Origin of the sequence: Azospirillum sp. B21 (genome assembly GCF_008364825.1) — a bacterium.
GTDB lineage: Bacteria > Pseudomonadota > Alphaproteobacteria > Azospirillales > Azospirillaceae > Azospirillum.
In genome coordinates this window covers 56,613-114,283 of record NZ_VTTO01000010.1, presented here as the reverse complement: position 1 = coordinate 114,283, position 57,671 = coordinate 56,613, and the positions used below count along the sequence as shown (strand labels likewise).

The window sequence follows — 57,671 nt, the reverse complement described above, 5'->3', positions numbered from 1 at the left end:
GTGGGGGCGCGGCGTGGTCGTCGCCATCCCCTATCTGTGGCTGATGCTGTTCTTCCTGGTGCCCTTCCTGATCGTCTTCGGCATCAGCTTTTCCGAATCGATCATCGCCCAGCCGCCCTATTCGTCGCTGGTGGAATGGCTGACCGACGAGGATGCCGGCACCTCGAAGCTGCAGGTCCTGCTGAACATCAGCAATTACTTCCGGCTGGGCGGGGACGATCTCTACATCCTCGCCTACCTGAACTCGCTGAGGATCGCGGCGGTCACCACGCTGCTGTGCCTGGCGATTGGCTATCCCATGGCCTATGCCATCGCCAAGTCCGAGCCGTCGCGGCGCGGGCCGCTGATGATGCTGGTGATCCTGCCCTTCTGGACCAGCTTCCTGATCCGCATCTATGCCTGGATCGGCATCCTCAAGGGCAACGGCGTCATCAGCAACCTGTTGGAATGGACGGGCATCACCAGCGGTCCGGTGGAGATCCTCTATTCCGACTGGGCGGTCTATATCGGCATGACCTACTGCTACCTGCCCTTTATGGTGCTGCCGCTCTATTCGACGCTGGAGAAGATGGACCCCAGCCTGCTGGAGGCGGCGGCCGATCTCGGCTCGCGACCCTTCAAGTCCTTCCTGTCGATCACGCTGCCGCTGTCGCTGCCGGGCATCGTCGCCGGTTCGCTGCTGGTCTTCATCCCGGCGGTGGGCGAGTTCGTGACGCCGGAACTTCTGGGCGGTCCCGACACGCTGATGATCGGCCGCGTGCTGTGGAACGAGTTCTTCGCCAACCGCGACTGGCCGGTCGCGTCGGCCGTCGCCATCGCGCTGCTGCTGGTCCTGGTGGTGCCGATCATGATCTTCCAGCATGTGCAGGGCAAACAGGCGGAGGCCGGCCGATGAAACGGATGGGGTTCCTGTCCTGGGCGCTGTGGTTCGGCTATGCCTTCCTCTACGTGCCCATCGCGCTGTTGATCGTCTACAGCTTCAACGAGTCGCGGCTGGTGACGGTGTGGAGCGGCTTCTCGACCAAATGGTACGGGGAGCTGATCCACAACGACACCCTGCTGGACGCGGCCCTGCTGTCCTTCCAGGTGGCGGCGGTGTCGGCGACACTGTCTGTCCTGCTGGGCACCTGCGCCGGGCTGGCGCTGGTCCGGTTCGGGCGGTTCCGCGGCCGGACGCTGTTCGGCGGCATGATTACGGCGCCGCTGGTCATGCCGGAGGTCATCACCGGCCTGTCGCTTCTGCTGCTGTTCGTGGCGATGGAGCAGTGGCTGGGCTGGCCCGACGGGCGCGGCATCACCACCATCACCATCGCCCACACCACCTTCACCATGTCCTACGTCGCGGTGGTCATCCAGTCGCGGCTTGCCGGCATGGACGGCAGCCTGGAGGAGGCGGCGATGGATCTGGGCGCCCGCCCGGCCAAGGTGTTCTTCGTCATCACCCTGCCGCTGATCGCCCCGGCGCTGGTCGCCGGATGGCTGTTGGCCTTCACCCTGTCGCTGGACGACGTGGTGGTGGCGAGCTTCGTTTCCGGTCCCGGTTCTACGACTCTGCCGATGGTGATCTTCTCCAGCGTGAAGTTCGGCATCAGCCCGCAGATCAACGCGCTGGCCACCCTGATGGTTCTGGTGGTGGCGACCGGCATCTTCGTCGCCAGCATCGTCATGACCCGCCAGGAGCGTCAGCGCAAACGCGACGAGCAGATGGCTATTCAGAACGGCTGAAAGCCCGGTTTTGAGAATCGATGCGGGCCGGCCGGAAGCATATGCCGGCCGGTCCGCAGTCGTTCTCGCCAGCCTACCCATCCGCGCTCGGCAGACCCGTGCCGCTACGGATGGCAATTGCCCGTTTCTTTTGCTATGTTGAAGCCATCGTCAACAGCGAAAGAGGCTGTGCCATGCGCGCGCTCCTGTGGTTCCCCTTGTTGAGGCTCGGATTCTTCAATCCCGTTTCCACTGCTTATTCGACCACCCGTACGGTCACCGCCCGCCGCGCCCTGCGCCCGCCGTCCGGCCACTGATCGGCCACGGTTCGGCTGCTGACCGGACCTCATGCCGGCTCCCTCTCCCGGCATGCCGACGCGACCCCTTGATCGCGTCCTTTGAAAAGTTCCTCTGCCATCAGGCCAAGTGCCCGCTGTCGCGGACGCGATTGCCAAATGCGCGCTCCCGTGGTTAGGGTGGGTTGGGATGAAAAATGTCCCGACCATACGGTGTGCCGGCCAGCGTTCCGTGCCGCCGCCGTAATGGGCCAAGGGATGCGCCAGAGAACAAAAGGGTAGAGGGATCGACGCATGACGACACCGAACGCCCCGACGCCGACGGGTCAAGGCTTCCACATGCCTGGTGAATGGGCTCGCCACAGCGGTTGCTGGATGGCGTGGCCGTGCCGGCCGGAAACCTGGCCGGAGGGCGCTTTCGACGCCGCATGCGACGCCTACGCCGAGGTCGCGCAGGCCATTTCCCGGTTCGAGCCGGTGACGATGGTGTGCGACCCGGCGGATGTGGCCGAAGCCTCGCTCGCCTGCGGTCCCGGCGTTCAGATCCTGCCGCTGCCGATCAGCGACTCCTGGATTCGCGATACCGGTCCCAGCTTCGTCGTCGACGGCAAGGGCGGGTTGGCCGGCGTCCATTGGGGCTTCAACGCCTGGGGCGGCAATTACGACGGCTGCGACAAGGACCAGCAGGTCGGCCGCCTGATCCTCGAGCACCTCAAGCTCCCCTGCTTTTCCGCGCCCCTGGTGATGGAGGGCGGCTCGTTCCATGTGGACGGGGAGGGGACGCTGATCACCACCGAACAATGCCTGCTGAACCCCAACCGCAATCCCGGCCTGTCGAAGGACGAGATCGAGCGGAACCTGAAGGACCATCTCGGCATCGAGACGGTCATCTGGTTGGGCGAGGGCTATCAGGACGACGAGACCGACGGCCATATCGACGAAATCGCGCTGTTCGTCCGCCCGGGCGTGGTGATGGCGATCACCACCGACGATCCCCGCGACGCCAATTTCAAGGCCTTCCAGGACAATCTCGACCGGCTGAAGCGCGCCCGCGACGCCAAGGGCCGCGCGCTGGAGGTCATCCCGATCCAGCAGCCCGCCCGCCGCGACGAAAACGGCGTGCGCCTGACGCTGTCCTACACCAACCTCTACATCGCCAACGGCGGCATCGTCATGCCGGCCTTCGAGGATCCGGCCGACGACGAGGCCTACCGCGTTGTCCGCAAGGCCTTCCCCGACCGCGAGGTGGTGCAGATCGCCGCCATGGACATCGTGCGCGGCGGCGGCGGCATCCACTGCATCACCCAGCAGCAGCCGCATCCCTGACGGCGAGTTGCTGACGGCGGCTCCCTCTCTGTCACCTGCGTTCGGCGGGTGAGGGAACGGGTCTGCGCGGCCGGTGTTCCTGTCGGGCATTCTCCCTTCCGGAAAGCCCGACGATCATGGCCGAGGACACCGCCCGCCGGCTGCAGGCACGCCCCATCGCGGTGACCAAGGCCGCTCCGCCCGCCTCGACCCAAACGATCCTGCTGATCATCACGCTGATCGTGGTAACGCTCTATCTGGCGGCGGACATCCTGATACCGATCGCGCTGGCGGTGCTGCTCGGTTTCGTGCTGACGCCCATCGTCAGCCGGCTGGAGCGCTGGCATCTGGGCCGGGTGCCGTCAGTGCTGGCGGTGGTGGTCCTGCTGTTCATGGCGATCATCGGCTTCGGTGCGGTGGTGGGCAGCCAGCTTGGCGATTTGGCGGAAAATCTGCCGACTTATCAGCGCAACATCCACACCAAGATCCAGACCCTGCGCACCGCCACCTCCTCGGCCGGGGACCGCGGCGCGCTGAAGCAGGCGACCGACGCCTTCCGCGACCTGCAGCAGGAGTTGGAAAAGGCGACTGGCGGCGAGCAGCCGGCACCACCCGCGGCCGGTGCTGCTCCGACCGCGCCACCATCCGGCACGACCACCAGCCCGCCGCGCCGGGAGCCGGTGCCGGTCCGCCTCGATCAGTCCGACGCGGGTGTCTTCGACCTCGTCCAACGGGTCCTCGGCCCGGCGATGACGCCGGTCGCCACCGCCGGCATGGTGCTGGTCTTCACCATCTTCATGCTGTTGCAGCGCGAGGATCTGCGCGACCGCCTGATCCGGCTGGTCGGGTCCGGCGACCTCAGCCGCACCACGGAGGCAATGAACGATGCGGGCGAGCGGGTCAGCCGTTACCTGCTGATGCAGGTGGTGGTCAATGTCACCTACGGCATTCCGATCGGCATCGGCCTGTGGCTGCTGGGCGTGCCGAATCCGCTGCTGTGGGGGCTGCTGGCGACGGTGCTGCGCTTCATCCCCTTCCTGGGACCGGTGATCGCCTCGGCCTTTCCGATCCTTCTGTCCTTCGCGGTCGACACCGGCTGGACCCTGCCGCTGCTGTGCATCGCCCTGTTCGTGGCGGTGGAGCTGTTTTCCAACAATGTGGTGGAGCCCTGGCTCTATGGGACTGCGACCGGCCTGTCCTCCCTCGCCATCATCGTCGCGGCGGTGGTGTGGACGACCTTGTGGGGGCCGGTCGGCCTGCTACTCGCCACCCCCTTGACCGTCTGCCTCGTGGTGCTGGGCCGCCACGTGCCGCAGTTGCATTTCCTGGAGGTGATGCTGGGCGACCGCCCCGTCCTGCCCGACGAGGCGAAAGTTTACCAGCGCCTGCTGGCCCGCGATCCCGTCGAGGCGACCGAGATCGCGGAGGAACGGCTCGGCAAGGGCACGCCAATCGAAATGGCGGACGGCCTGCTGCTGCCCGCATTGTCGCTGGCCGAGCAGGACCGGCAGCGCGGGACCCTGAACCCTGAGGGCCGTCAGGCGGTGGCGGATGGGATGGCGAGCCTGCTGGACGAACTGTCCGAAACCGGCACTTTGCCGGAGGATGCGCCACGGGTGCTCTGCATCGGCGCCCGCAACAATCTGGACGAGGCGGCGGCGGGGCTGCTCGCCTATCTGCTGACCGGCCGCGGCATCCGCACCGATGTGATCCCGTGCGAGAAGGTATCCGCCCGCGCCATCGCCAGCCTCGGCACCGCGGGGATCGACGCGGTGGTCCTGTCCTCCCTCAACCCCTCGTCGCTCGGTCATTCACGCCGGCTGCTGCGCCGGCTGCGCCTGCATTTCGGCCCCCGCGTGCCGATCCTGCTCTGCCTGTGGAGCGCTCACCCCGAAGCCGAAGTCCCTGAACGCGCCAGTGCCGAGACCGAAGCCAACCTGGTCGCCACCGGAATGGCCGGCGCCCTGGCGCAGCTGGAGGAACTGCAGATCGGCGCTACGGCGCCGGCAGCCGCCGAACCGCAGGTCGATGCGGAGTGAGAAAGGGCGGATTGAGAAAGGCCGGCATCACGGCGGCTTATGCCGCTGTGGCCCACCTGTTTCGTCCGGCGCGCTTGGCGATGTAGAGCGCATCGTCGGCGGCCTGGATGCAGTCGTCGGCGGTCCGCCCCGGCCGATAGGCGGCCACGCCCAGGCTGAGCGTGACGGCGATGCTGTGCCCCTGATGTGCGATGGGTTGGTGGGCGATCAGCCCGCGCAGCTTTTCCGCCACTGCTTCCGCCTGCACCTGATCGGTGTCCGGCAGAAGGATCAGGAATTCCTCGCCGCCCCAGCGGGCGCACAGGTCATGCCCGCGCAGGTTCCGCCGCAACAGACCGGCGGCCTCCACCAGCACGTGATCGCCCGCGGCATGGCCGAAGGCGTCGTTGACCTCCTTGAAATGGTCGATGTCCAGCATGATCAGGGCGAAGCCGCCGCTACCGCTGCCGTTCCGGCCGACGCGGCACAACTCGGCTTCCAGGCGGTCGACCATATGGCGGCGGTTGGGCAGTTCGGTCAGCGGATCGGTCTGCGAGGCCGCGTGCAGCGCCTGGGCCATCTGCCGTGTGTCGGTCTGCATGCGGTCGCTGATCTTGGCGATCTTCGTCAGCTGCCGCATCAGCTTCAGGTGTTCGTCCGCCAGGGCACGGAATTCGGTCATCAGCGGGTGGGCAGCGTAGTGCTCGTTTTCGGCGAGGCGGGCGAGCCAGTCCTGGAGTTTCTGTTCCTGCAGCATCATCCCCACCGTTCCCCGCCGCAGTGCCCAGCGCCTGGGCAGGCCCGTTACCTTCGCGTCACCGGACTTCGCGCCGCCGCTCATGACGCCGGCTCCGCAACGGGCGGCTCCGTCGCAACCACGGCCGACGCCGGCTGAGCGGGAGCGGTGCGGGCGAGCGGCAAGCGGACGGTGAAGGCGGCACCTTGACCCGGCTGGCTCGCCACCGCGATCCCGCCGCCGTGGGTGTCCACGATGCAGCGGGCAAGATGGAGACCCAGCCCGGCGCCGGTGGTGCCGGCGGCGTTGGACGCCCGGAAATACTTGTCGAACAGCCGCGCCGCGTCGGCCGCATTGACGCCGATTCCCTCGTCCGCCACCCGCACCGTCACCTGCCCCTCGCCGGTGGAGAGGTCGAGGCGGATCGTCCCCCCGTTCGGCGAGTACTTCACAGCGTTTTCCAGCAGGTTGGAAAACACAACGGTCAAAAGGTCGCGGTCGCCGGGAATCGGCACCGGGCGACCGACGCCCTGCAGTTCGAACCTGTGGCCGGCCGCCGACGCCCCCATTTCCGCGACCAGCCCCGTCAACATGGCGGCGAGGTCGAAGGCCATCGGCCGTGCGGCGGCGGTCCCCAGCCGTTCATCGGTCAGGCAACGCTCGATCAGGTGAAGCATCCGCTGTACCGCGTTGCGGATCTTTCCCACCCGCGGCATGGCCGAGACCGGCAGCTTCGGCTCCAGTTCCAGCAATTGCGAGGCGCTGTCGATGATCGCCAGCGGCGTGCGGAACTCATGGCTGACCATCAGCACGAACTGGCGCTGCTGGCGCGCCATGTCCTTGGTCTCGGTCTGCAGCCGGTCGCTGATCTTGGCGATCTTGCGGAACTGGTGCAACAGCTTGCCATGCCGTTCCGCCAGCTTCTGGAATTCCGCCAGCAGAGGATTGCCGGCATTGGCCGGATCCTCGGCCAGCCGCTCGATCCATTGACGAAGCTCCTGTTCCTGCGACCGCATCGTCATCTCGGGTGCTCAGTTCATTTCGGCTGCTGGACGCGTCATCATTGGGCGAGGATCTCGAAGGGCAGGGAGACGTCTTCCGCGAACTCCTCCGCCATGTCGAGAGCGCGGTCGTTGTCGCTGTCGTAATGCCAGCGCACCGATACGGTCTGGCCCTTCTGATGGGCAAGGTCCAGCATCTCCAGCACGTCGATCATGCATTTGATGCTGCTGGTGTTCAGATAGCTCAGTCCGATGTCCAGCACCACCGCCGGCGCCGGTTCCTTCAAATACTCCTCCAGCCAGCTGAACACCGGCGCATAGAAATCGAAGGAGTTCTCCGGGTAGGACTCCCCCTCGATGCGTAGCAGGCCGGCCGCCGGATCGAAATCGATCAGGGGCGAGCAGGAGGTTGCCTCGATCCGCAAACTGTCCATTATGCGTGTTCCGTGATTTCTTATAGCTGGACTTCAAGGCTGAAGAAGAAATAGCGCTCGTCGACCGCGCGCAGCGAATACTCCAGCGGCCGGGTGGCCTTGCGCGCCATGTCGATCAGGCCCAGGCCGGCGCCGCTGGCGCCCGCTTCGCGCGGTTTGCGCGACTGTTCCTTGTAGGCGGCCTTCAGCCCCGCCTTGTCCAGGCCGCGCAGCTTCTCCAGCATCGCCGACAGGCCGGGAACGTCGTCCGCCTCGACCAGATTGCCGGAGCTGACGACGTAATGTTCGTCCTCCTTGCCGATCACGACAATACCGCTGTTGGCGGGGATCGGTCGGCCCAGCGCTTCGCGGGATGCGGTGTAGTTGCGGACGTTCTGCGCCTGCTCCACATAGACGGAGAAGACGTCCATGATCGCCGACTTCTCGATCTGCTCATTTTCCAGGTGATTGCGGACCGCCTTGCCCAGCTCTTCGATGACGCTGTGGCTGAAGGGGCCGCTGAAGCAGATCAGCAGCTTCTGCCGCGACAGCAGCTCCTGCAGGTTGAAGAGTTCGTTGCCTTTCATCGTACCTTGACGACCTGCCTTACGGGTGGATGAACTGGGAGGAGGGGCCTGCGGCCCCGGAAACCGCTGCGGCCGATGCCGGCGACAGCGAGAAGCCGATCAGTGTGATGTCGTCGCGCTGGGCGCGGTCGGCCTGGTGGTCGGCCAGAGCCTGCGCGAAGGCGGCCTTGCGGTCGGCCATGGGAATGCCGTCGTGTTCCAGCAGCATGGCGGTGAAGCGCCGGTTGCCGAACCCGAAACCGCGGGCGCCGCCGGCCTGGTCGAGGAAACCGTCGGTGGTCAGGTAGAAGCTGCGGCCCGGCACCAGTTCCACCCGGTGGGTGGTGAAGCGGTGGCCGATGTCCGACCTGCGGTAGCCCAGGCTTTGGGCGTCGCCCTTCACCTCGCTGACCGATGCGGTACCGCGGCCCTGGTCATCAACCCCTTGGGTATCGACGATGTGCAGTCCGATCCGGCCGCCGGCGAACAGCAGGTCGCCGCGGTCCGGCCGCACCAGGCAAAGCCCGATGTCCAGCCCGTTGTCGAAGCGCGGGTTGTCCCGCCCGCGGGCCAGCGCCGAGCGCACCATGCGGTTCAGCCGGCCCAGGATCGCCGCGGGATCGCTGTCGGGCGTGTCGGACAGCACATGGTCGAGGATGGCCGACACCGTCATCGTCATGAAGGCGCCCGGCACGCCGTGGCCGGAGCAGTCGGCGACACCGATCAGGAAGCGGCCGTCCTCCAGTTCGCGGAAGATGTGGAAATCGCCGCCCACCACGTCGCGGGGGCGCCACAGCACGCAGACACCGTCCAGCCGCTTTGCCATCTCGCGCTCGTCCGGCAGGATGGCGGATTGCAGCAGGCTGGCATACTGGATGCTGTCCATGACCTGACGGTTCACCACCGCCAGCTGTTCGTTGGACTGCCGCAGCTCCTCCGTCCGTTCGGCGACGCGATGCTCCAGCCGTTCGGTGTAGTCGTGGACGGTTTCCGCCATGTGGTTGAAGGCGACGGTCAGCTGCCCGATCTCGTCGGCGCGGCGGTTGCGCAGCCGCACCCGGTAGTCGCCGGCCGCGATGGCGCCGGCCGAACGGGTCAGCCGGGCGAGCGGCGCCAGGACCAGCCGGTTCAGCAGGATGCTGATCATGCCGATGACGGCGAGCAGCGAGAAGAAGACCAGCCCGGCCATCGGGGCCAGCGCGGTCATGGTGGCGCTTTCCGCCTCTTCCAGCGAATAGGTCAGGCGCAGCAGGCCGACCATGGTGCGCTCGCCGCCGCTGCCGGAGATTGCGATCTGCCGTTCGACTGTCGTCAGCTCGGCCCGCCCGGCGGGACGTTCCAGCGCCACCAGCGGCTCGCCATGGCCGCCGCGGCCGCCCGATGCCGCCCACACCTTGACGCTGCGCACCGCGGCATCCTCGGCCATCAGGCCGCGGATCATCCCTTCCACCGCGCGGGTGTCGAACTCCCACACCGCCTGGCCCATGGCCGAGGCCTGGAGCGTGCCGACCAGCATGGCGCGGTGGGTCACCGCCTCGCGCTGCTGGCGGCCGACCAGGACGGACGAAACGCCCATCGCGACCATTCCGACCAGCAGGGTGCAGCCGACGATCATCAGGATGACGCGGGTCAGCAGCGACGATCCGCCGGCGCGGACGGCGTCCTCATCCGTGCCGCGCGGGCCGGAGCCGCGAAGCGTATAGGATTCGGTGTCGTCCCATCCCGTGACGCTCATCCACATCCTCCTGACCCGGCCGACCGGGGCGCGTTCGTTCATGACGGTCTTCATGGCAGCCCCGGTCCGTTCGACCGGGAGTGCGGTAATCCAACGCCCATCAGTAAATCCACCCCTGCGTGCGATGCGCCGACAGTCATCGAAAGGGCCGGCGGGCATGATGCGTGTGGCGGATGAGCCTATCCATAGCACGATCGTTTTAACCAGTCGTGAAATAACATTCGGCAATGGCTTTCTTCACTGTCAGAAAGCCCAGGAGAATGGGAACAACCGGCGACCAGGGGCGACCAATGTCGTCCAATTGCAACGAACTGTAACGGACGCCGGCCGAATAGTGGCTTGGGCGGGGCGAAGCCGTTGCCGGGAATGGGATTTTCGGTGGACGGCCGCACAGTTGCCCATGCTACCTTCCCGCCCGCCGCTTCCCGGTAGGACGGTCGCGGCCTGTACCGCAATGGTGGAGGGCGAAGGATGGCGTTCGGTGTTCGTGCATTCGGTGCCGCAGGGGTCTTTTCCGCCACGCTCGCCGCAGCCCTTCATATGGCGGCGTCACCCGCCACGGCCCGTCCGGTGACGGTGCTGACGCCGGAACTGCCGCCGATGATGACCGCCGACGGCACCGGGCGGGAGGCCTCCATCATCACCGAGACGCTGGCGGCCTGCGGGCATGAGGCGCGGTTCAAGGTTGTGCCCTTCGGCCGCCATTGGAACGACTTCCGCGACGGCGCCCAGGTCGACGCCGTCACCACCGTGCCGGCCGGCATGGAGATGCCGGGCGCGCGCTCCGCCCCCTACATCCTGTACCAGAACGGCGCGTCGGTTCTGAAGAGCAGCGGCCTGACCGTGAAGTCGCTGGCCGATCTGGCGGGCAAGCGGGTGATCACCTTTTCCGGCGCGCCCGATGTCCTGCCCGGACTGCGGGATGCGATCCCGAGCTTCGGTGATTTCCGCGAGCGCGCCGACCAGATGGTGCATTCCAACCTGCTGTTCGCCGGCCGGGTCGACGCGGTTCTTGCCGACGGGCTGATCTTCGCCGAATACAACCGCCAGCTTCAGGACAAGGCGAAGGCCGGCGGCGGTCTGCCCTTCGACCCGGCCCAGCCGGTGCAGTTCACCGCCATCTTTCCGCCGACACCCTACAGCATGGTATTCCGCGACGAGTCGCTGCGCGGCGACTTCGACCGCTGCCTTGCGGAGCTGAAGGGGAGGGGCCGGATCGACGCCATCGACAAGGCCGCGGTCGCGCGCTACTCCGCTACCGTGGGCGACCAATACCTATCCCTTAGGTAAGGCTGTGGAACCGATCTTGCGCGATGCCGGTTTGGTCCGGTCGAACTGATTGGGTTTGCGTAACCCGATTGGGTGTTTAATATAACCTCATACGAATGTGAATGGGGGCATAGGCGTCGTGGCCCGGATCATTGTGGTCGAAGACGAAGCCGACCTTCGTGACGATCTCGTCGAATATCTCGACCGCTGCGGGTTCGAGGTGCGGGGGGCGTCGCGTGGTGCGGAGCTGGACCGGCTGCTGGAAAGCGGTCCGGCCGATGTCATCGTACTCGACGTCAACCTGCCCGATGAGGATGGATTCTCGGTCGCGCGGCGCATCCGCACCTCGTCCCATGCCGCCATCATCATGCTGACGGCGCGGTCCAGCCTGATCGACCGGGTCATCGGGCTGGAACTGGGCGCCGACGTCTATCTGGTCAAGCCGGTCGACTTCCGCGAGGTCGAGGCGCAGGTCAAGGCGCTGATGCGCCGGATGCAGAAGGGAGCCGCCCCGCTGCCAGCACCGGAGCCGCCGTCCGCCGCACCGGCGGCCGCGGCCGACGCGCGCAGGGCCTGGGTGTTCGACGACATCGAATGGCGCATCCAGCCGCCGACCGGTGCCGCCGTGCCGCTGACCGCGACCGAGTACAAGTTCCTCTCCCTGCTGGTCACCGCCCCCGGCGAGCCGGTGACCCGGCAGGACATCTCCGTGGCGCTCACGGGGCGCGACTGGGACCCCTACAGCCGCTCCATCGATTCGCTGGTCCGCCGCCTGCGCATCAAGGTGGAGGAGCGCAGCGGCTGCGCCCTGCCGGTTCAGGCGGTGCACGGCGTCGGCTATGCCTTCGTCGGCCCGGTCGTCAGCAGCGTGGTCGAGGACAGCACGCCCTGACGCGCAGCCACTGATACCCGGTCTCGGCACTCGACTCCCAGGCCTCCTTCGGCGATGGTAGCGCCCGCAAGGAAGGGACGAGAGACCATCATGACCGACGCCACCGCTGCCTCCCAGAACGACGCCTCCGGCACCGCCTCCAACGGCGACGGCAGCGGCCTGTATCTGGTCGACGGCTCCGGCTTCATCTTCCGTGCCTTCCATGCGCTGCCGATGCTGACGCGGCCGGACGGCACGCCCGTCAACGCGGTGCTCGGCTTCTCCAACATGCTGCTGAAGCTGCTGGCCGACGCCAGGGCGGAAGCGGTGGCGGTCGTCTTCGACAGCAAGCGCCTGAATTTCCGCAACGAGTTCTATCCCGACTACAAGGCCCACCGCCCGGAACCGCCGGAGGAGCTGAAGCCCCAGTTCGCCCTGATCCGCGAGGCGACGGAGGCCTTCTGCCTGCCCTGCCTGGAGCTGGAGGGCTATGAGGCCGACGACCTGATCGCCACCTATGCCCGTCTGGCGCAGGAGGCCGGGCGTAAGGTGACCATCGTGTCGTCCGACAAGGATCTGATGCAGTTGGTCCGCCCCGGTGTCGGCATGTTCGACCCGATGAAGAACAAGACCATCGGCCCCGACGAGGTGTTCGAGAAGTTCGGCGTCCCGCCGGAAAAGGTGGTGGACGTCCAGGCGCTGGCCGGCGACAGCGTCGACAATGTCCCCGGCGTGCCGGGCATCGGCGTCAAGACCGCCGCCCAGCTGATCACCGAATATGGCGACTTGGAAGCCCTGCTGGCCAATGCGGAGAAGATCAAGCAGCCGGCCCGCCGCCAGAAGCTGATCGAGTTCGCCGATCAGGCCCGCATCTCCCGCCGTCTGGTCCTGCTGGACGAGAACGTGCCGCCGCCCAAGCCGCTCGACGAGCTGCGCGTGCGCGAGCCCGATCACCAGCGCCTGATCGACTTCCTGAAAGCCCAGGGCTTCCGCACGATCGTCTCGCGCGTCGAGATGGAGATGCAGAAGGACGGCCGCATCGCCGATGGCGCCGGCGGTGGGCTCCCGTCCCCCGGTTCCGTAGCCACGCCCGCCGCGAGGTCCCCCGCGCCCACCGAAAGCCCGGCAGAAGAAGGCCGACCGGCCCGCAAGACGGTGCTGCATGTGCCGGAGGTGCGCTACGAACTGGTTCAGGATGCCGACACGCTGCGCCGCTGGGTCGAGCGCGCGCGGGAGACCGGCGTGCTGGCGGTGGATACCGAGACCGACAGCCTGACCCCGGCCACCGCCACGCTGGTCGGCGTGTCGCTGTCGACCGAGCCCGGCATCGCCTGTTACATCCCGCTGGCCCATGGCGCGTCCGCCGCCGCCGCCGGCCAGCTGGACTTCGACGCCCCGCCGCCCCCGGTGCAGATCCCGACGGCTGAGGCGATGGCGATCCTGAAGGACGTGCTGGAGGACCCGTCTGTCCTGAAGATCGGCCACAACTTCAAGTTCGACCACCAGCTGTTCGCCCGCAACGGCATCGCGGTGTCGCCGGTGGACGACAGCATGCTGATCTCCTACGTGCTGGACGGCGGCGCCCACGGCCACGGCATGGACGAGTTGGCGGAGATGCACCTCGCCTACACGCCGATCCCCTTCAAGGAGGTCTGCGGCACCGGCAAGAACCAGATCACCTTCGACCGCGTGCCGCTGGACAAGGCGCTGGCCTATGCCGCCGAGGACGCCGACATCACGCTGCGCCTGTGGACGCTGCTGAAGCCGCGGCTGGTCGACGACCGCATGGTCACCGTCTACGAGACGCTGGACCGCCCGCTGGTCCCGGTGGTGGCGGATATGGAGCGGGCCGGCGTGCGCATCGACAAGAAGGCGCTGTCCGACCTGTCGCAGAGCCTGTCCGTCCGCCTCGCCGAGATCGAGAAGGACGTCCACGCCCTGGCCGGCCAGAGCTTCAACATCGGCTCGCCCAAGCAGCTGGGCGAAATCCTGTTCGACACGCTGAAGCTCGGCACCGGCAAGAAGGGCAAAACCGGCGCCTATTCCACCGATAGCAGCGTGCTGGAGGAGTTGTCGGAGCAGGGCCACACCATCGCCCAGCGCGTCCTGGACTGGCGCCAGCTCGCCAAGCTGAAGAGCACCTACACCGACGCGCTGCAGGAGAAGATCTCCCCCGTCACCGGCCGGGTCCACACCGCCTTCGCGCTGGCGGCGACCAACACCGGCCGCCTGTCCTCCACCGACCCCAACCTGCAGAACATCCCGGTGCGGACGGAGGAGGGCAAGAAGATCCGCCGCGCCTTCGTGGCGTCACCCGGCCACAAGCTGCTGAGCGTCGACTATTCGCAGATCGAGCTGCGTCTGGTGGCGGAGATGGCGAACATCCAGGCGCTGAAGGACGCCTTCCGCGACGGCCTGGACATTCACGCAGCCACCGCCGCCCAGGTGTTCGGCATCCCGCTGGATCAGATGACGCCGGACATCCGCCGCAAGGCCAAGGCGATCAACTTCGGCATCATCTACGGCATCTCCGGCTTCGGCCTGGGCCGCCAGCTGGGCATCGCGCCCGGTGAGGCCAACAGCTTCATCAAGACCTATCTGGAGCGCTTCCACGAGCTGAAGGTCTGGATGGAGTCGATCAAGAGCTTCGCCCGCCAGCACGGCTATGTGGTGACGCTGTTCGGCCGCCGCTGCTACATGCCCGGCATCCAGGACAAGAACGCCGCCCGCCGCGCCTTCGCCGAGCGCCAGGCCATCAACGCCCCCATCCAGGGCACCGCGGCAGACATCATGAAGCGCGCGATGAACCGCATGCCCGCAGCCTTGGCCGCGGCGGGGAGCAGCGCGCGGATGCTGCTGCAGGTGCACGACGAACTGCTGTTCGAGGTGCCGGAAGCGGAGGCTGAGGATGCCGCGCGTATCGTGCGCGGGGTGATGGAGGGCGCCGCGCATCTCGGCGTGCCGCTGGTGGCGGAAGCGGGGATCGGGGACAATTGGGAGGAGGCGCATTGAGGGGCGGACGCGGCGCCTTCTTAAGCGCGCGCAATATATTGAGTCTGCATCGTTATGTGTGTTAGCCCGGACGGATCGATAATATCCCTTTGATAAGGAGGGGTTAGCGTGCCGTCCGTTGCCCAGACCGTCGCCTTCGCGCCTGCTGAAACCCGCCGTGCCCTGGTCCATGCCGCATTGTCGCGAAGCCAGGGCGCGATCGCCAAGAAGATGGAAGTGGATCCCGTTGAAACTTCGATAGACCGTCTCAAGCGGGTGCTGTTTCCCTGGATGGTGCTGGATTTCCGCGCCGAACCGACCAAGACCAAGGCGCTTTGCATCTTCAAGATGTTTCTGGGCGACAGGGAAGACGACAGCGCCGCCTACGCCAAGCTCGCCAGTGAAATGAAGACGGTGGAACAGAAGTCAGAGCTGGCAAAGAGCATGAGCTGGTTCAAGCGGGTGAAGACGTCGAAATCCCGCACCGTCGACAGCAACATCTTCGACGACATGTTTCTGCTGCATCTGGAAAGCGATCCGAAGAACATACTGCGATACCAGATGAACCAGGAGCTGTTCGCGCAGATTGTCCGGACGCCGCCGACCCTCAGCCACAGCAAAGAACTGCTGGCCGCCGTCCGCAAGATCCGCCAGACCTGCAAGGAGGCCGGGTTCACTCTGAAGAACCTCGGTTTGGGCGACAGCTTCACCTGATCCGCGGCTCCCACCCCTTGCCGGTTCTCGATTGCCCTGCGCAGCCTCGAAACCGGACACCGCTTTCGGCGTAACTCCGTCGGCCTATGAGGGGGCAGGGCAATGCAAAGGGATGGAAAAGGCCGGAAGGACAGGGCTTCCGCCCGGCATGGTCGCTTGCTCCGGCTGACCTTGGCCGCGGTGCTCCTGCTGGGCTCCGCGGTCCCGTCCGCCCATGCGGCCGACCGCCTCCAACGCCTCCTCGACCGCTTTATCGCCGAGGAGGAACTCGACGGCGGCGTCCTGCTGGTGTCCGGCCCCGACCTCCGGCGCGTCGTCGTCTCCGGCATCGCCGACCGGCGGGGGGAGCGGCCGGTGACGGAGGATACGCGCTTCTATGTCGCCTCCGTCGGCAAGATGGCGACCGCCGCCGCCGTGATGCAGCAGGTGGAGGAGGGGCTGCTCTCGCTCGACCGGCCGGTGCGGGAATTGGCGCCGGACCTGCCGTTGGGCAAGGTCGCCAATGCCAACCGGGCGCGGCTGGTCCATCTGCTCGACCATAGCTCGGGCATTCCCGATTACATCACCGATGCCTATGAAGAGGACGAGGCGGCCAAGCCGGAACGGCTGCCACGCAGCGGCGCTCTGCTCGCCTATGCGGCGGGGGAGGAGGCGACCGGGCCGGTCGGCGGGCATTACGAGTATTCCAACAGCAACTATGTCCTGCTCGGCCACATCGCGGGGCTGCGCGACGGCGTTCCCTTCGCGCAGGTGCTGCGGAGCCGGGTGCTGGAGCGCGCCGGGATGGGCTCGACCACCGTGGGCGCCGATCCGCGCGACCGCAGCCTTGCCCATGGTTATACCGAGGATGGCGACGTCAGCCGCCGGTCCTGGGCGGCGACCACCGGCGACGGGCCGCTGGTCACCACCGCCGGCGATCTGGAACGCTTCGTCTTCGCCCTGTTCCGCGACAACCGCTTGCTGAAACCCGAGACGGTCCGGCGGATGATGACCCCGTCGGAGAACGAGGAGGGGCAGGGGCTGGGCGTCGCGCTGTGGAAGGACCGCTGGGGGCGCGGCGTCGGCCATGACGGCCGCTATGACGGGTTCGAGGCCGATGTCCGCTATTACCCCGGCCGCCGCACCGCGCTGATCTTCCTGACGAACGGAAACCAGCAGAGCGACGAGGCCCTGCTGGATGCCGTGGCGGATGAGGTGTTCAGACGATAAGCGGTCAGTGGTGCGTCACCGCTCCCGCCGGGGTGGCGGGGATGTCCGCCGACCGCTCCGCCTTCGCGCCGGCCAGCCGGCGCAGCAGGACGTAGAAGACCGGGGTCAGCACCAGACCGAACAGGGTGACGCCGATCATGCCGGCGAACACCGCCACACCCATGGCGTGCCGCATCTCCGACCCGGCGCCGGTTGAGGTCACCAGCGGCACCACGCCCATGATGAAGGCGATGGAGGTCATCAGGATCGGGCGCAGGCGCAGGCGGCTGGCCTCGATGGCGGCCTGGACGGTGCTGCGGCCCTGCTCCTCCAGTTCGCGGGCGAACTCCACGATCAGGATGGCGTTCTTGGCGGACAGGCCGACCAGCACCATGAAGCCGATCTGGGTGAAGATGTTGTTGTCGCCGCCGGTGATCCACACGCCGGCCAGCGCCGACATCAGGCTCATCGGCACGATCATCAGGATCGCCAGCGGCAGGGTCAGGCTCTCGTACTGCGCCGCCAGCACCAGGAAGACCAGGAGGATGCTGATCGGGAACACCCACAGCGCGGAGTTGCCGGCCAGGATCTGCTGATAGGTCAGGTCGGTCCACTCGAACCGCACGCCGCGGGGCAGGGTCTCCGCCGCGATGCGCTCGGCCGCCGCCTGCGCCTGACCGGAGGAGAAGCCCGGCGCCGGCCCGCCGTTGATGTCGGCGGCGGTGTAGCCGTTGTAGCGCACCACCATCTCCGGCCCGTAGCTGGGCGCCACCCGGACCAGCGAGGACAGCGGAACCATGTCGCCGCGGTCGTTGCGGGTCTTCAAGAGGCCGATGTCGCCGGACTCCGCCCGGAACGGGGCGTCCGCCTGCACCCGCACCTGGTAGACGCGGCCGAAGCTATTGAAATCGTTGACGTAGAGCGAGCCCAGATAGATCTGCATGGTGTCGAACACCTCGCCGACCGATACGCCCTGCTGCTTGGCCTTCACCCGGTCGAGGTCGACGTCCAGCTGCGGCACGTTGATCTGGTAGCTGGAGAAGGTCGGCCCCAGCTCCGGCGTCTGCATCGCCTTGGTGACGAAGGCGTTGACCGCCGCGTTCAGCGCCTCGTAGCCGAGCGCGCCACGGTCCTCCAGCTGCATCTTGAAGCCGCCCAGCGTGCCGAGCCCCATCACCGGCGGCGGCGGGAAGATGGCGACGAAGGCCTCCTTCAGGCCGGCATAGCGCATCTGCAGGGCGCCGGCGATGGCGTTGGCCGACAGGCTGGAGTCGCCGCGCTCGGCGAAGGGCTTCAGCGTGACGAAGACGATGCCGGCGCTGGAGCTGTTGGTGAAGCCGTTGACCGACAGGCCAGGGAAGGCGACGGCGCTCTGCACGCCCGGCTGCTTGAGGGCGATGTCGGTCATCTCGCGGATCACCGCCTCGGTGCGGTCGAGCGAGGCGCCGTTGGGAAGCTGGGCGAAGCTGATGAGGTATTCCTTGTCCTGGGCCGGGACGAAGCCCATCGGCACCGCACGGCCGAGCAGGACGGTGGCGCCCAGCAGCAGCACATAGACCAGCATCATCATGCCCTTGTGCCGCACCACCCCGCCGACGCCGCGGCCATAGCCGGTGGAGGCACGGTGGAACACCCGGTTGAACAGGCGGAAGAAGCCGCCGAACACCCGGTTCATGGCGCGGGTCAGCCAGTCCTGCGGCTGGTCATGGCCGCGCAGCAGCACCGCCGACAGGGCCGGCGACAGGGTCAGCGAGTTGAAGGCGGAGATGACGGTGGAGATCGCGATGGTCATCGCGAACTGCTTGTAGAACTCGCCGGACAGGCCGGTCATGGCCGCCAGCGGCACGAAGACGGCGACCAGGGTCAGGGCGATGGCGATGATCGGTCCGCTGACCTCCTGCATCGCCTTGTAGGTGGCTTCCTTGGCCGACAGGCCGGACTCGATGTTGCGTTCGACATTCTCGACCACGACGATGGCGTCGTCCACCACGATGCCGATGGCCAGCACCATGCCGAACAGCGACAGCGCGTTGATCGAATAGCCCAGCAGAAGCATGAGGGAGAAGGTGCCGACGATCGACACCGGCACGGCCAGCAGCGGGATGATCGACGCCCGCCAGGTCTGCAGGAAGACGATCACCACCAGCACCACCAGGGCGACCGCCTCCAGCAGGGTGTGGATCACCGCCTCGATGCTCGACCGCACGAACTGGGTGGGGTCGTAGACGATGCTGAAATCGACGCCGTCGGGCATGTCGGCCTTCAGCTCCGCCATCGTCGCCCGGACATTGTCGGCGATGTTCAGCGCGTTGGCGCCCGGCGCCTGATTGATCGCCAGCGCCACCGCCGGCTTGTTGTCCAGCAGAGAGCGCAGGCCGTACTGCGCCGCCGCCAGCTCCACCCGCGCCACGTCGCGCAGGTAGGTGACGCCGCCGTCCTTGCCAATCTTCAGGACGATGTTGGAGAATTCATCGACAGTCTTGAGGCGGCCCTGCGCATTGATCGACAGCTGCAGCGGCGTGGTCGGCAGGCTGGGGGAGGCGCCGATGACGCCGGCCGCGACCTGCACATTCTGCTCGCGGATCGCCGCCACCACGTCGGACGCGGTCAGGCCGCGCTCGGCCACCTTGTTGGGGTCGAGCCAGACGCGCATGGAATAGTCGCCGGCACCCCACACCTGCACCTCGCCGACGCCCTGGATACGGCTCAGCCGGTCCTTGACGTTGAGGATGGCGTAGTTGCGCAGGTAGGTCATGTCATAGCGGTCGTTGGGCGACAGCAGATGCACGACCATGGTCAGCGTCGGCGAACTCTTCACCGTCGTCACGCCAAGCCGCTGCACATCCTCCGGCAGGCGGGGCAGGGCCTGGGAGACGCGGTTCTGCACCAGCTGCTGCGCCTTGTCCGGGTCGGTGCCGAGCCGGAAGGTGACGGTCAGCGCCATGTTGCCGTCGCTGTTGGCCTGCGACTGCATGTACAGCATGTTCTCGACGCCGTTGATCTGCTCCTCCAGCGGAGCGGCGACGGTCTCGGCGATCACCTTGGGGTTGGCGCCCGGATACTGCGCCCGGACGACGACGGAGGGCGGGACCACCTCCGGATATTCGGAGATCGGCAGCTGGAACAGCGAGATCGCGCCCGCCAGGAACAGCGCCACGGACAGGACACCCGCGAAGATCGGGCGGTCGATGAAGAATTTCGAGATGTTCATGACGGCTCTCCCGGCGGGCGTGGATCATTGCGCCGTGGATGCGGTGCGGATGGGCTCCGGCGTGCCGTTCATCGCGACCGTGCGCGGGCTGACGCGGCTGCCGGGGCGGGCATGCTGCAGGCCGTTAACGACGATGCGCTCGCCGGGCTCCAGCCCGCTCTTCACCACCCGCAGGCCGGCCTGAGAAGCGCCGGGGACGATGGCGCGGTAGTTGACGGTGCCGTCCTCCGCCACCACCAGGACGAATTTCTTGTCCTGGTCGGTGCCGATGGCGCGGTCGTCCACCATCAGCGCGTCATGCGGCTGGCTGCCGCCGACCTTGATGCGGGCGTAGAGGCCGGGGACCAGAAGACCGTCGGCATTGTCGAAGCGGGCGCGCACGCGGATGGTGCCGGAGGCGGCGTCCATGCGGTTGTCGACATGCTCCACCGCGCCGTCGCGGGAATAGCCGGCCTCGTTGGCGAGACCCAGTTGCACCGGCACGCCGGATGCGTCCTTCACCCCGGCGATGTGGGTCAGGTAGGTCTGCTCATCCACGTCGAAGGAGGCGTAGATCGGCGAGACCGAGACCAGCGTGGTCAGCGGCGCCGCCGCGGCCCCTGCCGCCACCACGTTGCCCACCGTCACCTCGGCGCGCGACACGCGGCCGGAGACGGGGGCGCGGACTTGGCTGTGCTCCAGGTCGATGCGGGCGATCTCCAGCGCCGCCTGGGCCGCCTTCAGGTTGGCGGCGGCGGACCGGGCCTCGTTCTCCTTGCTCTCCAGCGACTGGCGGGAAATGGTGTCGTCGCGGACCAGCCGCTGGGCGCGCTCCAGGTCCGCCGCGGTGAAGCGGACGCGGGCCTGTGCGGCGGCGACCTGGGCCTCCTGACGGGCGACCTCCGCCGCGAAGGGGCGCGGATCGATGGTGAACAGCACGTCGCCTTGGCGGACCAGCGCGCCGTTGCGGAAATGCACGGCGGTGATGGCGCCGGCCACCTGGGGCCGCACCTCCACCCGGTCCACCGCTTCCAGGCGGCCGGAATAGGACTGCCAGTCGGTGATCTTGCGCACCACGACGGGGGCGACATCCACCTCCGGGGGCGGCGGGGCGGCTGCCGCGGTCTGCGGGGCGTCGGCATGGCCCTGGCTGACGACGATGCCGGCGGCGCCCGCTGCGGCGACCCCGGCAATCAGGAGAAGGGCGAGCTTGGAGCGTGACTTGGTCATGAGATCTGTCTCCGGAACGGGAGGAAAATGTCAGGCGCGCGCGGCGGGCAGCCGGCGGCGCAGGAAGTCGGTGACGGCCTGCAGGGCCGGCCGATGGCCGGGCAGGGCGTCGTGGGAGATGGCGGGAAAGCGGGTGACCTCGGTCGGCACGCCGGCGGCGATCAGGCCGGCGGCATACTGCTCGGCCTCGGTGCGCAGCATGTCGTTCTGGGCGGTGACGATCAGAGCCGGCGGCAACCCGCCCAGCCGGCGCGATTCCAGCGGCGCGGCATAGGGGTGCAGCCGCTGCGCCGCCTCCGGCAGATAGGCGCGGTAACAGCGGGCGCAGTCGGCGATGGTGCTGTCGAGCAGCCGGGCCGTAGCGCCGGCCTTCCCGTCGACATCGCCGATGCCGCCGCGGCTGGCCCGCGTCAGGCTGGGGTCCAGCATCGGGCCGAGCAGCGCCTGCGCCGCAAGGCTCACCCCGCCCAGGTCGCGGGCGAGGAAGGTCAGGGAGGCGGCGACGTGGCCGCCGGCATCATAGCCGACGACGCCAAGCCCGCCGTGGGCGACGCCCAGGGACGGCGCCGCGTCGGCAGTCCACACCGCCGCGCGGTAGGCATCCTGCGCGGCGGTGGGGAAGGGGTGGGCGGGGGCCAGGGAGTAGCCGACCGACACCACCAGCGCCGGGGTTCCGGCGGCGATGGCCGCCGCCGTCTCATCCGCCTCCTCCAGCGAGCCGGAGGTGAAGCCGCCGCCATGCAGATAGAGCAGCGCCGGAACCGCCAGCCCGATCAGCGGCCGGTAGAGCCGCAGCCGGATGTCCTGGGCATGGCCGGCGATGGTCCGGTCATCGACCGCGAAGGGGCAGGGCGCCACGCCCTGTGCCCCGCCGCGCTCCGTACCCGTCGCTTGTGTCCTCGTCGACCGTCCCATAGCCGTCCGGTGCCGTGGCACCCCTCCCGCATTGCAGTGCGGTGGAGTGTGGCTCCCGTAGGCGTACTAATAAATACCGGGTCAGCGGCAACACAATTCGGCTGGGACGAACAATCGCCGGCCAATTGTCGGGCGGGGCCGGCGCAGGGCGATCCTCACCGCTCGTTGAAGCTGTCGGACAGGGCGAAGTAGATCGGCTTCAGCAGATATTCCAGCAGCGACCGCTCGCCGGTGGTCATCTCCACCTGGGTGGTCATGCCGGGCAGAACCGGGTGCTGGACGTCGTCGCGGCCGACATGGTTGCGGTTCAGCGCGATGACCGCCTTGTAGTAGGGGCGGTGCTGTTCGTCCAGGAAGGTTGAGGCGGAGATGCGCAGCAGCTTGCCGGTGACGGCGCCATAGCGGGCGAAGTCGTAGGTCAGCACCTTGACCGTCGCCTCCTGCCCGACATGAAGGTGGCCGACATCGCGCGGGGTGACATGGGCCTCCACCGTCATCTCATGGTCGACCGGGACGATCTGCATCAGGACGCCGCCCTCCGGCACCACGGCGCCGATGGTGTTGACGCGCAGGTCCTGCACCAGCCCGCGCACCGGCGACAGCACGGTCAGCCGTTGGGAACGGTCGTCCAACTTGGCGCGGGCCTCGCGCAGCTGGGCGATCTCGGCGGTGACGGTGCCCATCTCGTTCACCGCGTCCTGCGCCAGCTTGGCCGTCTGGTCGAGGATGCGGTTGCCGGCCTCGGTGATCGCCTGATGCGTGGCGATGATCTGCCCCTCGATCCGCCGCTGTTCGCCCATCAGGCGGGACTGCTCGCGCTGGGTCTCCAGCGATTGCAACTTCGACGACAGGCCCATCGATTCCAGCTTGTTGCGGATGTCGACCGAGCCGGTGATGAAGGTGATCTGATCCTTGATGCTGGCGAGCTGGCCTTCATACAGCGCCAGTTCCGCCTCGCGCTGGGAGACCTGGGCGCGCAGCACGGCGATGGCGGTGTCGCGGGCCTGACGCTGCGTGTCGTAGATCAGGCGCTGGTCGCCGATCTGTGCGTCCGTCTGCGGCGTGTCGGTGCCGGCGACGCGCACGAAATCCGGCTCCCGCCCGGCGGCGAAGGCGCGCAGCCGCTCCGCCCGCAGTTCCAGCGTCAGCAGGCGGGCGTTCATCTGCTCCCGCTCCGCCTGGACCTGCTTGGGATCGAAGACGATCAGGGGCTGGCCGGCCTCCACCAGATCGGTTTCCTTGACCAGAATGGAGGACACGATGCCGCCTTCCAGATGCTGGACCACCTGGGCGTTTCCGGACGGCACCACCTGTCCGGCGGTGACGACGGCCTCCTTCACCGGCATCAGCGTGGCCCAGGCGAGCAGCGCCGCCATCAGCAGGACCAGCACGACGATGGTGGCGCGGACCAGCGACAGCGTCGCATCGTCGGCGCTGAGCGATTTGCCGGTGGGGCGGGCGAGGTCTGAAGCGGCCATCTTGCGGTTCACACGGGATCGGAGAGGAGTGGGGGAGGCGGATCAATGCTGGCGCGTGGCGACGCCGCCGGGCGGGCGTTGCAGCCCGATCCCGCCCAGCAGCGCTCCGGCGATGGTGTTGGCGACGCTGCCGCCGCCGCCGGCCGGGCCGGCGCCGGGACCCGTGCCCGGACCGATGGGCCGGGGGCCGGGCAGGCCGCCGGCCGGGCTGGCGGGGGCGATCATGCCGGCATCCATGGTCAGCACCGTGTCGGCCAGCGTCAGGTGGCTCGGCCGGTGGGTGACCAGGAAGATGGTGCTGTGCCCGCGCAGCGCCGAAAGCGCCGCATGCAGCGCCCTGTCGCCCTCGAAGTCCAGCCGGCTGGCCGGCTCGTCGAGCAGCAGGATGCGCGGCCGGCGGATATAGGCGCGGGCGAGACAGATCTTCTGCGTCAGGCTGGGCGACAGGCGGAGCGACTGGTTGTCGCCGATGCGGGTGTCCAGACCGCGCGGCAGCGCTTCCACCTCGTCCAGGGCACCGGCCAGCGACAGCGCCCAGCGCAGTTCGGAGTCGTCCGCGGTCTGGTCGGCGAAGCGGAGGTTCTGCGCGATGGTGCCGTAGAACAGGGCGCTGGCCTGCGGGACATAGCCGACCGATTTGCGCAGGTCGATCGGGTCCATCTGGCGGATGTCGACGCCGTCGATGCGCACATTGCCGGCCTGCGGCGCGTAGAGCCCCAGCATCACCTTCAGCAGCGACGATTTGCCGGCGCCGTCCGACCCGACGATGGCGACGATCTGCCCCGGCTTGACGGAGAAGGACACGCCGACCAATGCCGGATCGGCATCGTTGCGGTAGCGCAGCGAAACGCGGGAGAAGGACACCTCACCCTTCAGCTTGCGCGGCTGAAGGGTGGCGCAGCGCGGCTCGCGCTCCGGCCGGATGCTCATCAGGCCGTTGATCTGGCGGGCGTTCGCACGCAGCTGCTCGATGCGCGGCAGCATGGAGACGGCGGTCTGCAGCGGCACCATCACCCGCCACAGCAGCATCATCGACGCCATCAGCGCGCCCGGCGTCATGGCACCGGTGAAGACCTGAAGCGCGCCGACGCCGACGGTGGCGAGACCGGCGACCGGCACGACGAGGCCGGCCAGCGCCGCATGGGTGGCCGACAGGTTGGCGGCGGTGTGGCCCGACCGCGCCGTTCGGGCGGACAGGCGGTCGTAGCGGTCGCGCCAATGGGCCAGCCCGCCGATGGCGCGCAGCGCCGGCATCTTGGCGACCATTTCCACGAAGAATTCCTGCCGTTCGGTGTCGGCACGGGCGGTGGTTCCGGTACGGGCGCGCACCAGCGGATGGACGGCGGCGCCGATGGCGGCGGTGATCAGCACGGCGGCCAGCGGCACCAACGCCAGCGGCCCGCCCAGAACGGCCATGACGCCCAGGTAGAACAGGGCGAAGGGCACGTCGAACAGCGCCGCGACCTGTCCTTGGCTGATGAAGTCGCGGATCGACTCAAGGTCCTTCACCCGGGCGATCTGCGTGCCGATGGCGGCGCGCTCGCTCATGCCCACCGGCAGCATCAGGATGCGGTCGATGGTGGCGTTGCTGATGGTCCGGGCGATGCGCGATCCGGCATGGGCCAGCGCCCGGCCGCGGATTTGGCGCAGGGCGAAATCGCCGCCGATCACCAGCGCCGCGCCGACGGCGATGGTGGCGAGCGTGTCGAAGGAGCCGGTGGCGATCACCTTGTCGTAGATCGCCATGGTGAACAGCGGCGCGGCGACCGACAGCAGGTTGATGACGGCGCTCAAGCCGAGCACCGCCCACAGCAGCGGAACATAGCCGTGGATGACCGTGCCGACCCAGTTCTGTGTCCCGGCGCCGGCCGTGGTCTCCGGCGCGGTGAAGGCATAGGCGGTGCCCTTGCCGTAATTCAGCGTCACCCTCTCGCGCAACTGGCCGCTGAAGGCGACGACTCCGTCGGCGTCGGCGGACAGCAGCGTGTAGACGCCGCCGTCGCGGGCGCGGAACAGGCAGGGCATCAGCGACGGGTCCGGCCGCGCGAGGTCGATGCGCAGGCTGCGCCCCTCGAAATGCAGGCGCTGGAGGACGTCGCACAGCTCCTCGATCGTCTGAACCTCGGAGAAGTGGGGCAGTGCTTCCGCCAGGGTTTGCGGGGCGCCGCGCCAGCCGAGCGCATCCAGCAGCGGCACCATGCAGGCGCCCACCGCCGAGGCTTCCGCCAGCCGGCGGCGCAGGATGTCGCCGTCGTCATGGGCGGCGCGGATGGGCTCGGCATCCGGTGCGCCGGACCCGCCGGCCGGCGGCGTGCCGGGGTTGGTGGCGACCAGAGCGGGCGGGCTGCCCATGGTCTCGTTGCCGGACGGGCCGCGGCTGACCGCATGGCCGTCGACGATCTGCACCACCCGGTCGGCCAGCGTCAGCAGCGACGGGCGGCTGGTGACCAGCAGGATGGTGACGCTGCCGCGCAGTTCTTCCAGCGCACGGCGGAACAGCTTGTCGGATTCGGTGTCGAGGGAGGAGTTCGGTTCGTCCAGCAGCAGCACCGCCGGCTCGCGGACCAGGGCGCGGGCGAGGCAGATCATCTGGCGGGCACCGCGCGGCAGCGCTTCCTGCGAGGCATCGCCGACGATGGTCTCGTAGCCCTGCGGCAGGCTGGCGATGCGGCGGTCGAGCCCGAGGCGCCGGCAGACCTCCATCGCCAGATCGGCCCGGCCGGGGTCGAACAGCGTCAGGTTCTGCAGGATGGTGCCTTTGAAAAGCTCCGGATGCTCGCCGACATAGACGACGCCGCCGATGCCGATCATGGCGTCGGTTTCCGTCGTGCTGCGCACACCCACCCGCACCTCGCCGGAGTTCGGCCGCAGCACGCCCAGGATCAGGCGCAGCAGGGTCGTCTTGCCCGTCGAATTGGTCGCCACGACGCCCAGGAACTCGCCCGGTCCGACGGTCAGCGACAGGTCGGTCAGGATCTCCGGCCCGCGGTCGTAGGCGAAACGGACCTTGTCCATCTCGATCGTGCCGGGGACGAGTGGTTCCGCCACCGCGGCGGCGGCCCCGGCCCCGGTCCCGGCCCGCAGCGTGCCGCCGTCGGACCCGACCTCCAACAGGACATGGCCGATGCGGCGCAGCGACAGCGACACCGACTGATAGCGCACCCAGCGGTCGAACAGGGACTGGACCGGCTGGACGCAGCGGCCGGCCAGCATCGAGCAGGCGGTGAGAACGCCGGTCGTCATCATCCCGTCGATCACGGAAACGCTGCCCAGGATGACCACCAGCATCATCGTCGCCTGCGACAGGGTGGTGGCGACGACGGAGGCGGACCCGCTCAGCCGGGCGACGTTGAAGTCCTCCTCGCTGCAGCCCTGCTGAAGGCGCTCGTGGCGGCGCAGCAGGCCGGCTTCAGCCCCCAGCCCCTTGACCGTGTGGACGCCGCTCAGCACCTCGCTGATGAAGTTCAGGCGGCGTTCCTCCAGCACATGGCGGTTCTCCAGCGCCCGGCGCATCCGCCGGCCCAGGACGGCGCCGACCACCAGGAACAGCGCCAGCACGCCCAGCGGGATCAGAACCAGCCAGCCGGCCAGCAATGCGATCAGGCCCAGGTAGAGCGCGGCGAAAGGGATGTCGATCGCCGATTGCAGCGCTTGGCCCGAGTAGAACTCGCGCACCATCTTGATGGCGCGGTAGACCTCGAAATGGGTGCCGATCCCCTGCTGGGAGAAGGCGTTCAGCGGCATGTGCATCAGCCGGTCGATCAGCGACGCGCTCGACCGGTGTTCGATCCGCGCGCCCATCCAGGTGGTCAGCGCCGAGCGCGCCACCCGCAGGATCGCCTCCATCACCGCAGCAGCGCCGCAGCCGAGGCCGAGCAGCAGCATGGTGCCGTAGGACTCGTTGGGCAGGATGCGGTCGTAGACATGCAGCAGCGTCACCGGCAGCGCCAGCCCGAAGACGTTCAGCGCGAAGGAGGCCAGCACCAGCATCGCCCGGTCCCGGCGCGGACCCAGCATGCCGGACAGCAGGCGGCGCGCGGCCTTCTCCGCCGCCCTGTCGCGGGCGGCAGTAGACTTCGCCGATGCAATCTTCGCCGATGCGGAAGCGGCGGACTGTTCGATGCGGGTGGCAGACGGGGATGCGGACTGCAAAACGACCAACCTGGGCACAGGGTTAACCGAGCAGACAATCAACAGCATAATTGCTAGTGATAGGTAAATCGACGAATAGCAACAAAAGGCAACCGAGGGACAAAGCATCCTGCGCGCAGCCCTTTCGAAACTGCGCGAAAGAGGCACTAAACCGTTATTTCAAAACGTTTTTCAGTCGTTTGTATGCCTATGGATGCCGGGGCAGTGGCTGCGGTGACGTCAGCCAAGCTGTTGAAAATCATCACAGGAAGTTTCTTATCACAAGCAACTAAGAGGACTAGAACCTAGGATCGTGACGAGTAGCGTGGCGCGAATTTGCACCCGACTTATGGAGCGGTCCGATGGCTGAGGAAGCGGTTCAGGGCAACACCCAGGCGGTCGACGACCGTCAGATCCTGGACGATCTGACCCTCCTGCAGCAGGTCGACGCGACCCGATTGAGCGGCGTGATCCACGAGGCCAGTTCCGTGGAACTCCAGCGGCCGGACGACACGCTCGGCTATGTCCAGACCGACTATCGCGGCGCCGAGGAGCTTATGATCGGCGGCGTCGTCCAGACCGGCGAGGTGGTTGGCGAGTCGGTGGCGGTGGCCACCGATCAGGCGGCGGTGGCTGCCCTGCTGGCGGGCGACGTGCTGCGCACGGAAGGCACGCTGGGCTCCGGCCCCTCCGGACCGGAAGGGTCGGGGCTCTCGACGGAGGAGCGCCGCGAATCGGCCGCCACGACGGTTGAGCGGGTGGACCTGCTGTCCAACGTGCGCACGACCACGGCCTTCACCGAACTGCCCGCCGCCCTGTCCGACATCCCGATGCCGGAGACGCCCGACCAGGTGATCGACGACGGGGTCCTCCCCGACATTGCGGCGCCCGTTGTCCAGGATGCGGCGGAGACCACCGGCGACGATGCCGCCGGGACTCCGGCCCCGGTGTCCGACACGCCGAACCTGACGGTGAACGGTGTGTCCGGCGACGAAGACACGGCCATCGCCCTGAACATCGATGCCGCCCTGACCGACACCGGCGGGACGGAGGTGCTGAGCGTCACCCTGTCCGGCATTCCGGACGGAGCGGTCCTGCGCGACGCCTCCGGCACCATCCTGACGGTGGTGAACGGCACCATCCTGCTGACCTCCTCGCAGGTTCCAGGCCTGACCCTGACACCACCGCCGAACAGCGGCGACAGCTTCACCCTGACCGTCACGGCGACCAGCACCGACGGCACCGCGGCCCCGACCAGCGTCACTGCCACCCTGCCGGTCACCGTCAATCCGGTGTCCGACACCCCGACGCTGGGCGTCGCCGCCACCACGGGGGCTGAAGACACGGCGATTCCGCTGACGATCAGCCCGGCCCTGACCGACACCGATGGGTCGGAGACGCTGAGCGTCACCATCAGCGGCATTCCGACCGGCGCGATCCTGACCAACGCGGCCGGCGAGACGCTGACGATCGCCAACGGTTCCATCACTCTGGCGCCAGGCCAGCTCGTCGGATTGGCGATCACCCCGCCGCTGAACAGCGACGCCGACTTCACCCTGACGGTGACGGCGACCAGCACCGACGGCTCCGCGGCTCCGGCCGGCACCAGCGCTCCGCTGCTGGTCACGGTCAACCCGGTCTCCGACATGCCGACCTTGGCCGTCCAGACGGCGAGCGGCAGCGAGGATACGGCGATCCCGCTGACGATCAGCCCGGCCCTGACCGACACCGACGGTTCGGAGACGCTGACCATCACCCTGTCCGGCATTCCGGACGGGGCGGTGCTGCGCAATGCCGGCGGCGCGCTGGCGGTGGTGAACGGCACTGCGACCCTGACCCCGGCGCAACTTGCCGGGCTGTCGATCACGCCGCCGAACAACAGCGATACCGACTTCACCCTGACCGTCACGGCCACCGCCACCGATGGATCCGCCACGCCGGTCAGCACCAGCGCGCCCTTGCGCGTCACCGTCAATCCGGTGTCCGACACGCCGACGCTGAGCGTCACCGCCGCGACCGGGAACGAGGATACCGGCATTCCGCTGGTCATCGATCCGGCGCTGACCGATACGGACGGTTCGGAATCGCTGAGCATCACCATCAGCGGCATCCCGGTCGGCGCCAGCCTGCGCAACACGGCCGGCGATACCCTGACGATCAGCAACGGCACCATCACGCTGGCGCCCGGCCAGTTGGCCGGCCTGAAGATCACGCCGCCGCTGAACAGCGATGTCGACTTCACCCTGACCGTTACCGCCACCGCGCGGGATGGCGGAGCCGATCCCGCCAGCACCAGCGCGCCGCTGCTGGTCACGGTCAATCCGGTCACCGACACGCCGACGCTGAGCGTCACCGCGGCGACCGGCAACGAAGACACCGGCATTCCGCTGGTCATCAACCCCGCCCTGACGGATTTGGACGGGTCGGAAACGCTGACGATCACCATCAGCGGCATTCCGGCCGGAGCGAGCCTGTCCAACACCGCCGGCGACGCGCTGGTCATCGGCAACGGATCGATCACCCTGACGCCGGCGCAGCTGGCCGGGCTGAAGATCACGCCGCCGCTGAACAGTGATGTCGATTTCGACCTGACGGTGACCGCCACCGCAAAGGACGGCGTCGCCACCCCGGTTTCGGTCAGCGAGACGCTGTCGGTGACCGTCAACCCCGTGTCGGACACTCCGACGCTGACCGTCCAGGCCGCGGCGGGCAATGAAGACACGGCGATCCCGCTGTCGATCAGCCCGGCGCTGACCGATACCGACGGCACGGAGGTGCTGACCGTCACCATCGCCGGCATCCCGACCGGCGCCACCCTCGCCAATGATCTGAACGGGGTGCTGACGGTCACCGGCGGTTCCATCACCCTGACGCCGGAGCAGCTCGCCGGGTTGAAGATCACGCCGCCGCTGAACAGCGATGTCGATTTCACCCTGACGGTGACCGCCACCGCAAAGGACGGCGCGGCGGTTGCGGCGACCAGGACCGAAGCGCTGCAGGTGACGGTGAACCCGGTGTCGGATACTCCGACGCTGACGGTTCAGGACGTCACCGGAAACGAAGACACTGCTATCCCGCTGACGATCAATCCGGCTCTGACGGATCTGGATGGCTCCGAGGCGCTGAGCATCACCATTGCGGGTGTTCCGGCGGGGGCGTCCCTCAGCGCCGGCATCTCCGTCACGCAGCCGGACGGCACCACCACCTGGACTTTGACTCCGGCCCAGCTGACCGGCCTGACCGTCACGCCGCCGTCGAACAGCGATGTCGACTTCACCCTGACCGTCACCGCCATCGCCAAGGACGGCTCGGCGACTGAGGCGACCAAGAGCGAGACTCTGCGCGTCACCGTCGATCCGGTCACCGATACGCCGACCCTGACCGTTCAGGCCGCCACCGGCAATGAAGACAGCGCCATTCCGCTGACGATCAATCCGGCCCTGACGGATACGGACGGGTCCGAGGCGCTGAGCATCACCATCGCCGGCGTTCCGGCTGGCGCAACGCTCAACGCCGGCACTTCCGTTACCCAGCCGGACGGCACCACCACCTGGACTCTGACTCCGGCACAGTTGACCGGCCTGACCGTCACGCCGCCGTCGAACAGCGATGTCGACTTCACCCTGACCGTCACCGCCATTGCCAAGGACGGTGTCGCCGCCGCCGTGCCGGTGAGCCGGACCTTGCGCGTCACCGTCGATCCCGTATCCGACACTCCGACACTGACCGTTCAGGCCGTCACGGGCAATGAAGACAGCGCCATTCCGCTGACGATCAACCCGGCCCTGACGGACACCGACGGGTCGGAGACGCTGAGCGTCACCATCGCCGGTGTTCCTTCGGGCGCAGTGCTCAGCGCGGGAACGTCCGTTACCCAGCCGGACGGCACCACCACCTGGACTCTGACTCCGGCGCAGCTGGCCGGCCTGACCATCACCCCGCCGCTGAACAGCGATGTCGATTTCACGCTCACCGTCACCGCCATCGCCAAGGACGGCTCGGCGACTGAGGCGACCAAGAGCGAGACTCTGCGCGTCACCGTCGATCCGGTGACCGATACGCCGACCCTCAGCGTCAGCGCTGCGACCGGCGATGAAGACAGTGCCATCCCGCTCTCGATCAATCCGTCCCTGACGGACACGGACGGGTCGGAAACGCTGACGATCACCATCAGCGGCATTCCGGCGGGCGCCAGCCTGTCCAACAGGGCTGGCGACGCACTGGTCATCGGCAACGGGTCGATCACCCTGACGCCGGCGCAGCTGGCCGGGCTGAAGATCACGCCGCCGCTGAACAGCGACGTCGATTTCGACCTGACAGTGACCGCCACCGCCAAGGACGGCGTCGCGGCCCCGGTTTCGGTCGCCCAAACCCTGCGGGTCACCGTCGACGCCGTAACCGACAAACCGACGCTGACGGTCCAGGACGTCACCGGCAACGAAGACAGCGCCATTCCGCTGGTCATCAACCCGGCCCTGACCGACACCGACGGGTCCGAGACGCTGAGCATCACCATCGCGGGTGTTCCGGCTGGCGCAACGCTCAGTGCCGGAACGTCCGTCATCCAGCCGGACGGCACCACCACCTGGACTCTGACTTCGGCTCAGCTGACCGGCCTGACCATCACGCCGCCGCTGAACAGCGACGTCGATTTCACCTTGACCGTTACCGCCATCGCCAAGGACGGCTCGGCGACAGAGGCGACCAAGAGCGAGACGCTGCGCGTCACCGTCGATCCGGTCACCGATACGCCGACCCTGACCGTCCAGGCCGCCACCGGCAATGAAGACAGCGCCATTCCGCTGACGATCAATCCGGCCCTGACGGATACGGACGGGTCCGAGACGCTGAGCATCACCATCGCCGGGGTGCCTTCGGGCGCGACGCTCAGCGCCGGCACCAGGACGAGCACGCAGACGGACGGCACCAGCACCTGGACGCTGACCAAGGACCAGCTGACCGGTCTGACCATCACGCCGCCGCTGAACAGCGACCGTGACTTCACGCTCACCGTCACCGCCATTGCCACGGACGGCAGTGCCGTCGAGGCGACCAAGAGCGAACCGCTTGTGGTGACGGTGAACCCGGTGTCGGACACCCCGACGCTGACCGTCGCCGCTGCGGCCGGCAACGAAGACAATGCCATCCCGCTGACGATCAACCCGGCCCTGACGGATACGGACGGGTCCGAGACGCTGAGCATCACCATCGTCGGGGTGCCTTCGGGCGCAACCCTCAGCGCCGGCACCAGGACGAGCACGCAGACGGACGGCACCAGCACCTGGACGCTGACCAAGGACCAGTTGACCGGTCTGACCATCACGCCGCCGCTGAACAGCGACCGTGACTTTACGCTCACCGTCACCGCCATTGCCACGGACGGCAGCGCCGTCGAGGCGACCAAGAGCGAACCGCTTGTGGTGACGGTGAACCCGGTGTCGGACACGCCGACGCTGACCGTCGCCGCTGCGACCGGCAACGAAGACAATGCCATTCCGCTGACGATCAACCCGGCCCTGACGGATACGGACAGGTCCGAGACGCTGAGCATCACCATCGCCGGGGTGCCTTCGGGCGCAGTGCTCAGCGCCGGCACCAGGACGAGCACGCAGACGGACGGCACCAGCACCTGGACTCTGACTCCGGCCGAGCTGACCGGCCTGACCATCACGCCGCCGCTGAACAGCGACCGTGACTTCACGCTTACCGTCACCGCCATTGCCACGGACGGCAGTGCCGTCGAGGCGACCAAGAGCGAACCGCTTGTGGTGACGGTGAACCCGGTGTCGGACACCCCGACGCTGACCGTCGCCGCTGCGACCGGCAACGAAGACAATGCCATCCCGCTGACGATCAACCCGGCCCTGACGGATACCGATGGGTCCGAGACGCTGAGCATCACCATCGCCGGGGTGCCTTCGGGCGCGACGCTCAGCGCCGGCACCAGGACGAGCACGCAGACGGACGGCACCAGCACCTGGACGCTGACCAAGGACCAGCTGACCGGTCTGACCATCACGCCGCCGCTGAACAGCGACCGTGACTTCACGCTCACCGTCACCGCCATTGCCACGGACGGCAGTGCCGTCGAGGCGACCAAGAGCGAACCGCTTGTGGTGACGGTGAACCCGGTGTCGGACACCCCGACGCTGACCGTCGCCGCTGCGACCGGCAACGAAGACAATGCCATCCCGCTGACGATCAACCCGGCCCTGACGGATACCGATGGGTCCGAGACGCTGAGCATCACCATCGCCGGGGTGCCTTCGGGCGCGACGCTCAGCGCCGGCACCAGGACGAGCACGCAGACGGACGGCACCAGCACCTGGACGCTGACCAAGGACCAGCTGACCGGTCTGACCATCACGCCGCCGCTGAACAGCGACCGTGACTTCACGCTCACCGTCACCGCCATTGCCACGGACGGCAGCGCCGTCGAGGCGACCAAGAGCGAGCCGCTTGTGGTGACGGTGAACCCGGTGTCGGACACGCCGACGCTGACCGTCAGCGCTGCGACCGGCAACGAAGACAATGCCATCCCGCTGACGATCAATCCGGCCCTGACCGACACCGACAGGTCGGAGGTGCTGACCATCCGCATCAGCGGTATCCCCAACAACGCCACGCTCGCGAACACGCTGAACGGTACGCTGACGGTCACCAACGGCTCGATCACCCTGACGCCGGAACAGCTTGCCGGGCTGACGGTCACGCCGCCGCCGAACAGCGATGTGGACTTCACGCTCAGCGTGACCGCGGTCTCCAAGGACGGCAGCGCGCAGGAAGCGACCAAGACCGAAAACCTGGTCGTGACGGTCAATCCCGTCACCGATACGCCGACGCTGGACGTAAACCCGGCGAGCGGCAACGAAGACACGACCATTGCGCTGGACATCACCTCCGCCCTGACCGATCTGGATGGGTCGGAAACGTTGAGCATCGTCATCAGCGGCATTCCCAGCGGCGCCACCCTGTCCAACACGCTGAACGGCACGCTGACCGTCACCAACGGTTCGATCACCCTGACGGCGGAGCAGTTGGCCGGCCTGAAGATCAAGCCGAAGCTGGACAGCGGCGACGATTTCATCCTGACCGTCACCGCAACGGCCCTTGACCGGGAGATTTCCCCTGTTCCGGTCCAGAAGACGCTGGCCGTCACCGTCGTCGCGGTTGCCGATACGCCGACGGTCTCCGTCACGCCCGTCACCTACGATCTGGCCGTCGGCCAGAACGGCATGCTGACCGGTACCGACAATGCCGACACGCTGTCCGGCGGTGCGGGCAACGACACCATCCTGGGCGGCAGCGGCGACGACGTCATCTATGGCGACGGTTCCGGAACCTTCACCACGGGGCTGTCCATCACCGCTGCCTTGAAGGACACCGACGGGTCGGAATCCATCTCCAAGGTGACGATCTCCGGCGTACCGACCGGCGCAACGCTCAGCGCCGGCACCCGGAATGCCGACGGTACCTGGACCCTGACAGAGGCCCAGCTGTCCGGTCTGACGCTGACCGCCACGGAAGGTGACGCCAACAACTCCATCACCCTCACCGTCGTCTCCACGTCGAAGGAGCAGGAAAACACCAGCACCGCCGACAGCACGGCCAAGACGCTGACCATCAGCTTCACCAATACCCCGAAGGGCGACGACAGCCTGGAGGGCGGCGCCGGCAACGACACCATCTTCGGCGGTGCCGGCAAGGATACCCTGCTCGGTGGTCTGGGCGACGACAGCCTGGACGGCGGTACCGAAGACGACCTGCTGGCCGGCGGCCCCGGCAACGACACCATCGACGGCGGCGAGGGCAACGACACGGTGACCTACGCTTCCTCCGCGGGTCCGGTGAATGCCAATCTGACGACCGGTGTCGGCACGGGCGACGGCGCCGACGTTCTCCGCAACCTGGAGAACGTCACCGGCTCGGCCTTCGATGACGTGATCACCGGAAGCAGCGTCGCCAACATCCTGATCGGCGGCGCCGGCAACGACACCATCACCGGCGGGGCCGGCGTCGACAGCGTGTGGGGCGGGGCGGGTGACGACCTGTCGGTCTTCACCGTCGGCACCGACGGCGGCACCTCGACCAGTCCCGAACTTCAGGACGGCGATACCGGCATCGACACCTTCCGGGTCATGTTGACCACGGCTCAGCTGTCGAATCCCGCGATCCTGGCCGACCTGCGCACACTGCGCGACCGGATCGAGACGGCGGCCAGTCCGACCGCCGCGATGACCGATACCGACGTCGCCAACGCCGCCACCCTGTCCGCGCTCGGCATCAAGGTGGCGGATTTCGAAAAGCTGGAACTCTACGTCGACGGCCAGCCGGTCAGCGTCCGCACCGCACTGAACTATGCTCCGGCCGCAACGGCGGCCACCACCTCGACGAACGAGGACACCGCCGTCACCGGCACCTTGGGGGCGACCGACCAGGACACGGCCAACGGCCGCACCGACGATACGCTGACCTACAAGGGACCGGGCGACAATGGCCAGCCGGTGCGCCTGACGCACGGCACGCTGGTGGTGAATGCCGACGGCAGCTTCTCCTACACCCCCGACGCCCATTTCAGCGGGACGGACACCTTCACCTTCACGGTAACGGACGCCTTCGGCGGCACGTCCACCGCCGTTCAGACGATCACGGTCGCCCCGGTCGCCGACCCGTTCCAGATCACCACGCTGGACGCGCGCGGCAACGAGGATTTGGCTGGCGGCATCGCCCTTGCCCCCACCATCACGCTGAGCGACGTCGATGCCGCCAGCCCGGAGAAGGTGGAGAGCATCACCCTGCTGATCCCGTCGAACCAACTGGATGCCGGCGGCGCCAAGCTCTACCTCAACGGCGCGCTTCTGCCGCCCAACGACCCCACCGGCGGCAATTACAGCTGGACGATCCCGACCGCGGCATTGCAGGCCGACGACACCGCCGCCGGGGTCTGGAAGATCCAGGGATTGAAGATCGTCACCGATCCCGATTCCGATGCCGACCTCAACTACACGCTGAGGGTCGGGACGATCGACGGCAGCGGCGTCACGGCGAGCAGCCGCGTGCAGACCGCGACCGGCACCATCACCGTGGATGCCGTCGCCGACGCTCCCAAAGTCACGGCCGCTCCGGCCTCGACCGCTGAGGATACCTCGGTCCTTCTCACCATCAAACCGACCCTGAAAGATGCCGACGGGTCGGAGTCCATCAGCCTGATCACGATCAGCGGCGTGCCGGATGGCGCGCGCCTCAGCGCGGGCACGGTGGCGAGCACCCAGTCGGACGGCAGCAGCACCTGGACGCTGACCCAGGCGCAGCTGGCGGGCCTGCGGCTGATCCCGCCGGAGGACTTTTCCGGCACCATCACGCTGGGCGTCGTCGCCACCTCCAGCGAGAGGGAGAACAGTTCCACCGCCAACTCGGCCAAGGCCAACCTGACGATCACCGTCACCGGCGTGGCCGACGCTCCCATCGTCACCCCCCAGCCGGCCAGCGGCAACGAGGACAGCGCCATCGCGCTGTCCATCGACGCCCGGCTGTCCGACCTGACGGGGGAGACGCTGGACCACATCACCATCACCGGCGTTCCGGAAGGGGCGAAGCTGTCCGCCGGCATCCACAACGCCGACGGCAGCTGGACGCTGACGCCGGCCCAGTTGAGCAACCTGACCTTCACGCCGCCGTCCAACTACTCCGGCGCGGTGACGCTGAAGATCACCGCCACCTCGGTGGAGGGAACCACCACCGCCACCTCGGCGCCGGTGTCCCTTGTGGTGACCGTCAACGCGGTCGCCGATAAGCCCGTGCTGTCCGCCTCCGACGCGGTGGGGCGCGAGGACACGGAGATCCCGCTGTCGGTGGTCGCCGCACTGGCCGACCGCGACGGTTCGGAGGTGCTGACCATACACATCAGTGGCATCCCGGCCGGCGCCAGCCTCCGCAACTCGGCTGGCGATACGCTGGTCATCAGCAACGGGTCGATAACCCTCAGGCCGGAGCAGCTGACCGGCTTGGTCATCACCCCGCCGGAGAATTCCAACACCGGCTTCGATCTGATCTTCACCGCGCGGGCGACGGAACGCTCCAACGGTTCCCATGCGGACGCGACATCGGTGACCGTCCATGTCGAGGTGCAGGGCGTCGCCGATGCGGTGACACCGAACGGCGCGCTCAGCGCCCGGGGCAACGAGGACACGGCGATCAACCTGGGTCTCGGCGATCTGGTGATGCTCGACAACGACACGTCGGAACGCCTGTCGCTGGTCATCAGCAACCTGCCGGCGGACTCCTGGCTGTCACTGGCGACGGGGCACGAGAGCGGGCTGGTCTATCTCGGCAACGGCCGCTGGTCGGTGGATGTCGCCTATTGCGACGAGCTGACCCTGACCACGAAGAAGGATTTCGCCGGCACCGTTTCGTTGAAGGTGGATGTCATCACCACCGACAGCAACGGCGCGCCAATCATTACAGTCAACGGCGTGACCTCCGGCGGAACGCTGAAGGAGACGCGCGACCTGATCGTCACCGTCGACCCCAAGGTGGACGAGCCGAAGGTCGCAATCGAGGCCAAGGCGCTGGAGGATGCGGTCGGCGGCATCCCGCTGAGCATCTCGGCGCTCACCAGCGACCTTGACCATTCGGAGCAGATCTCCGCGATCGTCATCTCCGGCCTGCCGTCCTGGGTGACGCTGACCAGCACGGACGCGGGTGCGCTGACCGCCAACCCCGGCGGCGGTTGGACCGTCGATCCGACCAAGCTCGGCAACCTGCGGCTGATCGTGCCGGAGCACCGGGCCGACGATTTCACCATCACCGTCAAGGTGACCGTGGTCGACGGCACCGACTCCCTGACCAAGACCTACACCCCGACCGTCACCATCACCGCGGTGGCCGACGCGCCGGTGTCGCATGGGACGAACAACGCGGTCGAGGCCTACCACGTCGACGACCACACGGTGACGGGCGCCGTGCCGACCGACCTGGTGCTGAACCTGAACGCCTATCTTCGGGACACGGATGGTTCGGAAAAGCTGGCGGTCACCATCTCCGGCGTGCCGGAGGGCACGGTGCTGTCCCACGGCCGCGACAACGGCGACGGCACCTGGACGCTGACGCCCGACGACTATGCCGACGCGCTGGCCCACGGCGGGCTGAAGCTGACCGTCAAGAGCACCACCGCCACCGGCATCACCCATGTCGTGGCGGATGGTACCGACACGGCCAGAATGACGCTGACGGTCAAGCCCTACAGCATCGAAAGCGAAGGCGACCGCTATGTCGGCGTGACCGATACCTTCGATGTGAAATGGACCACGCCGGTTCCGACCGGCGGCACCGGAGATCCCGGCGGCAATCGGCTGCCGAACCTTACGACGGCCGAGGATACCGCCGTCTCACTGAACCTCGATTCCGGGCTGCAGAGCCAAACCGACCTGCGGGCGGTGACGTTGTCGGGCATCCCCGACGGCGCCGTTCTGAAAGACGCCGACGGCAGGGAGCTGGCGGTTGTCGGCGGCACCATCTCGCTCGACCCGGCGAAGCTCGCCGGCCTGAAGCTGACGCCGCCGCCCAACAGCGATGCCGACTTCACGCTGAATATCAAGGTGGTCACCGGCGACGCCCACACCGAGACGAACCTGACCCAGGCAGTGACCGTAACCGCCGTTGCCGACGATCCGCTGCTGACCGTGCAGGCTGACCCGGGCAATGAGGACACGGACATTGCGCTGAACATCTCCGCCGCGCTGGCGGACACCGACCTTTCCGAAACCCTCGTCAGCATCGTCATCAGCGGGATGCCGGCCGGCGCCAAGCTGTCCGCCGGCTACCACGATTCCACTAACAACCGCTGGGTGCTGACCCCCGACGATCTGAACGGGTTGAAATTCACCCCTCCGGACGACGCCAGCGGCACCTTCCAGCTGACGGTGACGGCGGTCTCGCGCGAGAGCAGCAACGCCGACCGGGCGACCAAGACCGAAACCCTGACGGTCAACGTGGCGCCGGTCAGCGACAAGCCCGACATCTCCTTCAGGATCGTCGAAGCAGGCGTGGAGGATCAGGCGGCTACACTTTCCATCGATGCGGTGGTTACCGACCTGATCGGCGCGGGCGAACGGATCACCTCCCTGAAGGTGACGGTGCCGGCCGGCTTTACCCTGTCGGGCCTTACCGACGACGGCAATGGCGTCTACGACCTCACCGGCCTGTCCGCCGCTGCGCGCGCCGATCTGAAACTGGTCCCGCCGGCCAACTACTCCGGCACGGCGACCGTGAAGGTCGAGGCCACGTCCCAGGACGGCACGGCGGAATCGGTCTCGTGGACCAGCAGCCATGACGTCACCTACAAGGCCGTTGCCGACGCGCCGAAACTTACGGTCCGCGACACCACGGGGGCGGAGGACACGGCCATTGGCCTGAACGTGTCGGCCAACCTCATGGATACCGACGGGTCGGAAACGATGGCGGTCATCCTGTCCGGCCTGCCGGACGGCGCGGTGCTGAACAAGGGCTCCAACAACGGCGACGGGTCCTGGACGCTGAAGCCGTCGGAACTGTCCGGGCTGACGGTCACGCCGCCGCGCAACTATTCCGGCGGCATGGACCTGACGCTGACCGCCACCAGCCTGGAAAGCTCCAACAAGAGTACCGCCACCGCCACCGCCAACATCCATGTCGATGTCACGCCGGTGACCGACGCACCCACCGTCATCGTCGCCAATGCCTCCGGCAGCGAGGACACGGAAATCGCGCTGAACCTGAAGGCGTCCCTGGTCGATACCGACGGGTCGGAGACGATGACCATCGTGCTGTCCGGCCTTCCCGCCGGTGCGGTGCTGATCGATGCGAACGGCAACACGCTGACGCCCGTCGCCGGCGCGGTCGACCTGACCGCGGCGCAGCTGAGCGGGCTGAAGCTGCTGCCGCCCGCCAACAGCGGCACCGACTTCAACCTGACCCTGACCGCGACGACGAAGGAGAATGGCGGCGGCACCGCCACCACCAGCCAGCTGTTCCGCGTCAGCGTCGATCCGGTCGCAGACCAGCCCGTCATCACGGCGGGTCCGCTCACCGGGACGGAAGATACCGTCCTGCCGCTGAACCTGTCGGTCGCGCTCTACGATACCGACGGGTCGGAGCGTCTGGGGCTGGTGACCATCACCGGCGTGCCCTCCGGCGCGCAGCTGTCGGCCGGCACCCGCAACGGCGACGGCAGTTGGACCCTGACGCCGGCCCAGTTGAGCGGCCTGTCGCTGACCCCGCCGGCCAACAGCGATTTGGACTTTACGCTGACCGTCACCGCCGTCAGCATCGAGTCCAACGGCAGCACGGCGACCAAGGTGGTGACCGTGCCGGTCACGATGAACGCGGTGTCCGATACCCCGACCCTGACGGTCGCCGCGGCCAGCGGCAACGAGGACTCGGCGATCGGGCTGACCATCAACTCGGCGCTGGCTGACACCGACGGGTCGGAGCAGCTGACCATCACCCTGTCCGGCATTCCGGACGGGGCGGTGCTGCGCAATGCCGGCGGTACGCTGACGGTGGTGAACGGCACGGCGACCCTGAACCCGGGCCAGCTTGCCGGCCTGACGATCAAGCCGCCGGCCAACAAGGACGACGATTTCACCCTGACCATCACGGCCACCGCCACCGACGGAACGGCCAACCCGGTCAGCACCAGCGCGCAGCTGCCGGTGACCGTCGCGCCGGTGACCGACACCCCGACACTGGATGTCCTGTCCGCGACCGGGGACGAGGATGCCCGCATCCCGTTGTCGATCAGCGCGTTGCTGGGCGACACTGACGGGTCGGAAACGCTGACGATCGTCATCAGCGGCATCCCGAGCGGTGCGAGCCTTACCAACACGGCCGGCGACACCCTGACCATCAGCGGCGGAAGCATCACGCTCAATCCGGGCCAGCTTGCCGGTCTGGCGATCAAGCCGCCATCGAACGACGACAGCGACTTCACCCTGACCGTCAAGGCCACCGCCAAGGACGGCGTCGCCGCTGCGGTCGAGGTGAGCAAGACGCTGTCCGTGACGGTCGACCCGGTGTCGGATACCCCGACCCTGACCGTGGCCGCAGCCTCGGGCAATGAGGACGCGGTGATCCCGCTGACCATCAACTCCGCCCTGACCGACGGTTCGGAGACGCTGAGCATCACCATCAGCGGCATCCCCGTGGGTGCGCAGCTGACCAACACCGCCAACGGCGCGCTGACGGTCGTCAACGGCAGCGTCACCCTGACCGCGGCGCAGCTTTCCGGCCTGGCGATCAAGCCGCCGTCGAACGACGACACCGACTTCACCCTGACCGTGACCGCCACCTCCACCGACGGCAGCGCCACCCCGGCCTCCATCGTGGCGCAGCTGCCGGTCACGGTGACGGCCGTCTCCGACGCGCCGACCCTGGACCTCCGGCCCGCCACGGGGACGGAGGACGGGACGATCCCGCTGTCCATCACTCCGGCGCTGACCGACCCCTCGGAGACGCTCACCGTCACCATCAAGGACATCCCGACGGGAGCCACCCTGTCCAACATGGCCGGCGATACGCTGACCCCGTCCAACGGGTCGATTACGCTGACGCCGGACCAGCTGGCGGGGCTGGCGATCAAGCCGGCGCCATACAGCGGCGAGAGCTTCGTCCTGTCCGTCACCGCAACCTCGAAGGACGGCACTGCGGCGGCGGCCATCACCTCCGGTGCCCTGGCGGTGACGGTGACACCTGTGGCCAACACACCCGTACTGGTGGTGGTCCCTGCCGTCGACGTGCGTGAGGACACGGCGGTCGCGCTGACGATCACCGCCGCCTCCACCGACATCGACGGGTCGGAAACGGTCGGGGTGCGGATCACCGGCGTGCCCGATGGCGCCAGCCTCAACCACGGCACCCACAATGCCGACGGCAGCTGGACCCTCACCACCGCGCAGCTTGCGGGCCTGACCTACACCCCGCCGGCCGATGCGACCGGACAGGTCACCCTGTCGGTCACGGCGACCGCCCAGGACGGGGCCGACAGCGCCGCGGTGACCCGGACCGTGACGGTGACGGTCGACCCGGTGAACGACAAGCCGACCCTGGCCGCCGGCCACGCAACCGCCGTCATCGCCGCCGGGGCCACCGACCATCCGGCGGTGGCCGCCGATGCGACGATCACCGACGTGGACAGCAGCGTCATGTCCGGCATGTCGATCCGCATCGCGGCCGGCTCGCAGACCGGCGACACGCTCAATCTGGCCGGCCTGCCCATCGACACCGATCCGGTCACCGGCCACAAGACCGTGTCCGGCACGGGGATCGAGGTCAGCTGGAACGACGCGACCCACCAGCTTTCGCTGACCGGAACCGCATCCACCGCCACCTACACCGACATCCTCCGCCACATGGCCCTGACACCCGGCGGAACCGGTGCCCGGACGCTGGAGGTGACCGTCAGCGACGGCCAGGGTCTGTCCAGCGACCCCATGGCGCTGGAGGTGTTGGTTTCGGGCGATGCGACGATGACCGGAAGCGCGGGCGCCGACATCCTCTATGCCGGCAGCGCCACGACCAGCATGTCGGGCGGCGATGGTGACGACCTGTTCATCTTCGCGCCGCGCAACGGCGACCTGACGATCAACGGCGGCGTGGGCAACTGGACCGATGTGGTCGAGGTCGGGGCCTTCGTCGCCAATGTCGGCGGCAACTGGCTGCAGCAGCTCGACGCCCAGGGGGTTGCCTACACCGTAGACCCTTCGGGCCATGGCCTGACCTTCAACACCGACACCACGGTCACGCTGGAGGACCAGAACCATCACCAGCTGGTTCTGCAGAACATCGAAAGGCTGACCTACTGATGCGGGCGTGCGGCGGGCGCGAAAGGTTGGCGCGTCCGCCGATTCAGGCGACCGGCGGGTCTTCCGCCTTATCCTCCGTCACAGGGCCGGCCTGCATGTGGGCGATGATCCGCTTCATCAGGCGGCCCAGCATTGCCCGCTCGTCCTCCGCCAGCCCGGCGACGGGCGGACCCAGCGACTGGCGCAAGGGGTCGCGATCGAGCAGTGCCCGACCTTCGTCGGTCAGGTCGAACAGCCAGCCTCGCTTGAATCCCGGATGCGGCCGGCGGACAAGCAGTCCCTTGTCCACCAGGGTGGAAACGGTGCGCGAAACCGGGGCGAGGTGGATCCGCTGGAACCGGGCCAGCGCCGTCAGCGTGCGTGCCGGCTCCGGCGAGTCGTGGAAATAGCGCAGCGCCACCCACTGCGCCGGGAAAAGCCCGTCGGCGAAGCCGATGCCATAGACAAGCCTGCTGACATGATCCAGCAGGGTGACCAGATCATCATCGGCAGTCCAACCGTCGCCCTGCGGCGTTTCCAACACGCGCGTCTCCCACTCCCGACACCACACCCAACCGACCGGCCGCAAGCTTTGTCGGGGACTGTATCGGAGTCAATACGCCAGCGGAAGCGGTGGTGTTCTCGCAAGCGTGGTGAAAGGGGTGGTGAAGTTCGCGCGGATTATCGGTGAAGAAAATCCATTGCGGTCCTCTGCAAATGTTTGGCGAAGCGTGGCCGCCGCCCCCACGTCTGTTCCTGTCCGGCATGCCGGCATCGGCGATCTTGCCCCGTCAACCGATGGACCAGAGGGACATGACCAGCTTTCCCCACACGACCAACGCCTTCCTGTTCGACCTGGACGGGACGCTGACCGACACCGTGTATCAGCATGTGCTGGCCTGGAAGGAGGCGCTCGACGAGGAGGGGATCGCGCTGTCGGTGTGGCGCATCCATCGCAAGATCGGCATGAGCGGCGGGCTGTTCACCAACATGCTGCTGCGCGAAACCGGGCTTGCCATCGACCAGGACCTTCTCGACCGGCTGCGGCGCCGCCATGCGGAGGCTTACAAGCGGCTGGCCGCCGGAGTCGTGCCGCTGCCCGGCGCGCGCGATCTGCTGGAGGCGCTGACCGGGATGGGCATCCCTTGGGCGATCGCCACCAGCGGACGGATGGAAACCGCGAGGCCCGCGCTGGAAAAGCTGGGTGTCGATCCCGGCCGGGCGGCGGTGGTGACCCGTGACGAGGTGCAATATGCCAAGCCGGACCCCGACCTGTTCCTGGCCGCGGCCGCCCGCATCGGCGTGGACATCGCGAGCGCCTTCGTGGTCGGGGACAGCATCTGGGACATGATCGCGGCCCAGCGGGCGCGGGCACTCGGTATCGGCCTGCTGTCCGGCGGCTATGGTCGGGAGGAATTGGAGCGCTCCGGTGCCCTGCGCGTCTACGAGGATCCCGCCGACATGCTGAAGCATCTGGACGAGGTCGGCGGGCGCCGCTGACCGGACGCCGTCCGAAGGCCGATCCTTCCGCCCGTCCTCTTGCCCGGGGCAGGCACAAAAAAAGAGCCGTCGGAAAACCGGCGGCTCTGAAGTCCGAGAGGAACGTCCAACAAGTTGTGCCGCGATCAGACCACGGCGCATCCAGCGGTACGAGGACTAATATACTAATATCCTATTCCCTTGGCAAGCATGTTCGGCCGCCCGTGAGCTTTTTTGTCCAGCTGCCGCTCGACCGAGGCGAAAAAAAGCCCCCCGGCGGAAAGGCCGGGGGGCGTTCGGGATCGCGGGACTGACGGATGCTCAGTCCGCGGTGCCGGTGACGGCGTTCGGGACCGACGGGGCGCCCTTCTTGCCGCGCTCGCCCAGGACCAGGGCGATGATCACGAAGGCGGTCAGGTCGAACACGGTCAGGCAGGCGAACAGCGGCTCGTAGCCGATCGTTGTGGCGAGCTGGCCGATGATCAGCGAGAAGATCATGCCGCCCATGTAGCCGGCCATGCCGCCGAAGCCGGTCGCCGTCGCGACGTCCTGCTTTTCGAAGGTGTCCGTGACCAGGGCGTAGAGCAGGCTCGACAGCATCTGGTGGGCGAAGGCACCCAGCGAGAACAGGAAGATGGCGGTGATCGGGCTGGCGGAGAAGCTGATCAGGGCCGGGCCGACCATGCACACCGCACCGATGCCGACGCCGGCGATGCGGGAGTTGACCAGCGACATCCTGAAGCGCTTCACGAAGAAGGGCGACAGGTAGCCGCTGAGGATGCAGCCGAGGTCACCGAACAGGAAGGGCAGCCAGGCGAACAGGGCGAACTGCTTGATGTCCATGCCACGCGTGGTGACCATGTACAGTGGGATCCAGAAGCTGAAGGTCTGCCACGCCGGCTCGGTCAGGAAGCGGGCGGCGGCGATGCTCCAGAACTTGCCCTTGCTCAGCACGCGCTTTACCGACGGCTTCGGCAGCTCGACATGCTCCTGGCCTTCCAGGATGTAGGCGTGCTCTTCCTTCGTCAGGCGCGGATGATTCTCGGGGTTGCGGTACAGCATGTACCACAGGACCGACATGCCGATGCCCAGCAGACCGGTGACGAGGAAGGCCTCCTGCCAGCCATAGGTCAGCGACAGCCAGATGACGAAGGGCGGGGCGACCATCGCGCCGATCGAGCTGCCGGTGTTGAACCAGCCGGTGGCGATCGAACGTTCCTTGGCCGGGAACCACAGGGTGGAGGTCTTCACGCCCGAGGGCATGGCGGCCGCCTCGCTGATGCCCAGCAGGCCGCGGAAGAAGGCCATCGACTGCCAGCCGCCGGCCAGCGCATGCATGGCGGCCGCGGTGCCCCAGACGAAGGCGAACATGGCGTAGCCGAGCTTCAGGCCGATCAGATCGGTGATGTAACCGGCGATCGGCTGCATCAGGCTGTAGCAGAGCTGAAAGGCGCTGACGATGAAGGAATACTGCTCGGTCGTGAAGTGGAGCTGTTCCTTGAGCGTCGGCGCCAGGATGCCCAGCGTGTTGCGGTCGATGTAGTTGACCACGGTGCCGAGCATCATCAGGGCAAGGATTTGCCACCGCAAACCACGGATCTTCTTCATTTTTTCCTCACAAGCCTGCTTCGGCAGGCGCCGGTGCGCACGTACAGGCCCTGGGCGGCTTTCCTTGGCCGGGACGCCTTGCCAGCGGGTATTCGGTGCCGGGCGACGGGTACGCTTCCGCTTGATTTCGAGAGGGCGGGAGCAGCGTTGAAGGCGTTATATTAATATATCAGTGAAGGCATCAAGTGATTTTCGTGACCGCCTTCGGCTTCAGCGAAAATGTCGCAGTCCGATGTTGCGGTGCGCTGATGTCTTCGCAGGCGCAGCATGTTCAGGGCCGTTGCCGGAAGCCCTTTCTTTGCTGCAATGCAACTTTGTCAGGAGGCGAAAGGCTGGTCATTCAGTTCGGATTTCTGCGAAAGAACGGGCGACCTTCCGCATCTGCATGTAGGAGGCCATGGCAGCCAGCGTCGATAAATGATCTGGATCAATGGGCTGTGCGCGCTTGGTGCCCGCGCGGTCCGCCCGCCTTGCGTGACCGCACCGGAGATTTCCCATGGCACGCCTGGACGACGGTGCATGTTGCGGTGCGACAAATTGAAACCTTCCTTGCAAAAGTAATATATCAGACCGTTGTGCAGCGCAGAGCGGCGGCGGGCGGAAAATCCGCGATGGACTGACACGCGTCATTGCGTCGATCCATCGGGAAGCAGACCCTTTTCCCTGGTCGACCGCCGTTTCCTGCCGCGTTTTCCGCCGGCTTCCATCGCTACCGGCCCTGCCCGTCAGAGACGCCCCACGGAGACGACCGTCGCCAAGCAAGAGGACTTTTCCCGCATGACCAATACCCCGACGCCCACAGCATCCACAGAGGCCGCATCGCGCTCCGCCCCGTCTTCCGCCCGCATCATGGACGGCAACGAGGCGGCGGCTTCGGTAGCCTACCGTGCCAGCGACGTGATCGCGATCTATCCCATCACGCCGTCCTCGCCGATGGGGGAGTTCGCCGACGAATGGTCGGCGGCGCGCCGTCCCAACCTGTGGGGAAGCGTCCCCGACGTGGTGGAGATGCAGTCGGAGGGTGGTGCGGCCGGTGCCGTCCATGGCGCTCTGCAGGCCGGCGCGCTGGCGACGACCTTCACGGCGTCGCAGGGCCTGCTGCTGATGATCCCCAATATGTACAAGATCGCCGGGGAACTGACGCCCTTCTGTATGCATGTGGCGGCCCGCACGCTGGCGACGCATGCGCTGTCGATCTTCGGCGACCATTCCGACGTGATGGCCTGCCGCCAGACCGGCTTCGCCATGCTTGCCTCGGCCAATGTGCAGGAAGCGCATGACATGGCGCTTGTCGCCCATGCCGCTACCCTGCGGGCGCGGGTGCCGTTTCTGCATTTCTTCGACGGGTTCCGCACCTCGCACGAATTCAATTGCGTCGAAACCCTGTCGGACGATGACCTCCGCGCGCTGATCGACGACGCCTGCGTCGACGCCCACCGCCGCCGCGGCCTGACGCCGGACCATCCCGTCGTCCGCGGCACCGCGCAGAATCCGGACGTCTTCTTCCAGGCCCGCGAGGCCGCCAACCCCTATTATGACGCCTGCCCGGCCATCGTGCAGGAGATGATGGACCAACTGGCCGTGCGCACCGGCCGCGCCTATCGCCTGTTCGACTATGCCGGCCATCCGCAGGCGGAGCGGGTGGTCGTCGTCATGGGCTCCGGTGCGGAGACCTGCGCCGGGGCGGTCCGGCGACTGGTGAAGGAGGGAGAGCGGGTGGGCTGCCTGACCGTCCGCCTGTTCCGCCCCTTCGCCATCGCTGATTTCATCTCGGCACTGCCGCCCACCGTCCGGCGCATAGCCGTGCTCGACCGCACCAAGGAGCCGGGTGCCGTTGCCGATCCGCTCTATCTCGACGTGGTCGCGGCCCTGGCGGAAGCCCGTGCCGCTGATCCGACGCTTGCCGAGCCGATGGTGATCGCCGGCCGCTATGGCCTGTCGTCCAAGGAATTCACCCCGGCGATGGCGAAGGCCGTGTTCGACGAGTTGAAGCGGGAGCGTCCGAAGCGCCGCTTCACCGTCGGCATCACCGACGACGTCACCCACCAGTCGATTCCCTGGGATCCGGCCTGGGGTATGGAAGAGCCGGGCGTTTCCCGCGCGGTCTTCTTCGGGCTCGGTGCCGACGGCACGGTGGGCGCCAACAAGAATTCGATCAAGATCATCCAGGCGCGCACCGCCAAATCGCAAACCGGCGGCCATGCCCAGGCCTATTTCGTCTATGACAGCCGCAAGTCCGGCTCCACCACCGTGTCGCACCTGCGATTCGCGAGGGAGCCGATCCATGCGCCATACCTGATCGGTCAGGCCGAGTTCGTCGCCTGTCATCATCTGCCGCTGATGGAGCGGGTGGAGGTGGTGGAGATGGCCGCCCCTGGCGCCACCGTTCTGCTGAACGCCCCCGGAACGCCGCAACAGGTGTGGGACGCCCTGCCGGCGGAAGTGCAGCACATCTGCATCGAGCGCAAGCTGTCGCTCCATGCCATCGATGCCGGCGCGGTCGCGCGCGAGGTCGGGCTCGGCCGCCGCGTCAACACCATCATGCAAACCTGTTTCTTCGCCCTGTCGGGCGTGATGCCGGTCGAGGATGCCATCGCCGACATCAAGGCCGCCATCGTCAAAACCTACTCCCGCCGCGGCGAGGAGGTGGTGAAGCGCAACATCGCCGCCGTCGATCAGGCGCTCGCCCATCTCCGTGCCGTGCCGGTGCCGGAACACGTCACCGCCGACCATTGGCGGCCGGCCCCGGTGCCGGAGACGGCGCCCGATTTCGTGAAGCGCGTCACCGCCATGATGATCGCCGGCCATGGCGACCGGCTGCCGGTGTCCGCCTTCCCGGTGGACGGCACCTGGCCGACCGGCACCTCCAAATATGAACGCCGCAGCATCGCGGCGGAGGCGCCCAGCTGGAACGCCGACCTCTGCATCGAGTGCAACAAATGCGTGCTGGTCTGCCCGCACGCGGCGATCCGCGCCACGGTGGTGCCTGAGTCGGCGCTGGCGGATGCGCCGGCCGGCTTCGAGACCATCCCCTACAAGGGCCGCGAGTTCCCCGGTGGGCGCTATCGCCTGCAGGCCTCGCCGGCCGATTGTACCGGCTGCACGCTCTGCGTCGCCGCCTGTCCCGCACAGGACAAGGGAGGTTCCGGCCGCAAGGCGCTGGAGATGCGGCCGGTCCGGGAACTGGCCGGCGAACAGGAGGCCTTCGATTTCTTCCGCAGCCTGCCGGCCATCCCGCGCGAGTCGGTCCCGGCGACCGTCAAGCACTCCCAACTGCTGGAACCGCTGTTCGAGTTCTCCGGCGCCTGCGCCGGCTGCGGCGAGACGCCCTACATCAAGATGCTGACCCAGCTGTTCGGCGACCGCATGGTGATGGCGAACGCCACCGGCTGCTCGTCGATCTATGGCGGCAACCTGCCGACCACCCCCTACACCACCGACGCCAGCGGCCATGGCCCGGCCTGGGCCAACTCGCTGTTCGAGGACAATGCGGAGTTCGGGCTCGGCATGCGCGTCGCCATCGACCAGATGGCCGAACAGGCGCGCGACACGCTGGTGTTTCTGTCCGCCCGACTGGAACCCGGTCTGGTGACGGAGCTGCTGCAGGCCGACCAGTCCGATTCGGCCGGCATCGCCGCCCAGCGCGTCCGCGTCGCCGCCCTGATGGGGCAGCTCGCCGCGGTGAAGGACCCGCTGGCCCGCCGGCTGGAGCAGTTGGCGGACTATCTGGTCCGCAAATGCGTGTGGATCGTCGGTGGCGACGGCTGGGCCTACGACATCGGCTATGGCGGGCTCGACCATGCGCTGGCATCCGGGCGCGACGTCAACATCCTGGTGATGGACACGGAGGTCTATTCCAACACCGGCGGCCAGCAGTCCAAGGCGACTCCGATCGGCGCCTCCGCCAAGTTCGCGACCGCCGGACGGTCGGCCGCCAAGAAGGATCTGGGACTGATGGCGATGGCCTACGACCATGTCTATGTCGCCCGCACCGCCTTCGGAGCCCGCGACAGCCACACGTTGAACGCCCTGATGGAGGCGGAGGCCTATCGCGGTCCATCGCTGGTGCTGGCCTACAGCCATTGCGTCGCCCATGGCTTCGAACTGTCGCACGGGCTGGAGCATCAGAAGCTGGCGGTGGACAGCGGCCACTGGTCGCTCTACCGCCGCGACCCGCGCCGGCTCGCTGACGGCAAGACCGCCCTGCAGTTGGACAGCGGCGCCCCCTCCGCCGGTCTTGCGGCATTCATGGCCGGCGAGTCGCGCTTCAGCGCGGTGGAGCGCAGCAACCCCGAGCGCTACCACGCCCTGCTGGACGAGGCCGAGGCGGAAATCCGCCGTAAGCGCCACCTGTTCGAGCATATGGCGGGGTTCAAGGAGTAGTTGCGGCGGATGCCCCCTCCCTAACCCTCCCCCACCTACGGTGGGAGAGGGGACTGCCATCGCTTTGGCACTTAGGTCACGCCGACAAATGTCCTGTCCCCTCTCCCGCGAAGAGGGGGAGGGATGGGGAGGGGGCATCCGCCGTAATAAACCCTCCCCGAACCACAATTGCCGCACCCTTTTCCCTTGCGCCGAAGATTAATATATTAGTATATTGAACCTGTCGCCCATGCCTGTTCCGATGGCGCCGGCCCAGCCTTTTTGCTCCTGTAAGGATGCCCTGTCATGCGTTCCCTGACCCGTGACCAGCTTGCCGGTGGCGCGTTCGACGTCGCCCATACCGGCGGTGCGCCGACCCTGCCCGTGACCATTCTTCAGGTGGGCGACGGCAATTTCCTGCGCGGTTTCGTCGATTGGATGGTCGATGTCGCCAACGGCCAGGGGCTGACCAAAGCCGGTGTCGCCATTGCCCAGCCGCTGGACCAGGGCATCGCCAACCTGCTGAAGGCGCAGGACAACCTCTACACGGTGCTGCTGCGCGGCATCGAAGGCGGGCGCGAGGTCGAATCCCGCCGCGTCGTCTCCTGCGTGTCGGAAGCGCTGAACCCCTATGCCGACTGGGCGCGGATGGTGGAACTGGCCTCCTCGCCGGCCCTGCGCTTCTTCGTTTCCAACACGACCGAGGCCGGCATCGCCGACCGCGAGGAGCCCTACACCCCCGGCACCTGCCAGGACAGCTTCCCGGCGAAGGTCGCGGCCCTGCTGCATGCCCGCTACACCGCGCTGGGCGGCAGCGCCGACAGCGGCCTCGTCTTCCTGCCCTGCGAGCTGATCGAGGCCAACGGTGCCAACCTGAAGCGCATCGTGCTGGCCCATGCCAAGCGCTGGGGCCTGGAGGCCGGCTTCGCCGACTGGGTGGAGACGCACAACCATTTCCTGAACACGCTGGTCGACCGCATCGTCCCCGGCTATCCGAAGGACGAGGCCGCCGCGCTCAGCGCCAAGTGGGGCTATGAGGACCGGCTGGCCGTCGCCGCCGAGCCCTTCCATGTCTGGGTGATCGAGGGGCCGGCCCATCTGGCCGAGGAACTGCCGCTGCACAAGGCCGGGCTGAACGTGGTCTGGACCGACGATTTGCAGCCCTACCGCACCCGCAAGGTCCGCATCCTCAACGGCGCCCACACCGCCAGCGCGCTGGCCGCCTACTGCGCCGGCCTCGACACTGTCAAATCGATGATGGACGACCCGACCGTGTCGGCCTATCTGAACACGGTGATGTTCGAGGAAATCGTCCCCTACGTGCCGCTGCCCGAGGCGGAGCGGCAGGACTATGCCCGCACCATCATGGAGCGCTTCGGCAACCCCTATATCCGGCACGAGTTGATCTCCATCACGCTCAACTCGGTGTCGAAATGGCAGGTGCGCGTGCTGCCCAGCCTTAAGGACGCCGTGGCCCGCAACGGGCAGGCTCCGGCCGGCCTGTCCTTCTCGCTTGCGGCGCTGCTGCGCTTCTACCGCGGCTTCGTCATCAACGGCGCCTACACCGGCGAGCGAGAGGCGGGATCCTACCCGATCAGCGACAATGCCGAGGTGATCGCCGCCATGGGCGCCGCCTGGGCCGCCAATGCCGGCGATCTGCGGGCGCTGGCGGTCGCGATCCTGTCGGACGTCCGGCTGTGGAAGGAAGACCTGACCGCCATCCCCGGCCTGGCCGCCCGCGTCGCCGACAGCCTTGCCGCCATCGAGGCGAAGGGCATGAAGGCCGCCATGGCCGATCTGGTTGGCGCGGAACTGGTTGCCGGCTGATCCGGCTCGCGTGATCGCAGAGCGGGGCGTGTCCGTATGGGCGCGTCCCGCAAGGCACGGCTTCGATGACACCGACACTGACCCTTCGCATTGCCGAGTTGGAACTCGACGCGGCGGTGCTTCGCCATCGCCTGTTGCATATCCCCCTGGCTCTGCAGGAAGATTGCGGCCTGTGGGCGAGCCACAGGACGATCGGGCGGCAGGCGATGACCCTGTTCCGTGCCGTCCGGCAGGAAACCCGCGACAGCGGCGACGAGGACGAATGCGATCAGGCGCTCAGCCGGATCGAAGCGGCCTATCAGCTCGTCCATGACGCGATCCAATCCCTGTCCGTGCTGGCTCTCGCAGACCTGCCGACCCGCCACTGACGGGCGGCGATTTACGATGCGTGAGGAAGACCGACGATGCAGACGACCGAATCGAGGAAGCGGACACGCCGCGGCACCCAACGGGTGACCATGACCGACGTGGCGAACGCCGCCGACGTGTCGCCCAGCACCGTGTCGCTCTATCTCCGTCGTCCGGGGGCGGTGTCCCGCCATCTCGCCGAGCGGATCGCCCGCGTCATCGACGAGATGGGCTATGTGCCCAATCTGGTGGCCGGCAGCCTCGCCGCGGCGCGCAGCCGCACCGTCGGCGTCATCCTGCCCTCCATCCTGAACTCCTTCTTCGCCGAGACCTACAACACGCTGCAAGGGATGTTCCAGGCGGCGCATTACCAGACCCTGCTGGGCGTCAGCGAATTCAGCCCGGAGGAAGAGGAAAGCCTGATTCGCGCCTTTCTCGCCTGGTCGCCGGCGGCGATGGTTGTGACCGGCTTCCACCACACCGAGCGGACCCGCGCCATGCTGGCGTCCTGCGGGGTGCCGGTGGTGGAGATGTGGGACATGCCGAGCCATCCCGGCGAGGCCATCGGCATCAGCGTCGGCTTCTCGCATTTCGAGGTCGGCCGCATGCAGACCAGCCACCTCTACGACCAGGGCAGCCGCAAGGTCGCCTATATCGGCGCCGCCGCCCATCAGGACCTGCGTGTGCGCAGCCGCACCGACGGCTATGAGGCGGAGGTTCTGCGGCGGGGCCTGCACGAGCCCATCGACTTCACCGTGCCCGACGCCGCCACGACGGAGGTCGGCCGCTGGCTGATCGACGAGATCCTGACGCGACACCCCGACATCGACGGCGTGGTCTGCTCCAACGACGCGCTGGCGCTGGGCGTCCTGTTCGAAGTGACCCGCCGCGACCTGCGGGTGCCGGACGATCTGGCGGTGGTCGGCTTCGGCGATCTGCCCTTCAGCAACTCCTGCCCGCCGCCGCTGACGACCGTCCGCCCGCCCCAACGCGAGATCGGCCGCCTCAGCGCGACGCAGATTCTCGCGGCACTGGATGGAGGCCGTACCACGCCGCAGCACCACAACTTGGAGTGCGAGCTGGTGATCCGCGGCAGCACACGGCCGGTGGGGAGGGGTTAGGAGGCTGGAGGCACCCCCTCCTTTAAGGAACTAAGGCGCCGTTTCCATACCTTTATACGCGTGTGGTTGACGATGTTTATTATCGTTAGGATAATAAGCAACATTAAGCACAACCCATAACGCAGGGTGGATAGGCTCATGGCGCTCGGACTGCACTCATCCCGCCGTAATTTCCTTGTCGGCGCCGGCCGGTTTGCCGGGGCGGCGGCCGCGGTGCAACTGATGCCGGGATCCGCCTTTGCGGCGGAGGCGGGTGGGGCGTACTGCCCGCCGCCCTCGGCCTGGTCCGATCTGGCGAAGGCGATGAAGGGCGGGGTGCTGCGGCCGGAGGATCCGTTCTTCGCCGATGTCTGCCGCCCCAACAACCTGCGCTATGGCGCCACCCTGCCGGCAGGCATCGCCCGCTGCGCAAGCGCCGCGGATGTCCAGGCCTGCATCCAGTGGGTGAAGCAGCAGGCCATGCCCTTCGCCGTTCGCTCCGGCGGCCACAGCTACGCCGGCTTCTCCACCACGCCCGGCCTGCTGATCGACATGACCAAGATGGCGGGAGCGGAACTGCTGCCGGGCAAGGACGGGCTGGTCAAGGTCCTGGGCGGCACGCTCAACTCCGCCGTCTACAAGCAGATGGAACGGCTGGGCCGCACCATCACCCATGGGCGCTGCGATTCCGTCGGCGCCGCCGGCTTCCTGCTGGGTGGCGGCATCGGCTTCAACATGCGCAAGTACGGCATGGCCTCCGACCTGCTGCGCGCGACCGAACTGGTGACCGCCGACGGCAGCCACGTCAAGGCCGATGCAAACACCGACTCTGCCATTTATTGGGCCTGCCGAGGCGGCGGCGGCGGCAATTTCGGCATCAACACCTCCTTCACCCTGGAAACCCGCCCGGCGGAGGCGGTGACGGTCTTCAATCTGACCTGGACCGACAAACTGCCGAAGGTGCTGAAGCTTCTGCTGACCGAACTGGCGACCGCGCCCGACGATTTCGGCAGCAAGATCAACGTCACCATCCCCAGCCGGCAGGAACAGTGCGACAAGGTGCCGGTCAGCGTCTCCATCCTCGGCCAGCTTCACAAGTCGAAGATGACGCTGAAGGAAATTTTCAAATCCACCTGGGAGTGGATCGACTGGTCCAAGTCGACGGTGATGGAGGATGTGCCCTATTGGGCGGCGCAGGACTTTCTGGTCGAGACGACATTCCCCTATTATTATCAGGAAAAGTCCAGCTACATGAAGGCGGCGGACATCGGCGACGAGGCCATCGCCGCGATGTTCGACTGGGCGGCGAAGATGCCCGCCACCTCGATGCCGGTGGTCTTCAAGTTCTTCCAGGTCGGCGGCGCCATCAACCGGGTCGGTCCGACCGAGACCGCCTATGTCCACCGCGGCTATGATTGGCTGTTCTCGATCGAGGCCAACTGGTGGCGGCCGACGGATTCCGCCCTGCTGATCGAACAGGCGCTGGAGTGGCAGCAGCGCTTCTACGACGATGTGAACCGCCGGACCAGGGCGCAGGGGGCTTTCCAGAACTTCCCCGACCCGTCGCTAGCCGATTGGCAGCGGGCCTATTACGGCGAGAATCTTGCCAAGCTGGCCGAGGTGAAGAAGGCGGTCGATCCGACCATGCTCTTCACCTTCGCGCAGGCGATCCGCCCGGCGTGATGTCGGGCTGGGCTGCGGGAGGTCAGTCCGCCCGCAGCCCCCGCGCCTGGAACTGCCCGCGCACCCGCTCCACCAGTTCGCGCGAGGGCGGCTCGGTATCGCCCAGCATGTATTTGCGGCCCAGCGCTTTCCATTTGTGCTCGCCCATCTTATGGAAGGGCAGAACGTCGACCCGGTCGACGACACCGAGCCCGGCCACGAAATCGGCCAGACCGTCGATCTCGGTCGCGTCGTCGGTCAGGTTCGGGACCAGCACATAGCGCAGCCAGATGCGCTTGTTCAGCCCGGCGAGCCGTTCGGCGAATTCCAGCGTCGGGCGCAGCGGAACGCCGGTCAGATGGCGGTAGGTCTTTTCCGAAAAGGCCTTGATGTCGAGAAGGACGAGGTCGACGTCCTCCAGCAGATGGTCGTCGGCATGGTTGCCGAGGAAGCCGGAGGTGTCGAGCGCGGTGTGCATGCCCAACGCCTTCGCCCCGCGCAGGATGGCGGCGGTGAATTCCGGCTGGACCAGCGGCTCGCCGCCGCTCAAGGTCAGCCCGCCATGGGCCCGCTTCAGGAATTCGGCATAGAGCTTGATGTCGTCCAGCACTTCCGCGGATGTGGTCCGCGTCCCGTCATGCATGTGCTGGGTGTCGGGATTGTGGCAGTAGAGGCAGCGCAGCGGGCAGCCCGACATGAACAGGACATAGCGGATTCCCGGCCCGTCCACCGTGCCGCCGGTTTCGACCGAATGGATCCATCCGGAGACGGAGCCGGGGCGGGCTTGGGTGAGGGGGGATGTCATTGCTTCAGGGATCCAATTTGAAAACTCTGCGCCCTTCGGAGGTGCATCGGGGCGTTTGCAGGCATGTAAGTCGCGGGACATGCGAATAAAGCCCCTCTCCCTCGATGGGAGAGGGGCTTGTATTTTGGAGTGAAGGGAAGCCGTTCACGCCCCTCAGTGCTTGTCGTGGAACGTGCGGCTGATGACGTCGAGCTGCTGCTCTCGCGTCAGCTTGATGAAGTTCACCGCATAGCCGGACACCCGAATGGTCAGCTGCGGATACAGCTCCGGATGGTCCATGGCGTGCAGCAGCGTCTCGCGGTCGAAGACGTTGACGTTGATGTGATGGCCGCCCTGGGCGGCATAGCCGTCCAGCATGCCGACCAGATTGTCCACGCGCTCGTCTTCCGTCCGGCCGAGAGCGCCGGGGACGATGGTGAAGGTGTAGCTGATGCCGTCCTGCGCATGGGCGTAGGGCAGCTTGGCGACACTGGCCATCGACGCGACGGCACCCTTCTTGTCCCGCCCGTGCATCGGGTTGGCACCCGGCGCGAAGGGCTGGCCGGCCTTGCGGCCGTCCGGCGTGTTGCCGGTCTTCTTGCCGTAGACCACGTTGGAGGTGATCGTCAGCACCGACTGCGTCGGCATCGCGTTCCGGTAGGGCTTCTGCTTGCGCAGGGCCGTCATGAAGCGCTCGACCGCCCACACCGCGATGTCGTCCACCCGGGCGTCATTGTTGCCGAAGGCCGGATAGTCGCCCTCGATCTCGAAATCGGTGGCGAGACCGTTCTCGTCGCGGATGACCTTCACCTTGGCATGCTTGATCGCCGACAGGCTGTCCGCCACCACGCTGAGGCCGGCGATGCCGCAGGCCATCGTGCGCAGGATGTCGCGGTCGTGCAGGGCCATCTCCATCCGCTCGTACATGTACT

31 protein-coding genes (2 of these 31 cut by a window edge) are annotated in these 57,671 nt (G+C 67.4%); 17 read left to right on the top strand and 14 right to left on the bottom strand.

Annotated elements, in window-relative coordinates; all coding sequences use genetic code 11:
* The 5 genes from FZ983_RS22220 to FZ983_RS22200 all read left to right on the top strand — a co-directional run.
* A protein-coding gene (locus FZ983_RS22220) for an ABC transporter permease subunit (RefSeq protein ID WP_149225667.1) crosses the window boundary here: on the top strand, positions 1-895 show its 3' portion. Its footprint begins 50 nt before the window's first position; only the last 895 of its 945 coding nucleotides appear in the window; its start codon lies off the left edge, out of view; the stop codon is at positions 893-895.
* On the top strand, positions 892-1,725 hold the full coding sequence (locus FZ983_RS22215) for an ABC transporter permease subunit (RefSeq protein ID WP_149225666.1): 834 nt from the start codon (positions 892-894) through the stop codon (positions 1,723-1,725). The genes FZ983_RS22220 and FZ983_RS22215 overlap by 4 nt, the downstream gene beginning before the upstream one ends.
* Positions 1,726-1,898: 173 nt before the next feature.
* A complete protein-coding gene (locus FZ983_RS35120; RefSeq protein WP_282187023.1) occupies positions 1,899-2,021 on the top strand; it encodes a hypothetical protein in 123 nt (40 codons plus the stop codon).
* Positions 2,022-2,294: 273 nt separating this feature from the next.
* Complete coding sequence (locus FZ983_RS22205) at positions 2,295-3,326, top strand: agmatine deiminase family protein (RefSeq protein WP_149225664.1); 1,032 nt, start codon at positions 2,295-2,297, stop codon at positions 3,324-3,326.
* Positions 3,327-3,442: 116 nt separating this feature from the next.
* Positions 3,443-5,344: an AI-2E family transporter gene (locus tag FZ983_RS22200; RefSeq protein ID WP_149225663.1), complete on the top strand. Its 1,902-nt coding sequence runs from the start codon at positions 3,443-3,445 to the stop codon at positions 5,342-5,344.
* A gap of 37 nt (positions 5,345-5,381) precedes the next feature.
* On the opposite strand, the gene FZ983_RS22195 is transcribed toward FZ983_RS22200, so the two are convergent.
* The 5 genes from FZ983_RS22195 to FZ983_RS22175 are packed head-to-tail and all read right to left on the bottom strand — an operon-like array spanning position 5,382 to position 9,828.
* Complete coding sequence (locus tag FZ983_RS22195; protein WP_149225662.1) at positions 5,382-6,164, bottom strand: diguanylate cyclase; 783 nt, start codon at positions 6,162-6,164, stop codon at positions 5,382-5,384.
* A complete protein-coding gene (locus FZ983_RS22190) occupies positions 6,161-7,081 on the bottom strand; it encodes a HAMP domain-containing sensor histidine kinase (RefSeq protein WP_149225661.1) in 921 nt (306 codons plus the stop codon). Before FZ983_RS22190 ends, FZ983_RS22195 begins: the two co-directional genes overlap by 4 nt.
* Before the next feature lie 38 nt (positions 7,082-7,119).
* Positions 7,120-7,494, bottom strand: a complete 375-nt coding sequence (gene siaC / locus FZ983_RS22185; RefSeq protein ID WP_149225660.1) for a biofilm regulation phosphoprotein SiaC — start codon at positions 7,492-7,494, stop codon at positions 7,120-7,122.
* 20 nt (positions 7,495-7,514) lie between these two features.
* Positions 7,515-8,060: a SiaB family protein kinase gene (locus tag FZ983_RS22180; protein WP_149225659.1), complete on the bottom strand. Its 546-nt coding sequence runs from the start codon at positions 8,058-8,060 to the stop codon at positions 7,515-7,517.
* Positions 8,061-8,079: 19 nt separating this feature from the next.
* On the bottom strand, positions 8,080-9,828 hold the full coding sequence (locus FZ983_RS22175) for a SpoIIE family protein phosphatase (RefSeq protein ID WP_247883911.1): 1,749 nt from the start codon (positions 9,826-9,828) through the stop codon (positions 8,080-8,082).
* 417 nt (positions 9,829-10,245) lie between these two features.
* On the opposite strand from FZ983_RS22175, the gene FZ983_RS22170 reads away from it, so the two are divergent.
* From FZ983_RS22170 to FZ983_RS22150, 5 genes are all read left to right on the top strand, one after another.
* Positions 10,246-11,064, top strand: coding sequence for a transporter substrate-binding domain-containing protein (locus FZ983_RS22170; protein ID WP_247883910.1), 819 nt, complete (start codon positions 10,246-10,248; stop codon positions 11,062-11,064).
* Positions 11,065-11,182: 118 nt separating this feature from the next.
* Positions 11,183-11,935 (top strand): response regulator transcription factor, encoded by a 753-nt coding sequence (locus FZ983_RS22165; protein WP_188092450.1) that lies wholly within the window; start codon positions 11,183-11,185, stop codon positions 11,933-11,935.
* 90 nt (positions 11,936-12,025) lie between these two features.
* Positions 12,026-14,926 carry a DNA polymerase I gene (polA, locus tag FZ983_RS22160; protein WP_149225657.1) on the top strand — a complete coding sequence of 967 codons (2,901 nt, stop codon included), beginning with the start codon at positions 12,026-12,028 and terminating at the stop codon, positions 14,924-14,926.
* Positions 14,927-15,034: 108 nt separating this feature from the next.
* Positions 15,035-15,619 carry a hypothetical protein gene (locus FZ983_RS22155; protein WP_149225656.1) on the top strand — a complete coding sequence of 195 codons (585 nt, stop codon included), beginning with the start codon at positions 15,035-15,037 and terminating at the stop codon, positions 15,617-15,619.
* A 156-nt stretch (positions 15,620-15,775) separates the two neighbouring features.
* Positions 15,776-16,828, top strand: a complete 1,053-nt coding sequence (locus FZ983_RS22150; protein WP_149225655.1) for a serine hydrolase domain-containing protein — start codon at positions 15,776-15,778, stop codon at positions 16,826-16,828.
* A gap of 4 nt (positions 16,829-16,832) precedes the next feature.
* On the opposite strand, the gene FZ983_RS22145 is transcribed toward FZ983_RS22150, so the two are convergent.
* The 5 genes from FZ983_RS22145 to FZ983_RS22125 form a co-directional block, all read right to left on the bottom strand.
* Positions 16,833-20,018 carry an efflux RND transporter permease subunit gene (locus FZ983_RS22145; RefSeq protein WP_149225654.1) on the bottom strand — a complete coding sequence of 1,062 codons (3,186 nt, stop codon included), beginning with the start codon at positions 20,016-20,018 and terminating at the stop codon, positions 16,833-16,835.
* A 24-nt stretch (positions 20,019-20,042) separates the two neighbouring features.
* The gene (locus FZ983_RS22140) at positions 20,043-21,227 is read right to left on the bottom strand and encodes an efflux RND transporter periplasmic adaptor subunit (RefSeq protein ID WP_149225653.1); all 1,185 of its coding nucleotides are present in this window, start codon (positions 21,225-21,227) and stop codon (positions 20,043-20,045) included.
* A 30-nt stretch (positions 21,228-21,257) separates the two neighbouring features.
* Positions 21,258-22,085 (bottom strand): alpha/beta hydrolase, encoded by an 828-nt coding sequence (locus FZ983_RS22135; RefSeq protein WP_247883909.1) that lies wholly within the window; start codon positions 22,083-22,085, stop codon positions 21,258-21,260.
* Positions 22,086-22,297: 212 nt separating this feature from the next.
* Positions 22,298-23,620, bottom strand: a complete 1,323-nt coding sequence (locus tag FZ983_RS22130; protein WP_149225651.1) for an HlyD family type I secretion periplasmic adaptor subunit — start codon at positions 23,618-23,620, stop codon at positions 22,298-22,300.
* A 42-nt stretch (positions 23,621-23,662) separates the two neighbouring features.
* Complete coding sequence (locus tag FZ983_RS22125) at positions 23,663-27,772, bottom strand: ATP-binding cassette domain-containing protein (RefSeq protein WP_282187021.1); 4,110 nt, start codon at positions 27,770-27,772, stop codon at positions 23,663-23,665.
* A 341-nt stretch (positions 27,773-28,113) separates the two neighbouring features.
* Between FZ983_RS22125 and FZ983_RS22120 the strand changes: the two genes are divergently transcribed.
* The gene (locus FZ983_RS22120; protein WP_149225649.1) at positions 28,114-43,590 is read left to right on the top strand and encodes an Ig-like domain-containing protein; all 15,477 of its coding nucleotides are present in this window, start codon (positions 28,114-28,116) and stop codon (positions 43,588-43,590) included.
* Between the two features lie 43 nt (positions 43,591-43,633).
* On the opposite strand, the gene FZ983_RS22115 is transcribed toward FZ983_RS22120, so the two are convergent.
* Positions 43,634-44,113, bottom strand: coding sequence for a MarR family transcriptional regulator (locus FZ983_RS22115; protein WP_149225648.1), 480 nt, complete (start codon positions 44,111-44,113; stop codon positions 43,634-43,636).
* Positions 44,114-44,382: 269 nt separating this feature from the next.
* On the opposite strand from FZ983_RS22115, the gene FZ983_RS22110 reads away from it, so the two are divergent.
* Positions 44,383-45,069, top strand: a complete 687-nt coding sequence (locus tag FZ983_RS22110; protein ID WP_149225647.1) for an HAD family hydrolase — start codon at positions 44,383-44,385, stop codon at positions 45,067-45,069.
* A 300-nt stretch (positions 45,070-45,369) separates the two neighbouring features.
* On the opposite strand, the gene FZ983_RS22105 is transcribed toward FZ983_RS22110, so the two are convergent.
* Positions 45,370-46,656, bottom strand: a complete 1,287-nt coding sequence (locus FZ983_RS22105) for an MFS transporter (protein WP_149225646.1) — start codon at positions 46,654-46,656, stop codon at positions 45,370-45,372.
* Between the two features lie 849 nt (positions 46,657-47,505).
* Between FZ983_RS22105 and nifJ the strand changes: the two genes are divergently transcribed.
* The 5 genes from nifJ to FZ983_RS22075 all read left to right on the top strand — a co-directional run bounded on the left by nifJ (position 47,506) and on the right by FZ983_RS22075 (position 55,976).
* Positions 47,506-51,039 carry a pyruvate:ferredoxin (flavodoxin) oxidoreductase gene (gene nifJ, locus FZ983_RS22095; protein WP_149225767.1) on the top strand — a complete coding sequence of 1,178 codons (3,534 nt, stop codon included), beginning with the start codon at positions 47,506-47,508 and terminating at the stop codon, positions 51,037-51,039.
* A gap of 285 nt (positions 51,040-51,324) precedes the next feature.
* Complete coding sequence (locus tag FZ983_RS22090) at positions 51,325-52,845, top strand: tagaturonate reductase (RefSeq protein WP_149225645.1); 1,521 nt, start codon at positions 51,325-51,327, stop codon at positions 52,843-52,845.
* Between the two features lie 65 nt (positions 52,846-52,910).
* Positions 52,911-53,213, top strand: a complete 303-nt coding sequence (locus tag FZ983_RS22085; RefSeq protein ID WP_149225644.1) for a hypothetical protein — start codon at positions 52,911-52,913, stop codon at positions 53,211-53,213.
* A 36-nt stretch (positions 53,214-53,249) separates the two neighbouring features.
* Positions 53,250-54,314, top strand: a complete 1,065-nt coding sequence (locus FZ983_RS22080) for a LacI family DNA-binding transcriptional regulator (RefSeq protein WP_149225643.1) — start codon at positions 53,250-53,252, stop codon at positions 54,312-54,314.
* A 138-nt stretch (positions 54,315-54,452) separates the two neighbouring features.
* On the top strand, positions 54,453-55,976 hold the full coding sequence (locus FZ983_RS22075; protein ID WP_149225642.1) for an FAD-binding oxidoreductase: 1,524 nt from the start codon (positions 54,453-54,455) through the stop codon (positions 55,974-55,976).
* 22 nt (positions 55,977-55,998) lie between these two features.
* On the opposite strand, the gene pflA is transcribed toward FZ983_RS22075, so the two are convergent.
* Both pflA and pflB read right to left on the bottom strand, forming a co-directional pair.
* The gene (gene pflA / locus FZ983_RS22070; RefSeq protein ID WP_149225641.1) at positions 55,999-56,760 is read right to left on the bottom strand and encodes a pyruvate formate-lyase-activating protein; all 762 of its coding nucleotides are present in this window, start codon (positions 56,758-56,760) and stop codon (positions 55,999-56,001) included.
* A gap of 153 nt (positions 56,761-56,913) precedes the next feature.
* Positions 56,914-57,671 carry the 3' end of a formate C-acetyltransferase gene (pflB, locus tag FZ983_RS22065; protein WP_149225640.1) on the bottom strand. 1,528 nt of this gene lie beyond the right edge of the window, so only the last 758 of its 2,286 coding nucleotides appear in the window; the start codon falls outside the window, past its right edge — the gene reads right to left on this strand; it ends in the stop codon at positions 56,914-56,916.

Bases quoted from the DNA above. Each gene is read 5' to 3' on its own strand.
- FZ983_RS22085 (WP_149225644.1), top strand. From the start codon at position 52,911: ATGACACCGACACTGACCCTTCGCATTGCCGAGTTGGAACTCGACGCG.
- FZ983_RS22140 (WP_149225653.1), bottom strand. From the start codon at position 21,227: ATGACCAAGTCACGCTCCAAGCTCGCCCTTCTCCTGATTGCCGGGGTC.
- FZ983_RS22145 (WP_149225654.1), bottom strand. From the start codon at position 20,018: ATGAACATCTCGAAATTCTTCATCGACCGCCCGATCTTCGCGGGTGTC.
- FZ983_RS22175 (WP_247883911.1), bottom strand. From the start codon at position 9,828: ATGAAGACCGTCATGAACGAACGCGCCCCGGTCGGCCGGGTCAGGAGG.
- FZ983_RS35120 (WP_282187023.1), top strand. From the start codon at position 1,899: ATGCGCGCGCTCCTGTGGTTCCCCTTGTTGAGGCTCGGATTCTTCAAT.
- FZ983_RS22195 (WP_149225662.1), bottom strand. From the start codon at position 6,164: ATGAGCGGCGGCGCGAAGTCCGGTGACGCGAAGGTAACGGGCCTGCCC.
- FZ983_RS22110 (WP_149225647.1), top strand. From the start codon at position 44,383: ATGACCAGCTTTCCCCACACGACCAACGCCTTCCTGTTCGACCTGGAC.
- FZ983_RS22105 (WP_149225646.1), bottom strand. From the start codon at position 46,656: ATGAAGAAGATCCGTGGTTTGCGGTGGCAAATCCTTGCCCTGATGATG.
- FZ983_RS22120 (WP_149225649.1), top strand. From the start codon at position 28,114: ATGGCTGAGGAAGCGGTTCAGGGCAACACCCAGGCGGTCGACGACCGT.
- FZ983_RS22170 (WP_247883910.1), top strand. From the start codon at position 10,246: ATGGCGTTCGGTGTTCGTGCATTCGGTGCCGCAGGGGTCTTTTCCGCC.
- FZ983_RS22130 (WP_149225651.1), bottom strand. From the start codon at position 23,620: ATGGCCGCTTCAGACCTCGCCCGCCCCACCGGCAAATCGCTCAGCGCC.
- siaC (WP_149225660.1), bottom strand. From the start codon at position 7,494: ATGGACAGTTTGCGGATCGAGGCAACCTCCTGCTCGCCCCTGATCGAT.
- polA (WP_149225657.1), top strand. From the start codon at position 12,026: ATGACCGACGCCACCGCTGCCTCCCAGAACGACGCCTCCGGCACCGCC.
- FZ983_RS22180 (WP_149225659.1), bottom strand. From the start codon at position 8,060: ATGAAAGGCAACGAACTCTTCAACCTGCAGGAGCTGCTGTCGCGGCAG.
- pflA (WP_149225641.1), bottom strand. From the start codon at position 56,760: ATGACATCCCCCCTCACCCAAGCCCGCCCCGGCTCCGTCTCCGGATGG.
- FZ983_RS22190 (WP_149225661.1), bottom strand. From the start codon at position 7,081: ATGACGATGCGGTCGCAGGAACAGGAGCTTCGTCAATGGATCGAGCGG.
- FZ983_RS22080 (WP_149225643.1), top strand. From the start codon at position 53,250: ATGCAGACGACCGAATCGAGGAAGCGGACACGCCGCGGCACCCAACGG.
- FZ983_RS22215 (WP_149225666.1), top strand. From the start codon at position 892: ATGAAACGGATGGGGTTCCTGTCCTGGGCGCTGTGGTTCGGCTATGCC.
- FZ983_RS22090 (WP_149225645.1), top strand. From the start codon at position 51,325: ATGCGTTCCCTGACCCGTGACCAGCTTGCCGGTGGCGCGTTCGACGTC.
- nifJ (WP_149225767.1), top strand. From the start codon at position 47,506: ATGGACGGCAACGAGGCGGCGGCTTCGGTAGCCTACCGTGCCAGCGAC.
- FZ983_RS22205 (WP_149225664.1), top strand. From the start codon at position 2,295: ATGACGACACCGAACGCCCCGACGCCGACGGGTCAAGGCTTCCACATG.
- FZ983_RS22075 (WP_149225642.1), top strand. From the start codon at position 54,453: ATGGCGCTCGGACTGCACTCATCCCGCCGTAATTTCCTTGTCGGCGCC.
- FZ983_RS22200 (WP_149225663.1), top strand. From the start codon at position 3,443: ATGGCCGAGGACACCGCCCGCCGGCTGCAGGCACGCCCCATCGCGGTG.